The sequence below is a fragment of the Acidovorax sp. HDW3 genome (assembly GCF_011303755.1).
GTDB lineage: Bacteria > Pseudomonadota > Gammaproteobacteria > Burkholderiales > Burkholderiaceae_C > Paenacidovorax.
Window position 1 is genome coordinate 2088719 of record NZ_CP049885.1, and the last position, 55598, is coordinate 2144316.

The 55598-nt window shown below is 66.3% G+C and carries 54 protein-coding genes and 1 tRNA gene (2 of these 55 running past the window's edge); 25 read left to right on the forward strand and 30 right to left on the reverse strand.

Going from position 1 to position 55598, the window contains the following annotated elements:
- Window positions 1-558: the beginning of a trans-acting enoyl reductase family protein gene (locus tag G7045_RS09490; protein ID WP_166159405.1), read on the reverse strand. 558 nt of this gene lie to the left of the window's left edge; only the first 558 of its 1116 coding nucleotides appear in the window; it begins with the start codon at window positions 556-558; its stop codon lies off the left edge, out of view.
- Between the two features lie 30 nt (window positions 559-588).
- A complete protein-coding gene (locus tag G7045_RS09495) occupies window positions 589-1824 on the reverse strand; it encodes an acyl-CoA dehydrogenase family protein (RefSeq protein WP_166159406.1) in 1236 nt (411 codons plus the stop codon).
- A gap of 180 nt (window positions 1825-2004) precedes the next feature.
- Here G7045_RS09495 and G7045_RS09500 point away from each other — a divergent pair, with 180 nt between their 5' ends.
- Window positions 2005-4728, forward strand: coding sequence for a LuxR C-terminal-related transcriptional regulator (locus tag G7045_RS09500; protein ID WP_166159407.1), 2724 nt, complete (start codon window positions 2005-2007; stop codon window positions 4726-4728).
- Here G7045_RS09500 and G7045_RS09505 read toward each other — a convergent pair whose 3' ends face one another.
- Together G7045_RS09505 and cysM are read right to left on the reverse strand one after the other, a co-directional pair.
- Window positions 4729-4956 carry a sulfurtransferase TusA family protein gene (locus G7045_RS09505; protein WP_166159408.1) on the reverse strand — a complete coding sequence of 76 codons (228 nt, stop codon included), beginning with the start codon at window positions 4954-4956 and terminating at the stop codon, window positions 4729-4731.
- A gap of 17 nt (window positions 4957-4973) precedes the next feature.
- Window positions 4974-5891 (reverse strand): cysteine synthase CysM, encoded by a 918-nt coding sequence (gene cysM, locus G7045_RS09510; RefSeq protein ID WP_166159409.1) that lies wholly within the window; start codon window positions 5889-5891, stop codon window positions 4974-4976.
- 41 nt (window positions 5892-5932) lie between these two features.
- Here cysM and G7045_RS09515 point away from each other — a divergent pair.
- A tRNA-Leu gene (locus G7045_RS09515) sits at window positions 5933-6017 on the forward strand.
- Window positions 6018-6184: 167 nt separating this feature from the next.
- On the opposite strand, the gene G7045_RS09520 is transcribed toward G7045_RS09515, so the two are convergent.
- Entirely contained in the window at window positions 6185-6403 is a 219-nt protein-coding gene (locus G7045_RS09520) for a hypothetical protein (protein ID WP_166159410.1), read from the reverse strand.
- 172 nt (window positions 6404-6575) lie between these two features.
- On the opposite strand from G7045_RS09520, the gene G7045_RS09525 reads away from it, so the two are divergent.
- From G7045_RS09525 to G7045_RS09535, 3 genes are all read left to right on the forward strand, one after another.
- Window positions 6576-7772 (forward strand): acyl-CoA dehydrogenase, encoded by a 1197-nt coding sequence (locus G7045_RS09525; RefSeq protein ID WP_166159411.1) that lies wholly within the window; start codon window positions 6576-6578, stop codon window positions 7770-7772.
- A 158-nt stretch (window positions 7773-7930) separates the two neighbouring features.
- Window positions 7931-8155: a hypothetical protein gene (locus G7045_RS09530; protein ID WP_166159412.1), complete on the forward strand. Its 225-nt coding sequence runs from the start codon at window positions 7931-7933 to the stop codon at window positions 8153-8155.
- Window positions 8156-8169: 14 nt separating this feature from the next.
- The gene (locus G7045_RS09535) at window positions 8170-8817 is read left to right on the forward strand and encodes a DUF4124 domain-containing protein (RefSeq protein ID WP_166159413.1); all 648 of its coding nucleotides are present in this window, start codon (window positions 8170-8172) and stop codon (window positions 8815-8817) included.
- Here the strand turns inward: G7045_RS09535 and G7045_RS09540 are convergent.
- Window positions 8814-9731 carry an SDR family oxidoreductase gene (locus G7045_RS09540; protein ID WP_166159414.1) on the reverse strand — a complete coding sequence of 306 codons (918 nt, stop codon included), beginning with the start codon at window positions 9729-9731 and terminating at the stop codon, window positions 8814-8816. The genes G7045_RS09535 and G7045_RS09540 overlap by 4 nt on opposite strands.
- Window positions 9732-9774: 43 nt before the next feature.
- Between G7045_RS09540 and G7045_RS09545 the strand changes: the two genes are divergently transcribed.
- Window positions 9775-10821, forward strand: a complete 1047-nt coding sequence (locus G7045_RS09545; protein WP_166159415.1) for a CDP-6-deoxy-delta-3,4-glucoseen reductase — start codon at window positions 9775-9777, stop codon at window positions 10819-10821.
- A gap of 17 nt (window positions 10822-10838) precedes the next feature.
- Window positions 10839-11804, forward strand: coding sequence for a tripartite tricarboxylate transporter substrate binding protein (locus G7045_RS09550; RefSeq protein ID WP_166159416.1), 966 nt, complete (start codon window positions 10839-10841; stop codon window positions 11802-11804).
- A 49-nt stretch (window positions 11805-11853) separates the two neighbouring features.
- Here the strand turns inward: G7045_RS09550 and G7045_RS09555 are convergent, their stop codons facing one another.
- Complete coding sequence (locus G7045_RS09555; protein ID WP_166159417.1) at window positions 11854-12714, reverse strand: ChbG/HpnK family deacetylase; 861 nt, start codon at window positions 12712-12714, stop codon at window positions 11854-11856.
- Between G7045_RS09555 and G7045_RS09560 the strand changes: the two genes are divergently transcribed.
- Window positions 12697-13122: a GtrA family protein gene (locus G7045_RS09560; RefSeq protein WP_166159418.1), complete on the forward strand. Its 426-nt coding sequence runs from the start codon at window positions 12697-12699 to the stop codon at window positions 13120-13122. The genes G7045_RS09555 and G7045_RS09560 overlap by 18 nt on opposite strands.
- Here G7045_RS09560 and G7045_RS09565 read toward each other — a convergent pair.
- The 6 genes from G7045_RS09565 to hda are packed head-to-tail and all read right to left on the reverse strand — an operon-like array spanning window position 13088 to window position 19111.
- On the reverse strand, window positions 13088-14638 hold the full coding sequence (locus G7045_RS09565) for a glycosyltransferase family 39 protein (RefSeq protein ID WP_166159419.1): 1551 nt from the start codon (window positions 14636-14638) through the stop codon (window positions 13088-13090). The genes G7045_RS09560 and G7045_RS09565 overlap by 35 nt on opposite strands.
- Window positions 14635-15615 (reverse strand): glycosyltransferase family 2 protein, encoded by a 981-nt coding sequence (locus tag G7045_RS09570; protein ID WP_240919202.1) that lies wholly within the window; start codon window positions 15613-15615, stop codon window positions 14635-14637. Before G7045_RS09570 ends, G7045_RS09565 begins: the two co-directional genes overlap by 4 nt.
- A 59-nt stretch (window positions 15616-15674) precedes the next feature.
- Window positions 15675-16244: a 2-amino-4-hydroxy-6-hydroxymethyldihydropteridine diphosphokinase gene (folK, locus tag G7045_RS09575; RefSeq protein WP_166159420.1), complete on the reverse strand. Its 570-nt coding sequence runs from the start codon at window positions 16242-16244 to the stop codon at window positions 15675-15677.
- Window positions 16168-17712, reverse strand: a complete 1545-nt coding sequence (gene pcnB, locus G7045_RS09580; RefSeq protein WP_166159421.1) for a polynucleotide adenylyltransferase PcnB — start codon at window positions 17710-17712, stop codon at window positions 16168-16170. Before pcnB ends, folK begins: the two co-directional genes overlap by 77 nt.
- Window positions 17709-18416, reverse strand: a complete 708-nt coding sequence (locus tag G7045_RS09585; protein ID WP_166159422.1) for an HAD family phosphatase — start codon at window positions 18414-18416, stop codon at window positions 17709-17711. Before G7045_RS09585 ends, pcnB begins: the two co-directional genes overlap by 4 nt.
- Window positions 18413-19111: a DnaA regulatory inactivator Hda gene (gene hda, locus G7045_RS09590; protein WP_166160421.1), complete on the reverse strand. Its 699-nt coding sequence runs from the start codon at window positions 19109-19111 to the stop codon at window positions 18413-18415. The genes G7045_RS09585 and hda overlap by 4 nt, the downstream gene beginning before the upstream one ends.
- Before the next feature lie 195 nt (window positions 19112-19306).
- Between hda and purM the strand changes: the two genes are divergently transcribed.
- From purM to G7045_RS09605, 3 genes are all read left to right on the forward strand, one after another.
- Window positions 19307-20347 carry a phosphoribosylformylglycinamidine cyclo-ligase gene (gene purM, locus G7045_RS09595; protein WP_166159423.1) on the forward strand — a complete coding sequence of 347 codons (1041 nt, stop codon included), beginning with the start codon at window positions 19307-19309 and terminating at the stop codon, window positions 20345-20347.
- A 5-nt stretch (window positions 20348-20352) separates the two neighbouring features.
- Window positions 20353-21387: an AI-2E family transporter gene (locus G7045_RS09600; protein WP_166159424.1), complete on the forward strand. Its 1035-nt coding sequence runs from the start codon at window positions 20353-20355 to the stop codon at window positions 21385-21387.
- A 79-nt stretch (window positions 21388-21466) separates the two neighbouring features.
- Window positions 21467-21856, forward strand: coding sequence for a universal stress protein (locus tag G7045_RS09605; protein ID WP_166159425.1), 390 nt, complete (start codon window positions 21467-21469; stop codon window positions 21854-21856).
- On the opposite strand, the gene G7045_RS09610 is transcribed toward G7045_RS09605, so the two are convergent.
- Together G7045_RS09610 and murJ are read right to left on the reverse strand one after the other, a co-directional pair.
- Window positions 21843-22691 (reverse strand): SirB1 family protein, encoded by an 849-nt coding sequence (locus tag G7045_RS09610; RefSeq protein ID WP_166159426.1) that lies wholly within the window; start codon window positions 22689-22691, stop codon window positions 21843-21845. The genes G7045_RS09605 and G7045_RS09610 overlap by 14 nt on opposite strands.
- Before the next feature lie 32 nt (window positions 22692-22723).
- The gene (gene murJ / locus G7045_RS09615; protein ID WP_166159427.1) at window positions 22724-24289 is read right to left on the reverse strand and encodes a murein biosynthesis integral membrane protein MurJ; all 1566 of its coding nucleotides are present in this window, start codon (window positions 24287-24289) and stop codon (window positions 22724-22726) included.
- 96 nt (window positions 24290-24385) lie between these two features.
- Between murJ and rpsT the strand changes: the two genes are divergently transcribed.
- Window positions 24386-24685, forward strand: coding sequence for a 30S ribosomal protein S20 (rpsT, locus tag G7045_RS09620; protein ID WP_166159428.1), 300 nt, complete (start codon window positions 24386-24388; stop codon window positions 24683-24685).
- 131 nt (window positions 24686-24816) lie between these two features.
- Here the strand turns inward: rpsT and G7045_RS09625 are convergent, their stop codons facing one another.
- Complete coding sequence (locus G7045_RS09625) at window positions 24817-25128, reverse strand: DUF3579 domain-containing protein (RefSeq protein WP_166159429.1); 312 nt, start codon at window positions 25126-25128, stop codon at window positions 24817-24819.
- 208 nt (window positions 25129-25336) lie between these two features.
- Between G7045_RS09625 and G7045_RS09630 the strand changes: the two genes are divergently transcribed.
- From G7045_RS09630 to G7045_RS09640, 3 genes are all read left to right on the forward strand, one after another.
- Window positions 25337-26533 (forward strand): aspartate aminotransferase family protein, encoded by a 1197-nt coding sequence (locus G7045_RS09630; RefSeq protein ID WP_166159430.1) that lies wholly within the window; start codon window positions 25337-25339, stop codon window positions 26531-26533.
- 25 nt (window positions 26534-26558) lie between these two features.
- A complete protein-coding gene (gene argF, locus G7045_RS09635) occupies window positions 26559-27482 on the forward strand; it encodes an ornithine carbamoyltransferase (protein ID WP_166159431.1) in 924 nt (307 codons plus the stop codon).
- A 163-nt stretch (window positions 27483-27645) separates the two neighbouring features.
- Window positions 27646-27993: a YkgJ family cysteine cluster protein gene (locus G7045_RS09640; protein WP_166159432.1), complete on the forward strand. Its 348-nt coding sequence runs from the start codon at window positions 27646-27648 to the stop codon at window positions 27991-27993.
- 18 nt (window positions 27994-28011) lie between these two features.
- Here G7045_RS09640 and tesB read toward each other — a convergent pair whose 3' ends face one another.
- Window positions 28012-28881 carry an acyl-CoA thioesterase II gene (gene tesB, locus G7045_RS09645; RefSeq protein WP_166159433.1) on the reverse strand — a complete coding sequence of 290 codons (870 nt, stop codon included), beginning with the start codon at window positions 28879-28881 and terminating at the stop codon, window positions 28012-28014.
- 91 nt (window positions 28882-28972) lie between these two features.
- Here tesB and G7045_RS09650 point away from each other — a divergent pair, with 91 nt between their 5' ends.
- Window positions 28973-29281 (forward strand): YkgJ family cysteine cluster protein, encoded by a 309-nt coding sequence (locus G7045_RS09650; RefSeq protein WP_166159434.1) that lies wholly within the window; start codon window positions 28973-28975, stop codon window positions 29279-29281.
- 55 nt (window positions 29282-29336) lie between these two features.
- Here G7045_RS09650 and G7045_RS09655 read toward each other — a convergent pair whose 3' ends face one another.
- The 4 genes from G7045_RS09655 to G7045_RS09670 form a co-directional block, all read right to left on the reverse strand.
- Window positions 29337-30521: an FAD-dependent monooxygenase gene (locus G7045_RS09655; protein ID WP_166159435.1), complete on the reverse strand. Its 1185-nt coding sequence runs from the start codon at window positions 30519-30521 to the stop codon at window positions 29337-29339.
- Between the two features lie 39 nt (window positions 30522-30560).
- Window positions 30561-33464: an aconitate hydratase gene (locus G7045_RS09660; protein WP_166159436.1), complete on the reverse strand. Its 2904-nt coding sequence runs from the start codon at window positions 33462-33464 to the stop codon at window positions 30561-30563.
- Window positions 33465-33631: 167 nt separating this feature from the next.
- Window positions 33632-33937, reverse strand: a complete 306-nt coding sequence (locus tag G7045_RS09665) for an H-NS family nucleoid-associated regulatory protein (protein WP_166159437.1) — start codon at window positions 33935-33937, stop codon at window positions 33632-33634.
- Window positions 33938-34038: 101 nt separating this feature from the next.
- Complete coding sequence (locus G7045_RS09670; RefSeq protein WP_166159438.1) at window positions 34039-35340, reverse strand: hemolysin family protein; 1302 nt, start codon at window positions 35338-35340, stop codon at window positions 34039-34041.
- Between the two features lie 24 nt (window positions 35341-35364).
- Here G7045_RS09670 and G7045_RS09675 point away from each other — a divergent pair, with 24 nt between their 5' ends.
- The gene (locus tag G7045_RS09675; protein WP_166159439.1) at window positions 35365-36207 is read left to right on the forward strand and encodes a symmetrical bis(5'-nucleosyl)-tetraphosphatase; all 843 of its coding nucleotides are present in this window, start codon (window positions 35365-35367) and stop codon (window positions 36205-36207) included.
- Between the two features lie 110 nt (window positions 36208-36317).
- On the opposite strand, the gene G7045_RS09680 is transcribed toward G7045_RS09675, so the two are convergent.
- Entirely contained in the window at window positions 36318-37352 is a 1035-nt protein-coding gene (locus G7045_RS09680; protein ID WP_166159440.1) for an FAD:protein FMN transferase, read from the reverse strand.
- Between the two features lie 26 nt (window positions 37353-37378).
- Window positions 37379-37804, reverse strand: a complete 426-nt coding sequence (locus G7045_RS09685) for a cytochrome c5 family protein (RefSeq protein WP_166159441.1) — start codon at window positions 37802-37804, stop codon at window positions 37379-37381.
- Window positions 37805-38046: 242 nt separating this feature from the next.
- On the opposite strand from G7045_RS09685, the gene G7045_RS09690 reads away from it, so the two are divergent.
- The 8 genes from G7045_RS09690 (at window position 38047) to G7045_RS09725 (ending at window position 47247) form a co-directional block, all read left to right on the forward strand.
- Window positions 38047-38418 (forward strand): hypothetical protein, encoded by a 372-nt coding sequence (locus G7045_RS09690; protein WP_166159442.1) that lies wholly within the window; start codon window positions 38047-38049, stop codon window positions 38416-38418.
- A 13-nt stretch (window positions 38419-38431) separates the two neighbouring features.
- Window positions 38432-40372, forward strand: coding sequence for a TAT-dependent nitrous-oxide reductase (gene nosZ / locus G7045_RS09695; RefSeq protein ID WP_166159443.1), 1941 nt, complete (start codon window positions 38432-38434; stop codon window positions 40370-40372).
- Window positions 40373-40435: 63 nt separating this feature from the next.
- On the forward strand, window positions 40436-43063 hold the full coding sequence (locus G7045_RS09700; RefSeq protein WP_166159444.1) for a NosR/NirI family protein: 2628 nt from the start codon (window positions 40436-40438) through the stop codon (window positions 43061-43063).
- On the forward strand, window positions 43060-44331 hold the full coding sequence (locus tag G7045_RS09705) for a nitrous oxide reductase family maturation protein NosD (RefSeq protein WP_166159445.1): 1272 nt from the start codon (window positions 43060-43062) through the stop codon (window positions 44329-44331). Before G7045_RS09700 ends, G7045_RS09705 begins: the two co-directional genes overlap by 4 nt.
- Window positions 44285-45238, forward strand: coding sequence for an ABC transporter ATP-binding protein (locus G7045_RS09710; protein WP_205737183.1), 954 nt, complete (start codon window positions 44285-44287; stop codon window positions 45236-45238). The genes G7045_RS09705 and G7045_RS09710 overlap by 47 nt, the downstream gene beginning before the upstream one ends.
- Window positions 45239-45250: 12 nt before the next feature.
- Window positions 45251-46066, forward strand: a complete 816-nt coding sequence (locus tag G7045_RS09715) for an ABC transporter permease (protein WP_166159447.1) — start codon at window positions 45251-45253, stop codon at window positions 46064-46066.
- On the forward strand, window positions 46063-46596 hold the full coding sequence (locus G7045_RS09720; RefSeq protein WP_166159448.1) for a nitrous oxide reductase accessory protein NosL: 534 nt from the start codon (window positions 46063-46065) through the stop codon (window positions 46594-46596). Before G7045_RS09715 ends, G7045_RS09720 begins: the two co-directional genes overlap by 4 nt.
- Complete coding sequence (locus tag G7045_RS09725; RefSeq protein WP_166159449.1) at window positions 46597-47247, forward strand: nitrous oxide reductase accessory protein NosL; 651 nt, start codon at window positions 46597-46599, stop codon at window positions 47245-47247.
- A gap of 67 nt (window positions 47248-47314) precedes the next feature.
- Here G7045_RS09725 and G7045_RS09730 read toward each other — a convergent pair whose 3' ends face one another.
- The 7 genes from G7045_RS09730 to G7045_RS09760 form a co-directional block, all read right to left on the reverse strand.
- The gene (locus tag G7045_RS09730; protein WP_166159450.1) at window positions 47315-48808 is read right to left on the reverse strand and encodes a DEAD/DEAH box helicase; all 1494 of its coding nucleotides are present in this window, start codon (window positions 48806-48808) and stop codon (window positions 47315-47317) included.
- Between the two features lie 72 nt (window positions 48809-48880).
- Window positions 48881-49453 (reverse strand): dCTP deaminase, encoded by a 573-nt coding sequence (gene dcd / locus G7045_RS09735; protein ID WP_166159451.1) that lies wholly within the window; start codon window positions 49451-49453, stop codon window positions 48881-48883.
- 164 nt (window positions 49454-49617) lie between these two features.
- Window positions 49618-52023 carry a penicillin acylase family protein gene (locus tag G7045_RS09740; protein ID WP_166159452.1) on the reverse strand — a complete coding sequence of 802 codons (2406 nt, stop codon included), beginning with the start codon at window positions 52021-52023 and terminating at the stop codon, window positions 49618-49620.
- A gap of 145 nt (window positions 52024-52168) precedes the next feature.
- On the reverse strand, window positions 52169-53329 hold the full coding sequence (locus G7045_RS09745; RefSeq protein WP_166159453.1) for a BMP family ABC transporter substrate-binding protein: 1161 nt from the start codon (window positions 53327-53329) through the stop codon (window positions 52169-52171).
- Between the two features lie 34 nt (window positions 53330-53363).
- Window positions 53364-54509, reverse strand: a complete 1146-nt coding sequence (locus G7045_RS09750; RefSeq protein ID WP_166159454.1) for a BMP family ABC transporter substrate-binding protein — start codon at window positions 54507-54509, stop codon at window positions 53364-53366.
- 25 nt (window positions 54510-54534) lie between these two features.
- Window positions 54535-55455, reverse strand: coding sequence for an ABC transporter permease (locus G7045_RS09755; protein WP_166159455.1), 921 nt, complete (start codon window positions 55453-55455; stop codon window positions 54535-54537).
- Window positions 55455-55598: the final stretch of an ABC transporter permease gene (locus G7045_RS09760; protein ID WP_166159456.1), read on the reverse strand. Its footprint extends 930 nt past the window's final position; only the last 144 of its 1074 coding nucleotides appear in the window; its start codon lies off the right edge, out of view; it ends in the stop codon at window positions 55455-55457. Before G7045_RS09760 ends, G7045_RS09755 begins: the two co-directional genes overlap by 1 nt.

The window sequence follows — 55598 nt, forward strand, 5'->3', positions numbered from 1 at the left end:
GTAATACATGGGCTTGGTGCACATGCGCAGGAAAGACATGGTGGAAGCCACGCTGATCTGCGAGTCGCCGTAGTACAGCAGGTCCAGGCTGTCGATGCCCGGGGTTTCCAGCGCAATCTCGGCGGCAATGGCGCCTTCCGTCCACATATAGGAGTTGGCCGGGCACAGCGCCAGCTCCTTGCGCTCGAAGGCGGCGGCGTATTCCTTTTGCAGGTACAGCATCCAGTCCGTCTCGCCCGTGGTGTCGAAGTAGTGGCAGCCCGCGTCCAGCGCCGCTTGCACCACCGGCTCGCCCAGTTGCATGAAGGGGCCGACGACGTTGATGACCACCTGCTTGCCCTTGAACAGCTCGGCCAGGCTGGCGCGGTCGTGGCCCACGCCCACGCACTGGTAGTCGTGGCCTTTGAGCTCAGGGATCTTGGCCATCTCGGCCTGCAGGCGCTCGGCATTGCGCCCGGCGGCGATGAAGGGAATGCCGCGCGTGGCCAGCTTCCAGGCGGTGAGCTTGCCGGTGTAGCCGCTGGCGCCGTACAAAACGACTTGGTATTGCGTTGCCATGGTGTTGTCTCCTTGTGGGGTTGGTTGGCTTTAGAACAGGTCGGGGTTCATCAAGTGGTAGCCGCCCTTGATGGCGAGGATTTCGTTGCAGCCGTCTTCGATCATCGAAGCGCGGGCGTCGCGCAAAATCTTCTCTACCGGGTAGTCGCGCGTCATGCCGTTGCCGCCGTGGATTTGCACGGCCTCGCTGGCCACCTCGAACGCGGTTTGCGTCGCGGTCACCTTGGCCGCCATGGCCGCCTGCAGGGCCATGACCGGGGCGTCGAAGTTGTAGTGCAGCACCCGGCGCGAGAGGGCGCAGGCCGCCTCCACCTTGCGGAACATGTGGAACAGCCGCTGCACCACCGACTGGTGGCGGATGATGGGCACGCCGCCGGCCTTGCGCTCGTGCGCGTAGCCCAGGGCCAGGTCATAGGCCGAGCGCGCGCAGCCGGTGAAGATGGCCGACATCAGCCCGTTGGCCAGGGTGTGCACCAGGTAGGTGGCCTGCTGGTACTGCTCCGGCCCGGCCAGCAGGTGGGCCTTGGGCAGGCGCACGTTGTCGAAGTAGATCTCGCCCTGGTTCAGCGCGCGCTGGCCCATCTTGTCCAGCGGCTTACCGCGCGTGATGCCGCGCGTGTCCATGGGCACGATGACCACGGCGCCGTTTTTCGTGTCCGGCCCGCTGCCCGTGTCGCAGGCGGCGTAGAGGATGCCGACCTGGCCGATGGTGCCGTTCGAGACCCAGGCCGACTTCTGGCCGGTGATGATGAGCTCGTCGCCCTGGATCGTCACCACGCAGTTGGGCCGGCCGTACTGCCCCTCGGGGTGGAACAACATGCGCGCCGGGTCCAGCGTGTCCGTGCCGTGGTCGGGCTCGGTGATCATCCAGCAGCCCAGTTTGGCGTCGGTGGCAATGCTGCGGCAGAACGCATTGCCCAGGATGGCGCTGATCATGGCCGGGATCAGCCCCGCGCCGATCGAGATCGCCAGGCCCGCGTCGCCCCAGCCCAGCTCCTCAAACAAGATCGCCATGGTGCGTGCGCGCTCGGCCGGGGGCATGGAGAGCAGGTCGTCCACGCCAAAGCCCAAAGCGGCAAACTGGCCGTACATGGGCCACAGGGGCGAGTCGGGGGCAATCACCGCTTCGGGCGCCATGCGGTCGAGCTGGCGGCCCAGGGGGCGCAGCACCTCAGCGGCAAAGCGGCGCACCGTGGCCTGGATGGCGGCGGCGCTGTCGGTCAGTTCGGGCTCGGCGCCCAGGGGGGTCAAAGGCACGTAGGCCATGGATGTCTCCTTGTGGTTGTCAAATGGCGTGCGGTCACTGTAGAAATCACCGCCCGCCCCGCCCATCCCCCATGGCAGGTGGTCTGGCCCGCCCTGATGGGGGATGGCGCGGGGGAGGCAGCGGGGGATGGGGCAAGCCCCCCTGCCCGCCCACGCCCCCGCTCGCTAGACTGGCGGGCCATGTCCCGCAGCGCCCTGCCCCACGCTCCCACACCCGCGCCTTTTTTGCGCCCCAAGCTGCGCGTACTGCGCCCGCCGCACGGCAGCATTGCCCGCCCGCGCCTGGAGGCGCTGCGCGCGCAGGCGCTGCAGGTGCCGCTGGTCACACTCACGGCGCCGGGCGGCTTTGGCAAGAGCACGCTGGCGGCGGCCTGGGTGGCGCAGTGGCAGGCCGAGGGCCAGCACTGCAGCTGGCTCAGCCTGTCACCCGACGACGACGAACCGGCGCGCTTTCTGCACGCCTTCACCCAAGCCCTGCAGCGCCTGGGCCAGGGCGTGGGCGACGCCGCCCTGGCGCTGCTGCAGGGCCGCGCGCTGGCCGCGCCGCGCGCCGTGCTGGCGCTGCTGCTCAACGACCTGGAAGACTTCGACGGCGAGGCCATCGTCGTGCTCGACGACTGGCAGTGGCTGCACGACGGCACCATCCACGACGCACTGGCCTTCTTCATCACCCACGCGCCGCCGCAGCTGCACCTGCTGATCACTTCGCGCAGCACGCCAGCGCTGCCCCTGGCGCGGCTGCGCGCACACGGCCAGTGGCTGGAGGTAGACGCCAGCGCACTGCGCTTTGACCGCGACGAGACCGCCCGCCTGCTCGGCAGCGTGGGCCTGGCCGACGCGCACGGCGCCCAGGCCGATGCCCTACACGCCAGCACCGAAGGCTGGCCCGCCGCACTGCGCCTGGCGGCCCTGGGCCAGCGCCTGGGCGGCAGCGCAGGGCCGGCCAGCACCGGCCAGACACCCGCCTTTGCCACGCTGCTCGACGACGTACTGCAAAGCCTGCCGCCCGCCACCCTGCGCTTTCTGGCGCAAAGCGCCGTACTGGAGCGGCTCACGCCCACACTGTGCAACGCCGTCTGCCAGGCGCAGGACAGCAGCGTCCACCTGGCCCTGCTGCTGCAGCACCACCTGCTGAACGCCCCCATGGACAGTGAAGGCCAGTGGCTGCGCCCGCACCAGCTGCTGCGCGAGCACCTGCTGGCGCAGGTGGCTCCGCGCCTGGGGCTGGATCTGGCGCAGCTGCACCTGCGCGCCGCCCACGGCTTTGCCGCCCAGGGCCAATGGAGCGACGCCGTGCGCCACGCGCTGCAGGCCGGCGCACAGGCACAGGCCATCGAATGGCTGGCGCACTGCGGCATGGCGCTGGTCAAGACCGGCGACCTGCTCACCCTCCTCGCCTGGCGCCGCCAGCTGCCGCCCGAACTGCTGGCCAACCAGCCGCGCGTGCAGCTGGCCGTGGCCTGGGGCCTGGCGCTGGCCATGCGCGGCGCCGAGTCCGAGGCGCTGCGGGCCGACATCGAACGCAGCGCGCAGGCCCGGCTGCAGGGTGCGGCGCTGGACGAGACGCTGGGCGAATGCCTGGCCATTCGCGCCATCAACGCCGCGCTGCAGGACGATTCGCTGCAAGCCGGCGTGTTGGCGCGGCAGTGGCACGCGCGCACGCACCACAGCGACACCTTCACGCGCAACGCCCTGGGCAACGTCATGCGCTACGTGCACTGGAAGGCCGGTGACATGGTGCAGGTGTACGAGCAGCCGTGGATCTCCAGCAGCGCCGACGAGGAACGGCACAACGCCTTCTCCAGCGTTTACCGCCACACCCTCCTGGGCAGCATCGAGCTGCAAAAAGCCCGCCTGGGCCTGGCCGAACGCCACGCGCGCGAGGCGCTGCGCTGCGCCCACCAGCACGGCGGCGCGCTGTCGGTCTCGGCCGCGCTGGCCGCGCCGCTGATGGCCAGCCTGCACGCGCTGCAGGGGCGCTGGGCGCAGGCGCTGGAACTGCTCACGCCGCTGCTGCCACTCATCGACCACACGGCCATGCACGAAAGCGCCATCCAGGCCTACCAGGTGCTGGTGCGCGCAGCCGCGCACCAGGGCCAGCAGGCCCACGCGTTTGAACTGATCGAGCGCGCCGAGGCGCTGGGCTACAACCGGGGCTGGGATAGGCTGGTAGGCCATATGCTGCACGAACGCCTGCGCCTGCTGCTGGCCGAGGGGCGGCTGGACGAGGCCAGCGCCACCTGCATCCGCCTGCAGCGCCTGACCGCCCATGCAGAAACGGCACCACTGAGCACCCGTGCAGAGCTGCATACCTTGCGCGATATGGCACTCGCCTGGCTGGCGCTGGCACAGCAACGCGCCGACAATGCACGCCAATTGCTGGCGCCACTGCTACAAGCCGCCCAGGAAAGCGCGCACGACCTCCCCGCCATCCGCCTGGGGGTGCAGTTGGCACTGGCGGCCATGGCGGCGGGGGAGCAAGAGGCCTGCTTTACCCAGCTGCGCCAGACGCTACGCGCCGTGCAACACAGCGGCGCGCCCTACGCCGTCCTTGGGCAGCACCCCGATGTGCCAGCACTCCTGGCCCGTTTTGTTGCCTCCCGCCAATGCGATGGCACCCTGGCAGACTTCACCGCCGAACTGCTGGCGCATGGGCACAGCAACGGCAGCAGCACCAGCGCCGGCACGCGCGCCCCTAGCCCCAACACCACGCCGGCACTGACCGAGCGCGAATGCGCCATCGTCACCTGCGTGGCGCGGGGCCTGTCGAACAAGGAAATTGCCCGCACGATGGCGATTTCAAGCGAAACCGTGAAAACCCACTTGAAGAACATTTTTGACAAGCTCGGGGTTCAACAGCGGGCCCAAGCAGCCCGGGTGGCGCAAACCCTGGGCTTGGTCTGATCAGCGCCGCCGCAGCACGTGCACGTATTCCTCGCCCACGGTCTGCTGCTCCACCAGCTCGTTGCCGGTTTGCTTGGCAAAGGCCTGGAAGTCGCGCAGCGAGCCGCTGTCGGTGGCCAGCACCTTGAGCAGCTGGCCGCTGGCCATGGCGGCCAGGGCTTTTTTGGCCTTGAGGATGGGCAGGGGGCAGTTCAGGCCCCGGGTGTCGATTTCTTGGTGGATGTCCATGGTCGCTCTCTGGCAAATCAGGCCGGAAACACTCCGGTGGAAAGGTAGCGGTCGCCCCGGTCGCAGACGACGAAGGCAATCGTCGCCCCCTGCTCGCGCGCCGCAATCTGCTGCGCCACCCAGCAGGCGCCGGCGGCTGAGATGCCGGCAAAAATGCCTTCTTCGCAGGCCAGGCGGCGGCACATGTCCTCGGCATCGTCCTGGCTCACCAGCACCAGCTCATCGACCCGCGAGGGCTCGTAGATTTTGGGCTGATAAGCCTCGGGCCATTTGCGAATGCCGGGAATGCGCGAGCCCTCGCTGGGCTGGGCGCCGATGATCTGGATCGCCGGGTTCTGCTCCTTCAAGAAGCGCGACACGCCGGTGATGGTGCCCGTCGTTCCCATGGCGCTGACGAAGTGCGTGATGCGCCCGCCCGTTTGTTGCCACAGCTCGGGGCCGGTGGTTTCGTAGTGGATGCGCGGGTTGTCGGCATTGGCAAACTGGTCGAGCACCCGGCCCTTGCCCTGCGCCGCCATCTGCAGCGCCAGGTCGCGTGCGTACTCCATGCCGCCGCTCTTGGGCGTGAGGATGAGCTCGGCGCCGTAGGCTTTCATGGTCTGGGCACGCTCGATCGACAGGTCTTCGGGCATCACCAGCACCATGCGATAGCCCTTGACGGCTGCGGCCATGGCCAGGGCAATGCCGGTGTTGCCGGAGGTGGCCTCGATCAGCGTCTGGCCAGGGGCGATCTCGCCGCGCTCCTCGGCCCGGCGGATCATGGACAGCGCCGGCCTGTCCTTGACCGAGCCAGCCGGGTTGTTGCCTTCGAGCTTGGCCAGCACCACGTTGCCCCGCGCCCTGTGCTGCGCCGCGCCGATGCGCTGCAGGGCGACCAGCGGCGTGTGGCCAATCGCGTCTTCGATGGTGGGATAGATGTTTTTCTCAGCGGTCATACGCCACTACTGTGCCATAATTTGCGTCTTCCCCGATTTCCGCCGGAGTGGTGAAATTGGTAGACGCAGGGGACTCAAAATCCCCCGCCGCAAGGCGTGCCGGTTCGATTCCGGCCTCCGGCACCACGAACAAAGCCGCGCAGCTGCAAAAGCTGCGCGGCTTTTTTCTTATTCGCCATCCACAGCGCCTGTGGATAAAACCGTGGACAAGCCGTGCCCACAGCGCGCAGCAGCGCGCCAAGTGCTTGATGCAACAAGTGTTTTATTGCGCTGCCGAAAAAATGGGCACGCTCTTAGTTGTTTTGACGGCGAATCAGCTGGCGTCCGCTGTCGCTGATGGCCAGCTCGCCAGTGCTGTTTTTGTGCACGTAGCCACGTTCGAGCAAGCGCCCTGAAAGGTGCTCTTTTTGCGCGTGCGGCAGGTCAATCACCTTGCCCATCTCCAGTTGCTTGAGGGCATCGAGCTCATCCACAGTGGGATCGAATTGCGGTGCGCGGTAGTGAAGTTCCATGGTGCATCTCCCCAGTAGTAGCCAACGTAGTGAAACCAACGAAACGCTGTGCCAGATTAGCCCTGCAGCGCGGGCCGTGCAAGCGCACTTGCCCCCGAGGGCCGGGCCTGCCCTACCATGCAGGCTGAGCCGCCCCCTTTACCGCACCCTCTACCCCTCTTCGCCGCCCACCATGCCGACCTCTGCCTTTCACTGGGACGACCCCTTTCTCCTGGAGCAACAACTGAGCGCCGACGAGCGCGCCGTGCGCGCCGCCGCCGCTGCCTACTGCCAGGGCCAGCTGCTGCCACGCGTGCAGGACATGTTCCGCCACGAGGGCTGCGACCCGGGAATTTTTCGGGAAATGGGGCAGCTCGGCCTGCTCGGCCCGACGCTGCCGGCGCAGTACGGCGGCGCCGGTCTGAACTACGTCAGCTACGGCCTGATCGCGCGCGAGATCGAGCGCGTGGACTCGGGCTTTCGCTCCATGGCCAGCGTGCAAAGCTCGCTCGTGATGCTGCCGATCTACCTCTTTGGCAGCGAGGCGCAAAGGCAAAAATACCTGCCCGCGCTGGCCCGGGGCGAGGCCGTTGGCTGCTTTGGCCTGACCGAGCCCGACCATGGCTCCGACCCCGGCAGCATGGCGGCGCGCGCGCACGAGGTCGATGGCGGCTGGCGCCTGTCGGGCAGCAAAAACTGGATCACCAACAGCCCGATTGCCGACGTCTTCGTCGTCTGGGCCAAGGAGGTCAGCCACAGCGGCCACCTCGGGCCGATTCGCGGCTTCATCCTCGACAAGGGCATGGCCGGGCTGTCGGCACCCGCGATTGCCGGCAAGGTCGGGCTGCGCGCCAGCATCACCGGCGAGATCGTGATGCAAGACGTGTTCGTGCCCACCGAACAGGCCCTGCCGGAGGTGCGCGGCCTCAAGGGCCCGTTCACCTGCCTGGACAGCGCCCGTTTTGGCATCGCCTGGGGCGCCATGGGCGCAGCCGAATTTTGCTGGCACACGGCGCGCGACTACACCTTGGCGCGCCAGCAGTTCGGGCGCCCGCTGGCAGCGAACCAGCTGGTGCAGAAAAAGCTGGCCGACATGCAGACCGAAATCGCCCTGGGCCTGCAGGCCGCGCTGCGCTTTGGCCGCATGAAGGACGAGGGCCTGGCCGCGCCAGCGGGCACCTCCCTCATCAAACGCAACAACTGCGGCAAGGCGCTCGACATTGCCCGCCAGGCGCGCGACATGCTCGGCGGCAACGGTATCAGCGACAGCTTTGGCGTGGCGCGCCACCTGGTGAACCTGGAGGTAGTCAACACCTACGAAGGCACGCACGACGTGCACGCCCTCATCCTCGGGCGCGAGCAAACCGGCATTGCCGCCTTTGCCAATTAAGGCAACGCTGAAAAAGCCCCATCCCACAGGATGTTTACTATCAAAATAGTAGCTACTCGCGCTTATCCATCAAGCGCCAGAGCCTTTTTTGATTCAAAATAACCGCTGTCAACCGCGCCCCTGGCTGGCGCGTCAAGAACGGAGAAAGGAAGCCCGCTATGCCCCGTCAACCTCTCCTGCCCCCGCTGGCGCTGCTGCTGGCAGTCATGCTCGGCGCCTGCTCCTCGGGCGGCACGCCCCCGCCGCCTGCCGTGACCGCGCCCGAGGCCGCCCCCACCTCCCCCCCTACCCGCCCCCCCATCGCCCCGCGCACCGACCCGGGCCTGCGCCCCTCGCCGCTGGACTGGCGCGACGACGCCCCAGCGCCTGCCGGGCAGCGCTAAGCCAAGGCTGCGCCATGCTCCGCCGCCCATCCCTTTGCCTCCTGGCCCTGGCGTTGTGGTGTGCCGGCACCGCCAGCGCCCAGGTGCTGCGCTGCACCAATGCGCGCACCGGCGAAGTCACCTACACCGACGGCAGTTGCGCCCCGGGCAGCCAAACCCGCGAGATCGAGGCCCGCAAAACGCCCGATGAGCTGCGCGCCGAACGCGAGCAGGCCGCCGAGGCCCTGGCGCGCAAGGAGCAGCGCCTGCAGCGCGAAGCCGCCGAGCAAGAGCGCGCCGACCGTGCCGACGCCCGCGCCCAGGCAGAGCGCCGCGCCAACGCCCGCCTGCGGCCCGATTACGCCCACTCCGCCGCCTGCCTGGAATCGCGCCGCCAGCTCAATCAGCAGCTGGCGCTGCACGGCGGCAACAACGTGGATGAACAGCTGCGCCTGCAGGCCCTGCAGCGCCAGGTCGATCTCGACTGCCTGGGCCCCGAGCGCTACGCCGAAATCGAACGCCTGCGCCCGCCCGCCCCGCCCCCCGTCGTCGTGGCGCCCCCGTATTGGCAACCGCCCTACCGCCCGCTACCGCCGCCGCCGCCGGTGCAGCCCCCGCCACGCATCACCCATTGCAACGTGTTTCGCTGCTACGACGAGCGCGGCGGCGTGCACCCGCGCTAGTGTTTGACGCTTTGCAGCCCCTGCACCACCGTCGGGTAGGCCAGGCACAAGCGCAGCTCGCGCGCCAGGCGCCGGGTGTGCAGGCGGCGCGATTCGCCCATGAAACTCAGTAAGGTCGATGGCAGCTGCGCCTGCGCCTCCTCCCACGACAGGCGCGGCGGGCGCGGCAGACCGTACAGGTCAGCGGCCCAATCAAAGTACTCGCCCATGCGCAGGCCGCTGTCGTCGCTGACGTGGTACACGCGCTCGGCCGCGCCGCACCACAGCGCCCGCACGCAGGCGCGCGCCAGGTCGTCGGCGTGGATGTGGTTGGTGAACACATCGTCCTCGGGCCGCAGCACCGGCGTGCCCCGGCGCAAGCGCGCCTCGGGCGTGCCGCCCTCGCGGTTGGGGGCGTAAATGCCGGGAATGCGCAAAATCGCCACCCGCGTGCCGCCCCGGCCCCAGGCGCGCAGGCTGCGCTCGGCGTGCACGCGCCGCTGCGCGCGCGGCGTGCGCGGTGCCACGGCGCGCTCCTCGCTGACCCAGGCGCCGGCGCAATCACCATAAACCCCGGTGGTCGAGCCATACACCAACTGCCGTGGGCGCGGCCCGCGCTGCAGCGCGCGCAGCAGCGCCTGGGTGCGCGGGTCGTGCACGCCCTGCCCCGGCGGCGGCGCCAGGTGCAGCACGCGCTGGCCCAGGCCCGCGAGGCGGCGCAGGCTGGGTGCAGCATCCAAATCGCCCAGCAGCGGCGTGATGCCAGCCGCGCGCAGCTGTGCGTGGCGCTCGGCGCTGGTGGTCAGTGCCAGCAGGCGCACATGGGGCAGGCGCTGCGCCGCACGCAGACCCACATCGCCACAGCCGACGATGAGCACGCGCGCGCGCCGAAAACGCGCCGGCAGGGCGCCCAGAGGGGTTTGTGTCACAGGCACAATTCGTCCGTTCGTTGATTCACGCCTGAGGATAACCACCACAATGACCCGCGCCGACTCCACCTACGAAATTACCGTGCAGCCCAGTGGCCGCCAGTTCACCGTCCAGGGCGAAGACAGCATCCTGGCCGCCGCCATCACCCAAGGCATTGGCCTGCCCTACGGCTGCAAGGATGGCGCTTGCGGCTCGTGCAAATGCAAAAAAATCAGCGGCGCCGTCCAGCACGGGCCGCACCAGGAAAAAGCCCTGTCCGCGCAGGAGGAGGCCGAAGGCTACATCCTCACCTGCTGCGCCCAGGCACAGTCGGACGTGGTGCTCGAAGCGCGCCAGGTGACAGATGAGCGCGCCTTCCCGGTCAAGAAGCTGCCGGTGCGTGTGGCCGCGCTGACCAAAAAATCGCCCGACGTGGTGCAGCTGCGCCTGCAGCTGCCGGCCACCGAGCCCTTCAAGTACCACGCCGGCCAGTACATCGAATTCGTGCTCAAGGACGGCGTGCGCCGCGCCTATTCCATGGCCACGGCGCCGCACCAGCAGGCCAGCACCCCGGGGCTGGAGCTGCACATCCGCCACATGCCCGGCGGGCGCTTTACGGACCATGTGTTTGGCGCCATGCAGGAGAAAGAAATTTTGCGCATCGAAGGCCCGTTTGGCAGCTTTTACCTGCGCGAGGATTCGGCCAAACCCATCATCTTGCTGGCCTCAGGCACCGGCTTTGCTCCGGTCAAGGCGCTACTGGAACACCTCTTGCACCAGGGCAGCACGCGCCCGCTGGCGCTGTACTGGGGCGGGCGCCGCCCGCAAGACCTGTACATGGACGACTGGGTGCGCGCGCAGCAGGCGCAGATGCCGCAGCTGCACTACGTGCCGGTCGTCTCCAACGCCCTGCCCGAGGACGGCTGGCAAGGGCGCAGCGGCTTTGTGCACCAGGCGGTGCTCGACGATTTTGCCGACCTCTCGGGCTTTCAGGTCTACGCCTGCGGCGCGCCGGTGGTGGTCGATGCCGCCCGCCGCAGCTACACCGAAGAACGCGGCCTGCCCGAGGACGAGTTCTACGCCGACGCCTTCACCTCCGAAGCCGACAAGCACTAAATCCACCAGCGCCCACCATGCAGCGCCGCACCCTGCTCCACTACGGCCTGGCAGGCATTGCCCCCCTGGGCAGCGCTGCCCAGGCGGGGGCGCTGCCGCTGCGCCTGATCGTGCCCTACGCCGTGGGCGGCCCGGTCGATCAGACGGCGCGCATCCTGGCCGCGCAGGTGCAGCCCTGGCTCGGGCCGGTGCAGGTTGAGAACCGCGCCGGCGCCGGCGGCAACTGGGGGGCCAACGCGGTCGCCAAGGCCGTGCCCGACGGCCTGACGCTGGGCATCGCCGCCACCGCCACACACGCCATCAACCCCTGGCTGTACCGGCACATGCCCTACGACGCGGCGCAGGACTTTGCCGCCATCACGCAAATACTGCGCGTGCCCAACGTGCTGGTCATGCACGCAGCCCGCGCCCGGCAACTGCGCATCGAGCACCTGGACGATTTTTTGGCCTACGCCCGCAGCCACCCCGACAAGCTGCGCTACGGCAGCGGCGGCAACGGCAGCGCGGGCCACCTGGCGGGGGTGGTTTTTCAGCAGCAGGCGGGGCTGTCGGCCCTGCATGTGCCGTACCGGGGCGCACTGCCGGCGCAGCTGGCGCTGCTGGCCGACGAGGTCGATTTCAACATCGACAACCTCGCCGCCGCCGCATCCAACATCCGCGCGGGCCAATTGCGCGCCCTGGCCGTGACCAGCACACAGGCCAGCCCCCATCTGCCGGGCGTGCCGCCGCTGGCACAGCGCTTCAAGGGTTTCACCATGGATTCCTGGTGGGGCCTGGTCGCCCCCGCAGGCACACCTCCCGCACGCATCGCGCAGCTGCACCGCGCCTTTGTCCAGGCACTGCAAACACCGGCCACCCGGGCCCAGTTTGCCGCCCTGTGGGCCGAGCCGCAGCCGAGCACGCCGGCCCAGTTTGAAGCCTTCATGGCGCAGGAGCGCGCCCGCTACCAGCCGGTGGTGCAGGCATCGGGCATTCAGCTGTAAATATGGCAAAAAATGCCGCTTACGCTTGTGCAGCAAGCGCGAGCAGCTATTATTTTAATAGCAAATCAAGCGGCTGCAAGCGCACTTTGGCAGCGGCGAGCAGGGCAGAAAAATCGCTGCCCGCCAGCACCTGCAGCTCGGCCTGGCGCGCGCCGGCGAGCGCATCGGGCACCTGGCTCTCTTGGCTGGGGTGGCACATCAGCACATCGCCCGGCTGCGCTGCCTGCAGCCAGCGCTGCAGGCGCTGGCGGTAGCCGTCGGCGCCGCCGGTGAAGTCGTACACCCCCAGCAGGCAACGGTTTTGCGCCAGCCCCTGGCGCCGCGCCAGCGCGGCCAGGCGGCGCCCGCCCAGGCCGGCGATGACGGCGCTTTTGAAGGCGGTGCGCGCGTCGCCGTGGGCAGCGTAGGGCGCGCTGCGCGTGCTGCGCAGCCACAGCCCGCCTTGCGGGCAGCGGCGCGCGATCTCCGCCAGCAGCAGCGTGCGCACCAGCGGCAGCTGGTGCACGTGCTGGTGGCCATCGACATAGGCCGGTGCCCGCCCCAGGGCCTGCTCGAAGGCGTCGAACTGGGCCGCGATCTCGCGCGATAGCGCCACGCGGTCGATCTGCCCCAGGTAGGCCCGGGCAAGCAGACGTGGCAGCGGCGAGCGCAGCTGCGAATCGAGCGTGCATTCGGTCAAATCCAGGTGCAGGCCGACCTCCAGCCGCGTGGCATCCAAGGCGCGCAGCTGCGCCGCGCCCTCGGCCCAGGCCGGGCCGCCCACCATGGCCGAGGTGGCCTGCACCCGGCCCAAGGCCGCCAGCTGCAGCACCGCAGCGTTGACCCCGGCGTGCAGGCCAAAGTCGTCCACACACAGGCTGATGGCGCGCCAGCTGCTATCCTCGCCCGCCTCATGCACCGTCGTCGTCATTCACATCCTCCTTTTGCGCCCCGGCACCAGCACGGGCGCGTGGCCTGGTTCATCGTTGTGGGCTGCGCCGCCGCTGCCGTGCACTGGAGCGTGGCCACAGCCAGCGTCGCCCTGGCGGGCCTGGCACCGCTGCAGGCCAACGTAATCGGTTGGCTGGTGGCTTTTGTGGTGTCGTTCAGCGGCCACCATTTTTTGAGCTTTCGCGGCCACGGCAATGCCCTGGGGCGCGCGGCGCTGCGCTTTTTTGCCATCTCGGCAGGCGGCTTTGCCGTCAACGAGGCCCTGTACGCCCTGCTGCTGCACTGGACGCGCGCGCGCTACGACCTGCTGCTGGCGCTGGTGCTGGTGGCGGTGGCCGGCGCCACCTACCTGCTCAGCCGCCATTGGGCGTTTTTGCGCAATCCCTAGCCGCATCCACGCGCACCAGGGTGGTGCCGTGGCTCGTCAGCACCGGCATGGCCTGCGCCAGCACCGGGTAGCGCGCCAGCTCGGCCGGTTCGGCCAGCACCCAGCTGCGCGGCGCGGCGCACAGCGCAGCCTCAAAATCCTCGGGCCGCAGCAACAGGCGCTGACCGGCGCCGGGGTTGAAGTCGGCCGCGTCATCGAGCTCTTTGCGCCAGTTGTCGCGCGCCTTGGCCTCGGGATTGCGCCAGTGGCTCACCACATGGACGGGCTGGCGCAGCTGGGCATAAAACGGCAGGTCGTACAGGTACTCGTCGAGCATGTACACGGGCTCATTGTCCTGGTGCTCGGCGCGCAGCACCAGCGCCAGCGGGCGGCTCGAATAATCGGTGTGCAGCGTCAGCCAGAGCACGGCGGCCAGGCCCAGCGCAGCGCTCAGGGCGGCACAGGCACGCCAGGCGTTGCGGCGCGCGCGCGTACCCGCCAGCAGCGCACTGGCGTCTGCCATGAGCCAGGCCAGCGGTGGCACGGCAGGCAGCACGTAGCCCACGAGTTTGGATTTGGGAATGGAGAAAAACAGCAGCACGCTGGCCACAGCGACCAGCATGGCCAGGCGCACCGCCGCCTCGGGGCTGCCCTCGGTCTGCACCCAGTAGCGGCGCGTGAGCAGGCGCGCGCTCCACAGCAGGCAGGGCAGGCTCAGCAAGGCCAGCACGGCGGGGTAGAACCACAGCGGCATGGCGTTGTTGAAGCCACCGACGGAAAAGCGCTGGAAATGCTGCACCACAAAGAAGTAGTGCAAGAAACCATCGAAGCGCTGCTGCATGGCGATGTACCAGGGCCCGGCAATGAGCAAAAACAGCAGCGCCCCCGGCAGCGAGAACAAGGCCAGCAGCGTGCGCCAGCGCCCACGCAGCAGCAGCCACAGGCCGATACACAGCGCCGGGATGACAAAGCCGATCAGCCCCTTGGCCAGCACGCCAAGCCCGGCCAGGGCGTAGCCCAGCCAGAGCCAGCGGCGATAGGCCAGGCCCTGCTCAAAGCACAGCGCAGCGTGCGCCAGCGCCAGCCAGGTGGCGGTGATGCAGCCGGCCACCAGCATGTCCAGGTTGGCAAACTGCCCACCCACCAGCCACAGCGGCTGCACCAGCAGCACCCACAGCGCGCGCCGCGCCGCAGCCGACCCGCCCCAGCGGCGTGCAAACAGGTACAGCGCCCAGGCGCCCAGCGTGGCGCCACACAGGGCACCAGCACGCCCGGCGACCTCGACCAGGCCAAAGAGCCACAGCGCGGCCCCCGAGAGCCAATAGAAAAGCGGCGGCTTGTGAAAGAACGGCAAGCCGTTGAGCGTGGGCGTGAGCCAATCGCCCGAGCGCAGCATCTCCCAGGCGACGCCGGCGTAGCGGCCTTCGTCGGGCACCATGAGCGGGCGCAGCCAGGCGCTGGCGAGCAGCCAGGCGGCGATCAGCACCAGGGCGGTGAGCGCGTCGCGCGCTGGCGATGGAGGCGGCGCGGCGCTCATGTCCGATCCTGCAGACCCTGGCCCAGCTCGCGCTTGACGAGGTACAGCGGGCGGCACTTGACCTCCTCGTAGATGCGCCCGACATACTCGGCCACCACCCCCAGCGACACCAGCTGGATGCCGACAAACAACATCAGGCTGACGACGATGGTGGTCCAGCCACTGACATCGTGGCCGTGCAGCCAGTAGGCCAGCGTCAGGTAGGCGCCGTAGCCAAACGACGCCAGCGCCAACACAAAGCCCAGGCCGATCACGGCGCGCAGCGGCCACAGCGAGAAGGCCGTCAGGCCATCGATGCCAAAACGGATCAGGCGCCGCTTGCTGAAATGGGTATGGCCGTGCGCGCGCTCCTGCGGCAGATAGGGCACGGCCACCGATTCAAAACCGACCCAGGCGTACAGCCCCTTCATGAAGCGGTTGCGCTCGGGCAATGCCAGCAGGGCCCGCACCACCTGGCGATCCATGAGGCGAAAGTCGCCCGCACCCGGCGGCATCCGAAAACGCTCGCTGCCATTGATGAGGCCATAAAACCAGTTGGTGCCCACGCGCTTGAAGGCGCTCTCGGCCTCGCGGTGCTCGCGCACGGCGTACACCACGTCGGCACCGGCGCTCCAGTGGCGCACGAAGGTGTCGAGCAGGGCCGGCGGGTGCTGCATGTCCGAGTCCATCAGCACCACCACCTGGCCGTGCGCTGCCTGCAGGCCGGCGGTGAGTGCCGCCTCCTTGCCAAAGTTGCGTGACAGCAGCACGCCACGCACGCCCGACTCCTGCGTCCAGACGGGCATCCGCCCCGCCGTGGCGTCGCTGCTGCCGTCATCGACGAGCACGATCTCCCAGCGCGGCGCCAGGCGTGCGAGCTGCGCGCGCAGCAGCGGCAGCAGCTCTTCGAGGTTCTCGGCCTCGTTGTAGCAGGGCACGACGCAAGAGATCGACTCCAGGGTGCGCAAAGCGCCAGGCGCCAAGGTGGTGGAATTCACAAACAATACTCCCAGCCCCACGCGGGGCTGTGCGAACAAAATCGGGGCAGGCCCCGATGCTAAGCCAAGCCGTCCCAGGCCCCCAGGCATTCGATGCGCTGCGCGGCCACCGCCTGCAGCTGCGCCGCGCTGGCCCAGCACGGTCGCAGCTCGGCCAGCGGCAGCAGCACGAAGGCACGCTCATACAGCCGGGGGTGCGGCACGGTGAGCTGCGGCAGGTCGATGCGCTCCTCGCCCCACAGCAACACATCCAGGTCGAGCGTGCGCGGGGCGTTGCGGTAGGGGCGCTCGCGTCCGGCGGCCTGCTCGATCGCCTGCAACGCCTGCAACAGCGCCAGCGGCGCCAGCGTGGTTTGCAGCTGGGCGACGGCGTTGTAATAGTCGGGCCCGCCAGCATCGACCGGGGCACTGCGGTACAGGCGCGAACAGCGCTGCAGCTGCGTTCCAGGCAACATCCCCAGGGCCTGCACGGCAGCCGCCAGGGCCGCAGGCGCATCGCCCAGATTCGCGCCCAGGCCGATCCAGGCGGTGTGCACGGTGCTGGCGCCCACCTCAGTCGCCCTGAGGCGCGGCGCCCGCACCAGCAGGCTTGCGCCGACGGCGGCGGCGCTTTTTGGGGGCCGCAGCATCGGCGTCTTCCTCGGGCTCGTCTGCAGGCGTGGGGGCTGCTGCCTTGGGCGGGCGCGGCGCCGGAGCCGCCTTGCGCGGCTGCGCGCGCTGCGCCTGGCGCAGCTCCTCGCGCACCTGCGCCAGCATGTCCTCGCGCCGGCCGTCATCGGTCAGGGAGAACTCCTGCCACCACTCGACCAGCTCCTCGCTCACTTCGCCCACATCGGCGCGCAGGCGGAGAAAGTCAAAACCCGCACGGAAACGAATATGCGCCACCATACCCAAGGGCTGGCTGCCCGAGCGCTTGTCAAAACGCGGCTGCATGACCCAGATTTCGCGCATGTCGGCGGCGAGTTTGCCGCGCCCGGAGATGTCGCCAATGCGCTGGTCGAAGACTTCGTCGATGGCCTCTTGCAGCGCCGGGAAGGAATGCTCGCCCCGGGCCAGGCGCTGCTGCCAGCCGGCCTGCACGTCCTGCCAGAGCACGCAGGCGAGCAAGAAGCTCGGCGCCACGGCCTTGCCCTCGCCCACGCGGCGGTCGGTGTCTTGCAGCACGGCGCGCACCAGCGGCTGATCGGCCCGCTGCACGACCACGTCAAGAAGCGGATAAATGCCTTTTTCAAGCCCGAGTTTTTTCAGCTGCGCCACCGAGGCCAGGGCATGACCGGTTTGCAGCAGCTTGAGCATTTCGTCGAACAGGCGGCTTTGCGGCACTTCCTGCAGGAGGTGCTCGCTGGCCACCAGGGGCTTGGCGGTTTTCGGCTCCAGCCCAAAGCCCAGGTGCGAGAGCTTGGCCGCAAAGCGCACGGCACGGATGATGCGCACCGGGTCTTCGCGGTAGCGCGTGGCGGCGTCGCCGATCATGCGCAGCACGCGTTTTTTGGCGTCCTCTATGCCCTTGTGGTAATCGACCACGACCTGGGTGTGCGGGTCGTAGTACATGGCGTTGACGGTGAAGTCGCGCCGCGCCGCATCCTGGTCCTGCGGGCCCCAGACGTTGTCGCGCAGCACGCGGCCGCTGGCATCGACGGCGTGGCGCACGCCGGCCAGTTCGGCCTTGGCGGTGCGCTCGTTGCCGCTGACCTGCTCGGCAGCGCTGTTGTCGAGGTAGGCGCGGAAGGTCGAGACTTCGATCACCTCGTGCTCGCGCCCCCGGCCATGCACCACGTGCACGATGCGAAAACGCTTGCCGATGATGAAGGCGCGCCGAAACAAGCCCTTGACCTGCTCGGGCGTGGCGTTGGTGGCCACGTCGAAATCTTTGGGGCGCAGGCCCAGCAGCAGGTCGCGCACGGCGCCGCCGACGATGTAGGCGGCAAAGCCTGCCTCCTGCAGCGTGCGCACCACATCCAGGGCGCGGCGATCGACCAGCTCGGGGTTGATGCCGTGCACGCTGGCGGGCACCTCCACGCGCTTGCCAAAACGCGGCTTGCGCGCGCCCGTGCCTTCGGCCTTGCCGAGCAGTTTGTCGATAATTTTTTTGATCATGGGTGGGGGGAAAACAAATCCAGAATCTCCCAGCCGCGCGCCTGCGCCAAAGTGCGCAGGCGGGCATCGGGGTTGGTGGCGACGGGGCGGTTGACCTTCTCCAGCAGCGGTACGTCGTTCATCGAGTCGCTATAAAAAGTGCTGTGCACCGTCTCCCAGGCAAGGCCGCGTGCGGCCAGCCAGGCGTCCATGCGGCGCACCTTGCCCTCGCGCATGGTGGCTTCGCCCAGGATGTCGCCGGTGAACCAGCCGCTGGCATCGCGCACCAGCTGCAGCGCCAGCAACTCCTCCACGCCCAGGGCCTGGGCAATCGGCGTGGTCACGAATTCGTTGGTGGCGGTGATGATGACGACGGTGTCGCCCGCTGCGCGGTGCTCGGCCAGCAGGGCGCGGGCCTCGGAGCGGATGGCGGGTGCGATCACCTCGCGCATGAAACGCTGGTGCGCCTGCGCCGCTGCCTCGGGGCCGCGCTCGCGCACGGCCTCGGTGGCAAAGCGCACGTAGTCGGGCACGTTGAGCCGGCCGGCCTGGTAATCCGCATAGAACTGGGCGTTGCGCCGGCCAAACTCGGCGGCGTCACGCCAGCCCAGGCGGATGGTGAATTCGCCCCATTCATAGTCCGAATCGAGCGGCAGCAAGGTGTGGTCGAGGTCGAAAAGAGCCAGGCGCGGGCGGCCGCTCGGGGTTGCGACAGGCGCGGTCATTCGGTCTCCAGCATGGTTTTGAGCAGGGGAATGGTGAGCGCACGCTGGGTGCGCAGGGCAAAGCTGTCGAGCTGGTCAAGCAACTGCATCAGGCTGCCCAGATCGCGCGAGAAGCGCCGCAGCATGTAGTCCATGACCTCGTCGCCCAGGAATACGCCGCGCGCATCGGCCTCCTGGCGCAGCACGGCGCGGCGTTCGGCCTCGTCGAGCAGACGCAGCTGGAACACATGGCCCCAGCCCAGGCGCGAGCGCAAATCGTCGCGCAGCGGCAAATCCGCCGGTGGCATGGCCCCCGCCGCCAGCACCCAGCGCACCGTGCCTTCGGCGGGGTTGAGGGCGTTGATGAACCAGTTGAAGGCCAGCGCCTGCTGCTGGCTGTCATACAAATCGACCTCATCGAGCAAGACCGCCGACCAGCTATCGTCAAACGGCGTCAGGTGCTCGGTCGAGGCATCCATCCAGCCGACCCGCAGGCCCTGCTCCCGCAGCGCCTCGTGCACGGCCTTGAGCAAATGCGTTTTGCCGCTGCCCGATTCCCCCCACAAATACACCGGCACCGGCGCACGCAAGGCGCCGCCCTGGCCGCCCTCCAGGGCCGACCGCAAATGCTGCAGCGCGGCCGTGTTGGGGCCGGGATAAAACCGCTCCAGCGTCGGCACCGGGGTCAGGCCGATGTCCAGCGCCAGCTGTTTCATATGGCTCATATCGGGGTGAACAGGGGAAAGATGGGAGAGAGAAGAAAAAGCCGCTCTGGGGCCAGCCCAGGCATGGAAAGCGGTGATTTTACTGAGACTGCACCATGCGCCAGACCCACAGCCCTGAAGGACTCTGGCCCAAGCCTCTAAAATCACGCGTTTTGCCGATCGGCCCACGACGCACTTCTTACAGCCATGAGCTCCTCTGCCTCCACTCCCATTTCCTACAAAGACGCTGGCGTTGACATCGACGCTGGCGACGCGCTGGTCGAGCGCATCAAGCCGCTGGCCAAAAAAACCCTGCGCGACGGCGTGATGGCCGGCATTGGCGGCTTTGGCGCCCTGTTTGAAGTCCCCAAGAAATACCAGGAGCCGGTACTGGTCAGCGGCACCGACGGTGTGGGCACCAAGCTCAAGCTCGCTTTTGAGTGGAACATGCACGACACCGTCGGCATCGACCTGGTGGCCATGAGCGTCAACGACGTGCTGGTGCAAGGCGCCGAGCCGCTGTTTTTCCTCGACTACTTCGCCTGCGGCAAGCTCGATGTCGATACCGCCGCCGCCGTCGTCGGCGGCATTGCCAAGGGCTGCGAACTCTCGGGCTGCGCCCTGATTGGCGGCGAAACCGCCGAGATGCCCGGCATGTACCCGGCGGGCGAATACGACCTGGCCGGCTTTGCCGTGGGCGCAGTCGAAAAATCCAAAATCCTGACCGGCCAGACGGTGCAGGCCGGCGACGTGGTGCTGGGCCTGGCTTCGAGCGGCGTGCATTCCAACGGCTTTAGCCTGGTGCGCAAGTGCATCGAGCGCGCCGGCAGCAGCGCCCCGGCCCAGCTCGACGGCAAGCCGTTCAAGCAAGCCATCATGGAGCCCACGCGCCTGTACGTGAAGAACGTGCTGGCGGCGCTGGCGCAGCACCCCATCAAGGCGCTGGCGCACATCACCGGCGGCGGCCTGCTGGAGAACATTCCGCGCGTGCTGCCCGAGGGCACTGCCGCCCACCTGCAAAAGGGCAGCTGGCCGCAGACCGAGCTCTTTGCCTGGCTGCAAAAAACCGCCGGCATCGACGACATCGAGATGAACCGCACTTTCAACAACGGCATCGGCATGGTCGTCGTCGTGCCCGCTGAGGCCGCCGAAGCCACGGCCGCCACCCTGAGCGCCCTGGGCGAGCAGGTGTACCGCATTGGCGCCATCGCCGCACGCGGCACGGGCGCAGCCGTCGTCGTCGCCTAAAACCCATGCAACCCCTGGCGCAGACCACGCGCGGCGTCCAGATCGCCAGTTATCTGCTGATGGCAGCCATGCTGCTGCTGATCATGACGCGCGGCCTGCTGCCGGGCCTGCTCTCGGCCTGCATCGGCTTTCTGGGCACACGTTGGTTGGCGCCGCGACTGGTACACCTGCGGCGCCGGCTGCCGGGGAAAAAGGGATTACAGCGCTCGGGCCAGGTGCTGGCCGCCACCTTGGTGGTGCTGGCGCCGCTGCTGCTGCTGGCCTTGGCGCTATCACATTCGCGCTCGTACATCGTCTCTGCCCCAGCGCAGTACCGCGAGCTGCTCGATTTCATGGCACGCACCGTGCTGGAGTTGCGCGACAAGCTACCTGTCGAAGTGGCGGCCCAGCTGCCCGAGGGTGCCGCCGACATCCAACGCACCCTGGCTGCCTACCTGGCCGCTAAGGCCGGCATGTTGGCCACGGCCGGGCGTGCCTGGCTCAGTGGCCTGTTGCACGCCTATGTCGGCCTGCTCATTGGTGCCCTGGCAGCAGTACGCCACCTGGGGCCAGCGCGCAAGCCACTGGTGCAGGCGCTGGTGCAGCGCATTCGCCACCTGGGCGAAGCGTTTCGCCAAATCGTGGCCGCGCAGTTCTGGATCGCCGCCTTCAATACCTTGCTGACGGCTATTTTTCTGCTGTTGCTGTTGCCACTGTGGCAGCTGGAGCTGCCCTACACCCCGGCGCTCATAACCCTCACCTTTCTGGCTGGGCTGATTCCCATCGTTGGCAACCTGCTGTGCAACGTGGTCATTACCATCGTCGGCCTCTCGGTCTCACCCATGGCGGCGCTGGCCTGCCTGGGTTTTTTAGTACTGATCCATAAGGCCGAATACGTCATCAACGCCAAAGTGGTGGGGCGGCGCACACATATTGGCGTGTGGGAGCTGCTGGCCGTGATGTTCACCGCCGAGGCGGTTTTTGGCCCTGCTGGGCTGGTGGCTGCGCCCCTGTTATATGCCTACCTGAAAAAGGAATTGCAGGCCGTACATCTGGTGTGAGGCCACTGTTTTTCTCGGTATGCTGCGAGGCAAGCGCAAACCGCTTATTCCCTCTCACCATCACAGCAGGAAGACAGTTATGACCATTCTCGTCGCCTATGTGGCCCGCCCAGAAGGCCAGGCCGCGCTGGACAAAGCCATTGAAGTTGCCACCCGCCGCAGCGAGCGGCTGATCGTTGTCAACGCCGCCCCCGGCGGCAGCCAGGATGACACCATCGTCAACGGCTACGAGGTCGAGCGCGTCGAAGAGCGCCTGACCCACCTGCCCATCCAGGCCGAATTCAAACAATTTGTGCGCGGCAACAGCACGCTCGACGAAATCCTGAACCTGATTGAGGCCGAGCACATCACGTTGCTGGTCATCGGCCTGCGCAAGCGCACCGCCGTCGGCAAGCTGCTACTGGGCAGTATGGCGCAAGAAATTCTGATGAGCGCACCCTGCCCGGTGCTGTCCGTCAAGGCGCCTTGAGCGCACCCAGGCGCTGCACCAGCGCCTGCACCTCGGGCCCCTGCGGCACATGGGCGAGGTAGTTTTCCAGATCGGCCACGGCCTGCGGATAGTGACCACATTCGGCGTGCACCAGCCCCCGGTCGCGCCACTCGTCCCAGGCTTGGGGCTGGAGCACGATGAGCCGATCGAGCACCGCCAGCAAGCGCGCATCGTCGCGCTGCGCCTGATGGATTTCTTTCAGGTTGCGCAACATGCGCGCCAGAATCTCGCGCTGGCTGGCCGGCTGCAGGTACAGCTCCAGCGGCAGCGCTTCTTGCTCTCCCTGCCAGCCGTGGCGACGTAAAAACGGCTCGATCTGATCGAGCAAAGCCTGGCGCGAGAGCGATTGCCCAGTCAGCGGATCGAGCAACACCTGCCCCTGCGGCAGCAGCACCTTGACGAGAAAATGCCCCGGGAAGGCCACGCCCCGCACCGGCAGCTCGATGGCCTGCGCCAACTCCTGCCACAGCACCGCCAGCGACACCGGAATACCCCGGCGCGTGTGCAGCACGGCGTGCAGGTAGCTGTTGTCGGGGTCGTAGTAGTCGTTGCTGTTACCGCCAAAGCCCAGCTCGGCGTAGAAAAAATGGTTCAGCAGCTGCAGGCGCTGCAGGGCAGCGGCATCGGCCGGCAGGCGCCGGCGCAAGCGCAGCTGCAGCTGATCGACATCTGCAAGCACTTGCTGCACATCGAGATCGGGGTATTCGTCCTGCCCCAGGCAGGCCACGGCTTCGAGCAGCGGCAGCTGCTCATCGCTGTGCACCAGCGCCGCAAAATATTCCAGCGCGGAAGGGATTGCATAACTCCAGGCCATGGACTCGGTTGTACGGCAGTGCCCGGGCGGCGTCAACGGCGCAAGCACTGGCGCAGCTGCAGCCCTGCAGCCCACAGGGCGCCAAAGTACACCAGGGCCGCCGTGGCCAAAATACCGGCAAGCAAGGCGATGCGCCAAGCCGCCTGGGCGCGCAGGGCAATCCAGTCGAAATGCTGCGCCGCCCACAGCAACCACAGCGCCAGGAGCACGCTCGCCGCCAGCACCTGCAGGGCAAAACGCCCCCAGCCCGGCTGCGGCTGGTAGCTGCCCCGGCGCAGCAATCCCACGAGCAGCCACAGGGCGTTGACCAGCGCCGCCAGCCCGATAGACAAGGCCAGCCCCACGTGCTGCACCCAAGGCACGAGCAGCACGTTGAGCAACTGGGTGATCACGAGCACGACGATGGCGATGCGCACCGGGGTGCGAATATCCTGGCTGGCGTAATAACCCGGCGCCAACACCTTGATGGCCACCAGCCCGAGCAGGCCAACGCCGTAGCCAGCCAGGGCACTGGCAATCTGCCCGACATCGCTATTGCGCAGCGCGCCGTAGTGAAACAGCGTCGCCACCAGGGGCTCGGCCAAAGTCAGCAGGCCCACGGCGCAGGGCACGGCCAGCAGCACGACGATGCGCAGCCCCCAATCGAGCATGGCGGAATAGCGCGCGGCGTCGCCCGCCGCCTTGGCGGCTGCCAGCTGCGGCGTCAGCACCACGCCCAGGGCCACGCCCAGCAGCGCGGTCGGGAACTCCATCAGCCGGTCGGCGTAGAACAGCCAGGTCACGCTGCCCGGCGCCAGGTACGAGGCGATTTGCGTGTTGATCATGAGCGACAACTGGGCCACGCCCACGCCCAGCAATGCGGGCGCCATCAACTGAAGAATGCGGCGCACGCCCTCCTGCTGATAAGCACTACGCAGCGCCGCCCACGACAGGCCGACGCGCGGCAACAGCCCCAGGCGCCGCAACACCGGCAGCTGCACCGCCAGCTGCAACAGGCCGCCGAGCATGACGCCTCCCGCCATGGCGTAAATCGGTTCGATGCCGCGCGCCGCCAGCTGCGGCGCCCCAAGCCAGGCGGCGGCAATCATGCTCAGATTGAGCAGCACCGGCGTCGCCGCCGGCACAACGAAATGGCGCCAGGTGTTGAGCACCCCGGCCGCCAGCGCCACCAACGACATGAAGCCGATGTAGGGAAACATCCAGCGCGTCATGAGCACCGCCGCCTGGTAGCTATCGGGCGCGTGGCGCAGGCCGCTGGCCAGCAGCCAGACCAGCAGCGGCGCCCCCAGCACACCGGCAATGCAGGTCACCAGCAGCGCCCAGGCGAGCACGGTGGCGACGCTGTCGATCAAGGCCTTGGTGGCCTCCTCGCCCTGCTGCGCGCGCGCGCTGGCCAGCACCGGCACGAACGCCTGGCTGAAAGCACCCTCGGCAAACAGGCGCCGAAACAGATTGGGAATGCGAAAGGCGACGTTGAAAGCGTCGGTCAGGGCATTGGCGCCAAACATGGACGCCATAAGCAAATCACGCACCAGCCCCGTGATACGCGAGGCCAGGGTCAGAAGCGAAACGGTGGAGGCGGCTTTGAACAGTGACACGGGCGCCGAGTGTATGCGATGTGCATAAAAATACACGGCAGGCTATAATGCTCGGCTTTGCTGACAACATCCTCAGACACTTAAGGAATATTCAAAATGGCATCTGCAAAGCCCAAGAAAAAGAACCCCCGCCTGGCATCGGGCCGCAAGCGCGCGCGCCAAGGCGTCAAGCTCAACGCTGCGAACACCTCGCTGCGTTCCAAATACCGCACCGCCGTCAAGAACGTTGAAAAAGCGATCCTGACCGGCGACAAGACCAAGGCGACCGAACTGTTCGCCAAGGCCCAGTCCGTGCTCGACACCATTGCCGACAAGGGCATCTTCCACAAGAACAAGGCCGCTCGCGACAAGAGCCGCCTGTCCGCCAAGGTCAAGGCCCTGGCCGTCGCCGCCTGATTCACCTCAGGCAAACCGCACGGGTGGCCCCGGCCACCTGCCGTTTGTAACGGGTGCGCTGTCAGCAAAGCAAAAAACCGCCTCTGGCGGTTTTTTTGTGCCTGGCGCCAGGACAAAAACCCCGACGCACCTCAAGCGTCGGGCAGCAGACAGGCTTCGACCACTTGCAAGTGGTTGTCGCGGGCGAAGTTGAGGACGAAATCCCAGGCCATGGGCTCGTAATCGTGCAAATCACGGTGCACGACCACGCACTTGATGCCGCCCATGGTGGTTGGAATGCACCAGGGCGAGTAACTCAGGTGGCTGCCCGGCTGCGCGCCGCCGGGGCGGAACTGGCTCATCACCCCGGCCAGGCGTTCGGCCCAATCGCTGGGGCGGAAGGTGCGACCCTCCAGGGTCACGCCCTGGATAAAAACTTCTTTGGTGTCGGGTTGTATCGCCATGCAGCTTGCCGTGTCCTGGTGAGGGCGCCGGCAGGATCGTCTGCTGGGGCGCAAAACCCGCTGATTTTAACTCTTGTACAAGAGTTGCCTCTCTAATCCCATGCCATGCAAGCTCATTGCGCATGATGGCATCGCACTGGCGCAGCAGTGGCTGTGCGGCCTCTAGAATGGATCCTCTTTTTTTGACCCGCTTTGGAGATCTTGCCCAATGACCGCCTGCATCCCGGCTGCCTCGCCCCACGTGATGAACACCTATGGCCGCGTGCCGATCGCACTGGAGCGCGGCCTGGGCTGCCGCGTATGGGACGTCAACGGCAAGGAGTACCTGGATGCGCTCGGCGGCATTGCCGTCAACACCCTGGGGCACAACCACCCCCGACTGGTGCCAGCGCTGCAGGAGCAGATCGCCAAGCTGATCCACTGCTCCAACTACTACCACATCCCCGGCCAGGAGCAGCTCGCCGCCGAGCTGGTGCGGCTCTCGGGCATGGAGCGGGTGTTCTTCTGCAACTCGGGGCTGGAGGCGAACGAGGCTGCGCTCAAGATCGCGCGCAAGTTTGGCGTGGACAAGGGCATTGCCAAGCCCGAGATCGTGGTCTACGAAAAAGCCTTCCATGGCCGCTCGATCGCCACCATGTCGGCCACCGCCAACCCCAAAATCCACAGCGGCTTTGGGCCGCTGGTCGAGGGCTTCATCCGCGTGCCGGCCAACGACATCGACGCCATCCGCCGCGCCACCGAGGGCAACCCGAACGTGGTCGCCGTGTTCTTTGAAACCATCCAGGGCGAAGGCGGCATCAACCCCATGCGCGCCGACTACCTGCGCCAACTGCGCGCGCTGTGCGACGAGCGCGACTGGCTGATGATGATCGACGAGGTGCAATGCGGCCTGGGCCGCACCGGCAAGTGGTTTGCCTACCAGTGGGCCGACATCGTGCCCGACGTCATGCCCCTGGCCAAGGGCCTGGGCTCGGGCGTGCCGATTGGCGCCGTCGTCGCCGGTCCCAAGGCGGCCAACGTGCTGCAGCCGGGCAACCACGGCACCACCTTTGGCGGCAACCCGCTGGCCATGCGCGCCGGCGTGGAAACCCTGCGCATCATGCAAGAAGACGGCCTGCTGGCCCATGCCGCAGCGGTGGGCGCGCACCTGAAGGCCGCACTCGAGCGCGAGCTCGGCAGCATGGCCGGCGTGGTCGAGGTGCGCGGCCAGGGCCTGATGCTGGGCGTGGAGCTCGACCGCCCCTGCGGCGAACTCATAGGCCAGGCGGCCGCCGCCGGCCTGCTGCTGAGCGTGACGGCCGATCGCGTCATCCGCCTGGTGCCGCCGCTGATCCTGAGCACCGCCGAAGCCGACGAAATCGTCGCCCGCCTCAAACCCCTGGTGCAAGCGCTGCTCGCTGCCTGAGCCCCTCCCTCACAAAGTCCCGACCATGAAGCATTACCTGCAGTTTGCTGATTTTTCTGCCGACGAATACGCCTACCTGTTCGAGCGCGCCGCCCTCATCAAGCACCGCTTCAAAACCTACGAAAAGTACCAGCCGCTGACCGACCGCACCCTGGCCATGATTTTCGAGAAAGCGAGCACGCGCACACGCGTCTCTTTCGAGGCCGGGATGTACCAGATGGGCGGCTCCGTCGTGCACCTGACCACGGGCGACAGCCAGCTCGGGCGCGCCGAGCCGATCGAGGACAGCGCGCGCGTCATCAGCCGCATGACCGACATCGTCATGATCCGCACCTTCGAGCAGGCCAAGATCGAGCGCTTTGCCCAGTACTCGCGCGTGCCCGTCATCAACGGCCTGACGAACGAATTCCACCCCTGCCAGATCCTCGCTGACCTGTTCACCTACATCGAGCACCGGGGCAGCATTGCCGGCAAAACCGTGGCCTGGGTAGGCGACGGCAACAACATGGCCAACACCTGGCTGCAGGCGGCCAGCATCCTGGGCTTTACGGTGCACGTGAGCACCCCCAGCGGCTACGAAATTGATGAAAAATTGGCCGCTGGCGCAGGCGCAATAAGCGCTAGCAGCTATAAATTTTATAGCAATCCGATGGATGCCTGCCGGGGCGCCGACCTGGTCACCACCGACGTCTGGACCAGCATGGGCTACGAAGCCGAGAACGAGGCGCGCAAGACCGCGTTTGCCGACTGGTGCGTGAACGAAGCCATGATGGCCGTGGCCGCACCCGACGCCCTGTTCATGCACTGCCTGCCCGCGCACCGGGGCGAGGAGGTGATGGCCGAGGTCATCGACGGCCCGCAATCGGTCGTCTGGGACGAGGCCGAGAACCGGATGCACGTGCAAAAAGCGCTCATGGAATACCTGCTGCTGGGCCGCATCGCGCAATGACCGACGCCTACCGCCACCACATGATGCGCCCGCCGCATCGCTGGGCACGCCCTCCCGCCTGACCGCGCCCAGGGGCTTGACCGTGGGCGCGTGCCCTTGTGTCCGCAGCCCCCCTGTTTCACGCCTCTGGCGTTTCTTCGGGCTGCGCAGCCAGCCCGAAGCCATGTCCAACGACGCCACCCACCCCTGCCTGACCTGCGGTGCCTGCTGCCACCAATACCGCGTTGAATTTTCCGTCTATGAACTCGCCAGCACGGGCGCCAGCGTGCCCGACGCCCTGGCGCACGAAGTCTCTGGCAACCGCTGGCGCATGAACGGCACGGCGCAGCACCCGGTGCGCTGCGCCGCACTGATCGGGCGCTGCGGCGAGCAATCCATTTGCAGTATTTACGAGCAGCGCCCCAGCGCCTGCCGCAGCTTTGCCATGGGCGATGAGCGCTGCGCCCAGGCGCGCCAGGCCCACGGCTTGGCACCCGTGGATCCGGCCTGGCTCTACCCCGAGGCCGCCTGACGCTCTAACGCCTGACGCTTAACGCCAGTCCTCGCGCAAGCGCGTGAGCCCTTCTTGCGCCACCGAGGCCACGAGCTGGCCGGCGCGGTTGTAGATGCTGCCGCGCGCAAAGCCGCGCGCGTTGCCCGACCAGGGGCTGTCCATGGCGTAGAGCAGCCAGTCGTCCATGCGCAGGTCGGCATGAATCCACAGCGCATGATCGAGGCTCGCCACCTGCATGAATTTCTGGAACACCGAAACGCCATGCGGCTGCATGGCGGTGGTCAGCAGGTTGAAATCGCTGGCGTAGGCGAGCAGGAATTTGTGCAGCTGCGGCTCGTCGGGCAGGCTGCCGGCGGCGCGGAACCACACGTACTTGACCGGCTCGCAGGGCTGGGGCGCAAAGGGATTGAGCACCGTCACCGGGCGGATCTCGATCGGCTTGTCGCTCACCGCGCGCTCGCGCAGGCGCTCGGGAATTTGCGCCGCCACCAGGCGCGCGAGCTCGGTCTCGGAGGCCAGGCCCTCGGGCCCTGGCACCTCGGGCATGGTCGGCTGGTGCGAAAAACCTTCTTCCCGGTTTTGGAACGACATCGAGCAGGTAAAAATCTGCTGGCCTTTCTGGATCGCCGTCACGCGCCGGGTGGTGAAACTGCCACCATCGCGCACACGCTCGACCTGGTAGATCAGCGGCAGGCTGGCGTCCCCCGGGCGCAGGAAATAGCCGTGCAGGGAGTGCACCTGGCGCTCCGGCGCCACCGTCTGGCTGGCCGCCGAGACGCACTGGCCGAGCACCTGGCCGCCAAAGAGCTGGCGAAAGCCCAGATCCTGGCTGCGCCCACGGAACAGGTTTTCTTCGATCGGCTCCAGGCTCAGCAGGGCCACCAGGTCATCTAGCACTTGGGTCATCAGCATCTCTCCAATATCTCTCGGGCGCGCGATTATGCCGCGCGCCCAGGAGCGGCGCACAATGCGCAGCTTTTGCCATTGCCAGCCTGCCATGAGCCACCCCTGCCTGTCCTGCGGCGCCTGCTGCGCGAGCTTTCGCGTCGATTTCTCCGTCCATGAAACCCAGGAAATGGGCGGTGACGTGCCCGATGGCCTGGCCATGCCCGTCACCGACAGCCTGCGCCGCCTGCGCGGCACCGACCACGTGCCGCCGCGCTGCGCTGCCCTCAGCGGCCGCCTGGGCCAGCAAGTGGCCTGCGGCATTTACGAATGGCGCCCCTCGCCTTGCCGCGAGTTCGAGGCCGGCAGCGACGCCTGCCAACGCGCCCGGCGCCGCCACGGGCTGGCGCAATTGGAGTAAAAACCGGCTCTAGCGCTTACCAGGCAAGCGTGAGTAGCTCTGTTTTTAATAGCATTCACGCCGCATACAACCACGGCTTGTCAAGCAGGCGTGCGCCCAGCAGGCGCAGGCTGGCGTCGCGTGCCCAGCGCAGCGGCCCCTGGGCGTGGAAGATGCGGCCGTTGCGCTCGGACTGGGCTTGCACGCGCGCGTTGCGCTGCCAGCGGTTGAGGGCGTAGCGGCGCAGGCGCAGGCCCAGCTCCAGGTCGTGCATGGAGAGCGCGCTTTGCAGCTCCACCGCATCCTCGATCGCCATGCCCGCGCCCTGCGCCATGTAGGGGCGCATGGGGTGGGCGGCGTCGCCGATCAGGGCCACCAGGCCGCGCGCCATCTGCGCCGGCGACTGCAGCGGTGGCCGATCGGCCAGCGGCCACAGGCGCCAGCCGCTGCCGGCCTCGGGCACGCCGCGCACCGCATCCTGCAAGGCGCTGCAGGTGCCGGCCAGGGCGGCTTCGAGGTCGGCGGCGTTGGCGCTGTGATCCCAATCGTCGAGATCGGCCGGCGCCGGGCCTTCGATGATGGCCACCAGGTTCTGCAGCGCGCCGCCGCGCAGCGGGTACTGCACCACGTGCAGGCGCGGCCCGAGCCAGGCCGTGACTTCCTGCGTGCGCAGGCGCTCGGGCAGCGCCGCCTGCGGCACAACGACGCGGTACGCCAGGTGGCCGGTGCTGCGCGGCGCGGCTGCACCCAACATCTGGCTGCGCACCTGGCTGCGCAGGCCATCGGCGCCGATCAGGGCGTCGCCCTCGATGATTTTCTTGCCGCCCGCGCGCACCGTGATGGCGCCATCGGCCTCGCGGTAGCTGTCAATCGGGTGCTCCAGGTTCAGGTGCACCTCCCCCTCTTGCTGCACGGCGGCGAGCAAGAGGGCGTGCAAATCCGCACGGTGGATGGTGGCGTAGGCGCCGCCGTAGCGCCGCACCGCCTGCGCCCCCAGGGGCAGCTGCGCCAGTTCAGCGCCACTCAAGGCGCAGCGCACGCGCAGGCGCGGCGGAAAAGCGGCCACCGCCTGCAACGGCTGCTGCAAACCCCAAGCCTGCAGGCGGCGCACCACATTGGGCCCGAGCTGCACGCCGGCGCCGACTTCGCTAAAAACCGCTGTGCGCTCGAACAAACGCACCTCACACCCCGCACGGGCCGCGCCAAGGCCCGCCGCCAGCCCGGCAATACCGCCGCCGGCAATCAATACCTGCTTTTTCATGGGGCGCGATTGTGCCGCGCCAGCGGCCTGCGCTCGGGCTTACGCCGCCAAAAGCTGACGCAAAACGTAGGGCAGGATGCCGCCGGCGCGGTAGTAGTCGGTCTCGATCGGGGTGTCGATGCGCAGGCGCAGCGCCACCTGCTGCACACGGCCATCGGCGTGGGTGATGCGCAGCTGCGCCTGGCTTTGGGGCGCCAGGGCCCGGTCCAAGGCCAGGTCAATGTGCTCGCTGCCCGTCAAGCCCAGCGACTGCCAGCTGTCCTGGCCCAGGAACTGCAGCGGCAACACGCCCATGCCCACCAGGTTGGAGCGGTGAATGCGCTCAAAACTGCGTGCAATCACGGCACGGATACCCAGCAGCTGCGTGCCCTTGGCCGCCCAGTCGCGGCTGGAGCCCGTGCCGTATTCCTCGCCGGCAAAAATCACCGTCGGCGTGCCCTCTGCCATGTAGCGCGTGGCGGCGTCGAAGATGGTGAGTTTTTCGCCCTGCAGCGGGCCGTCGCCCTGGTACAGGGTGACGCCGCCCTCCTCGCGCGTGCCGTCGGCGTGGGGCGCGAGCATGAGGTTTTTGATGCGTACGTTGGCAAAAGTGCCGCGCACCATGACCTCGTGCTGCCCCCGGCGCGAGCCGTAGCTGTTGAAATCGAGCCGGGCCACACCCTGAGCGCGCAGCCACTGGCCAGCGGGCGAGCTTTCTTTGATGGCGCCGGCGGGCGAGATGTGGTCGGTGGTGATGGAGTCACCAAACAGCGCCATGATGCGCGCACCGCGCAATACTTCCAGGCTTTTTGGCCCTGTAGCGCTTTGTGGATCAGCGCTAGCAGCTACAGAATTGATAGTGAAATTGGCAAAAAACGGCGGCTCTGCAATATAGGTGCTCGCCGGCCAGGGGTAGGTCTGGCCGCTGGCGCCCTGGATTTTTTCCCACAGCGCGCCCGGCTCCTGGCGGATTTTGGCGTAGTTGTCACGAAACGCCTGGCCGTTCATGGCGTACTGCATCAGCGCGGCTACCTCGTCGCTGCTGGGCCAAATGTCGCGCAGATACACCGGCTGGCCCTGCGCGCCCAGCCCCAGGGGCTCGCTGGTGAGGTCTTTGCGCACGTTGCCCGCCAAGGCGTAGGCCACGACCAGCGGCGGGCTGGCCAAGAAGTTGGCCTTGATGTTGGGGTGAATGCGGGCCTCAAAATTTCGGTTGCCCGAGAGCACGGCGGCGCACACCAGGTCATGCGCAGCAATGGCCTCGTTGATCGGTGCGGCCAGGTCGCCCGAGTTGCCTATGCAGGTGGTGCAACCATAGCCGGCGACGGTGAAACCGAGTTGCTCCAGATACGGCAACAGCCCGGTTTGGCTCAGGTATTGGGTGACCACGCGCGAGCCCGGGGCGAGCGAGGTTTTGATGTGCGGTTGCACCTTGAGTCCGGCCTGCACCGCCTTTTTGGCCAGCAAGCCCGCCGCCAGCAACACGCTGGGGTTGGAGGTGTTGGTGCAGCTGGTGATGGCGGCAATGAGCACATCGCCATGGCCAATGCTGGGGTGCGCGTTCTTGCCGTGCAGGGGCGCGTTCACGTGCTGCAGCTCCAGGCGTGGTTTGTTGTGCACCATTTCAGCCTCGCTGCGCGCCGCGCCTTCGGTGGCGGGCAGCTCGGGCGGGGCGGCGCCATCGAGGGCGCTGGCGGCCAGGGGGTAGCGCTCATCGAGGCGCTCGGGGGCGAGCTTGAAGCCGCCACTTTCCACCGGCGCCGAAAACAGGTGCGTGAACTGGGCCTTCATCTGCCCCAGATCAATCCGGTCTTGCGGGCGCTTGGGGCCCGCCAGGCTGGGGCTGACGCTGCCCAGATCGAGCTGCAGCACCTGCGAATAGTCAATCTCCCCGGCCTGCGGTGCACCAAACATTTGCTGCGCCTTGAAATAGGCGGCAAACGCCTCGATCTCCGCCGCGCTGCGGCCCGTGCCCTGGAAGTATTCAATGGTTTTTTCATCCACTGGGAAAAAGCCCAGCGTGGCGCCATATTCAGGCGCCATATTGCCCATGGTGGCGCGGTCGGGCAGCGACAGTGTGCGCAGACCGGGGCCAAAAAATTCAACAAATTTGCCCACCACCTTGTGCCGGCGCAAAAGCTCGGTCACGGTCAGCACCAAATCGGTGGCGGTCACGCCCTCGCGCAGCTGGCCGGTAAATTCCAGGCCCACGACATCGGGCGTGAGGAAATACAGGGGCTGGCCGAGCATGGCCGATTCGGCCTCGATACCACCCACCCCCCAGCCGACGACGCCAATGCCGTTAATCATGGTGGTGTGGCTGTCGGTGCCGACCAGGGTATCGGGGTAATACACGCCAGCACCATCTTGGTGCACACCACGCGCCAAATACTCCAGATTGACCTGGTGCACGATGCCAAAACCCGGGGGCACGACCCCAAATGTTTGAAATGCCTGCATCCCCCATTTCATGAACTCGTAGCGCTCGCGGTTGCGCTGGAATTCGAGCTGCATGTTCTGCACCAGGGCATTTTTGGTGCCGTAGTGATCGACCATGATGGAGTGATCGACCACCAAATCCACCGGCACCAGCGGCTCGATTTTTCGCGGATTCGCCCCCAACCGCTGCGCCGCACTGCGCATGGCGGCCAAATCGGCCAAGAGCGGCACGCCGGTAAAGTCTTGCAAAATCACCCGCGCCAGCATGAAGGGGATTTCTTCGGTGCGCGGCGCCTGCGCTTGCCACTGGGCCAGCTGCTGCACATGCGCGGGGGTGACTTTGCCGCCTCCGCAATGGCGCAGCACCGATTCGAGCACGATGCGCAGCGACCAGGGCATACGCCCAATGGCCGGAAACGCCTCGGCCAGCAACGGCAGCGAATAAAACTGGCCACTGCGCCCGTCCGGCAAAGCCAGGGGCTGCAGCGTGTGGGCGAAGGGGTGGGGGGCGTTGGGTGTTGGCATCGGGGACTCCTTGGAGGAAATGCCCGGCCATTCTGGGCAGGCGCCCATCCCCCGGCAAGGGGCACAACCCGCAACCCTGCACCCAACGCGGAATAGCAAAAGCGAACAACAAAAAACCCGCCGCAGCGGGTTTTTTGACGGGGATAAATCCGGTGGATTGGCAGTGATTACGCAATCAGGAACTGGCTGCGATCCTGGCCTTGAATCCACTTCGGCGGCTTGCCGCGACCGGTCCAGGTATCGCCGTTGTTGTTGCGGTATTTGGGGGCAACTTTGGCGCCGCCTGCCGCTGCAGCGCGCGGGCCACGGCCAGCACGGGGGGTGGGGAATACGTCTTGCTCGGTCAGGCCATATTCAGCGACGATGCTGCGCACTTTGCTCACCGCATCCGACAATTCGCGGGTGCGCGCTTCTTCAATGCGGGAATCAAGGGCTTGACGCTCTTTGAGCAGGTCTTTGTAGGAAGTAGTCATGGTGCAATGGCCGTGAAATGGTTTTGACGCTGTGGATTATATAAATAAATCCCATGGCCGCTTGTTTTTCCGCCTAAGCAATTACCACAAGCCACACGGCATTATGGGTACCGTGCCCCCATCCACTGGGCCAGGACTTTATCAATGCGACGTCCATCCAAATCCACAACCTCGAACTCCCAACCCGTGCAGACGATACGCTCGCCCAATGTCGGCAAATGGCCCGATACCGTCAGCAGCAAACCCGCCAAGGTGTTATAGCGGCCACGGTTTTCGTCGGGCAGATCCCGAATATCCAGGCGTGCCTTCAGCTCGGTAATCGGCATCTGGCCATCGAGCAGCCAGGAGCCGTCGTCACGCTGCAACGCCCAGGCTTCGCTGTGGGCCGAGGGCAGCAATTCCCCCGTAATCGCTTCGAGCAAATCGCGCGGCGTCATGATGCCCTGCACCACGCCATATTCATCGACGACAAACACAAACCGCCCAGCGCCCTGGCGCAGTTGTTCGAGCAATTCGAGGCCACTCAAGGTTTCAGGCAAAAAATGCGCCGGCTGGGCGCAAGCGCGCAGGGGCTGTGCGGCGTCGGCCTGCAGGGACAGCAACTGCGCCACGCTGACCACGCCCACCACCTCGTCGAGCGAGCCCTGGCACACCGGGTACCACGAATGCGCACCACGCCCGCCATCGCGGCCGGCCAGGCGCAGGGCCTGGGCCACGGCCAAATCGGCCGACAGCCATTGCACCTCCGAGCGCGGCACCATGAGTGAGGTCAGGGGCCGGTCGTCGAGGCGAAAAACGTTTTGCACCAGCTGGTGCTCGTCGTCCTCGATCACCCCGGCCTCATGGCCCTCGTTCAGGCTGGCGGCAATTTCCTCTTCCGTTACGGCCCTGGCTGCCTTGTTGTCGATGCGCAACACCCCCAGCACTGCCTGTGTGGACAGCGCCAGCAAACGCACGAACGGCCCCGCCAGGCGCGCCAGCGCCGCCATGGGCCGCGCCACCAGGCGCGCCACCTGCTCGGGGTAAAGCTGGCCGATGCGCTTGGGCACCAGCTCGCCAAACACAATCGTCACAAAGGTGATACCCAGCACCACGGCGGCGGTAGCCGTCAGCTCGGCTGCCTTGGCCGGTGTGCCCAGGGCTAGCAGCCACTGGCCGAGGTCGGCGCTGAACGCGGCCTCGCCCACAATGCCGTTGACCATGCCAATCGAGGTAATACCCACCTGTACGGAGGATAAAAACTGCGTCGGGTCTTGCAGCAGCGCCAGCGCCTGGCGCGCGCCCTTGTCGCCACCATCGGCCAGACTCTGCAGCCGCAGTTTGCGGCTCGATGCCAACGCCAGCTCCGACATGGCAAACAGGCCATTGAGCAAAGTCAGCAGCGCAATCAGCAGAAAATCCATGGCTCCTACAACGCAAAAACGACCATGGCACTGTACTGTATCGGCGACATCCAGGGCTGCAGCGACGCCTTCGAGCGGCTGCTGGCGCACATCGGCTTCTCCCCCAGCCGCGACACCGTCTATCTGCTGGGCGACCTGGTCAACCGGGGGCCGGACTCGGGCGCCGTGCTGCGCCGCTGCATGGCCCTTGATGGCGCCGTGCGCCCCCTGCTGGGCAACCACGACCTGCACCTGCTGGCCACCGCCGCCGGCATTCGCCCCCCCGGGCGGCGCGACACCCTCGCCGCCATTTTGGCGGCGCCCGACCGCGACGCGCTGCTGCACTGGCTGCGCCAGCAGCCGCTGGTGCGCACACACACGCTCGCTGGTGAGCGCCTGCTCATGCTGCACGCCGGGCTGCTGCCCCACTGGAGCGCCGACGACGCCCTGGCGCGCGCCGCCGAGGTGCAAGCGGCCCTGCGCGGGCCGCAGTGGCAGGATTTTTTACGCGCCATGTACGGCAACCAGCCCGACCAGTGGAGTGACCACCTGGACGGCCTGGCGCGCCTGCGCGTCATCACCAACGTGCTGACACGGCTACGTTTTTGCTCGCCCGAGGGCGTGATGGACTTTGCCAGCACGGAAAGCGCCAGCCACCCGCCGCCGGGCCTGCTGCCCTGGTTCGACGTGCCCGGGCGCGCCAGCGGCGGCACGCTGATCGCCTTTGGTCACTGGTCCACCCTGGGCTGGATGAATCGCCCCGACCTGCTGGCCCTGGACACCGGCTGCGTCTGGGGCGGCTGCCTGACCGCCGTGCGTTTTGGCGCCACCCTGGCCGAACGTGAACGCTGCCAGGTGGCCTGCCCACAAGCCCAGACGCCGGGTTGAAGCTACAAAAAAGAGAGCTGCTGACGCTTGCTCCACAACGGTTTGAAGGCAAAAAGCACTTCAAACCTTCGCAGAACAAGCGCCAGCAGCTCTTATTTTGATAGCGAAAATCAGGCAGTACGCAGTGCAGCGCTCATGCCAGGCGACTGCCACAGCACGCCATCGCGGCCCGCAAGCAGCAGCTGCGCCTGCGGATGCGCTGCCGCCCAGGCGGGGGCAGCAGCGGGGCCTTGCACCATCAGCGCCGTGCCCCAGCCATTGACCGCAGCCACATCACGCGCCAGCAGCGCCACGCCGTGCACGCCGGTGGTCGGCCAGCCCGTGTGCGGATCGAGCACATGGTGCAGGCGACGGCCCTCGCGCACAAAGCCACGCTCGTAGTCCCCCGAAGAGGCCACCACGCCCTGGCCCTGGAGCTCGATCACACCCAGCAGCTGCGCCGGGCGGCGCGGATCGCGCACACCCACACGCCAGGGCCGGCCCTGCTGGCTGCCGCTGACGAGCACGTCGCCGCCGCCGTTGACCAGCGCATTGTCCACGCCCGCGCGCTGCAGCACCTGCAGGCCCGCCTGCAGGATGGGCAGCTTGGCGATTCCGCCCAGATCGAGCGCCATGCCCGGCTGCGCCAGGTAGGCCGTGCCGGCACGGGCGTCGAGCTGCAATGCGCCGCCATCGACGCGGCGCAGCGCCTGGGCGATTTGTGCCGGCGCCGGCATAGCCTGCTGGCCGGGCTCGAAATGCCAGCCGTCGAGCGCGCCCACGGTCGGATCGAACGCGCCCGCGCTGGCCTGGTACACCTGCTGCGCACTTTGCAGCACGGCCATGACCTCGGGCGGCACTGCCACCGCATGGCGGCCCGCTGCGGCGCTGATGCGGCGCACCACGCTGCTTTCGTCGTAGCGGCTGAGCAGCGCTTGCAGGCGCTGCATTTCAGCAAACGCCTGCTCGGTCGCACTGCGCAGCAGGGGTGCGGCCACACCATCGGCGACGATATCGACCCGCGTGCCCAACAGCACCCGACTCACTCGCTGCGGCGCCGCCGCCTGGGCCGCGCCGGGCAGGGCCCAGGGCAACGCCCCAAGCAAAGGCAGCGCCAGCGCAAAACGCCGCCGCGACAGCTGCCCACCTTGCCAACCGTTGTTCATGGCTCGCTCCTTCTGATCCTCTGGATTTACACCGACTGGTCGGCCATGAAATCGACGGCGGCCTTGACCTGCTCGTCGGTCAGGCTGGTGCTGCCACCGCGCGCGGGCATCATGCCCTTTTCACCCGTGAAGCCTTCGATGGCGTGCTTGTACATGGTGTCCTTGCCTTGGGCGATGCGCGGTGCCCACTCTTCCTTGTTGCCCGGCTTGGGTGCGCCAGCCACACCCGCAGCGTGGCACATGGAGCAGGTGCTGCCATAGACCTTTTTGCCCACTTCATTTTCAGCCGTTGCTGCAGGAGCGGCGGCAGGCGCAGCAGCGGGGGCAGCTGCAGCAGGAGCGGCGGCGGCGGGAGCGGCAGCCGGGGCAGCAGCCGGTGCTTCGGTCTTGCCGCAGGCGGCGAGCAGCAAGGCGGCCGCTGTCAGGGTCATGGACAGGGTGAATTTTTTCATGGGGTTGCCTTTCTTGATTGCAATAAAAATAAAAATGGAGTCCCGTTGCACGGCGCATCGCTGCACGTGCAACGGGCCGCCATCGTAGAACAAGTTGTTAGGGCGGCAGTGTGCGAGCCTTTCGTCTGAGTTCATTTGATATGTGTCAACATTCAAAAGAACATTCCAGGTGAACATTTAACCCTCGCACCGCCTACCTTGTACGCTGTAGCCTGGTATCCCCACCTTTCTGACCTGCTGCCATGCCCTTCTTTCGCACCCTGAACCGCCTACCCGCCTGGGTATTCGCGTGGTTCGTGCTGTGCTACGGCGTGGCCTATGCCAGCCCCATCGTGCAGCCGCGCAGCCTGGAGCTGGTGTGCGCCACAACCGGCGTGCTGCTGATCAGCCACAACACCGACGGCCTGCCCGACATTGCCAAGCCGGGGCTTGACTGCCCGCTGTGCCTGCTCGGCCAGGCCAGTGCTCCGCCGCCGCCTGCCTGGGCCGCGCAGCCCCCGCCCCTGTGTTCCTCCCCCGCCCTGGCCCTGCCACCCGCCAGGCCCTTTGTCTTGGCCCCTTCTGGCGCTCCACCGCCGGCCCGGGCCCCTCCCGTTTCCCTTTGCCAATCCTAAAAAGAGGCCAACCATGAGCAATAAGAGAGAAGACCTGAGCACCGAAACCGCCGGCCTGGGCCGTCGCCGTTTCATCAACACCGCCGCCCTGGCGGGTCTGACGGTGGGCGTTGCCGCGTGCAACGACAAGCCCGCTGCCGCCCCGGCTGCAGCCGCACCGGCTGCCGCACCGGCAGCGCCCGCAGCAAGCCATGGCGCTGCGGCCAACGTGCACCTCAAGCCCGGTGAGCTCGACACCTACTACGGCATCTGGAGCGGCGGCCATACCGGCGACATGCGCATTCTGGGCCTGCCATCGGGCCGTGAAATCCACCGCATTCCCTGCTTCGTGCCGGACGCGCTCGTGGGTTGGGGCATCACCAACGAATCCAAGGCGGTGATGGGCACCAAGGCCGACGGTCACCTCAAGTACACCGTTGCCGATACCCACCACACCCACGCCTCCTACAAGGACGGCAACTACGACGGCCGCTACGCCTGGATCAACGACAAGATCAACGCCCGCATCGCCCGTGTCCGCCTCGATTACTTCGTCTGCGACAAGATCACCGACCTGCCCAACGTGCAGGGCTTCCACGGCATTTTCCCGGACAAGGCTGACCCGGTCGATCCGGCCATCAACTACACCACGCGCGTGTTCTGCGGTGGCGAATTCGCTATCCCCCTGCCCAACAATGGCCAGGGCATCAACGATACTGCGAAATACCGTTCGATTTTTACCTGCGTCGATGCCGAAACCATGGATGTGCGCTGGCAGGTGCTGATCGACGGCAACTGCGATCTGGTGGCCACTTCGTTCGACGGCAAACTCGCCGCCACCAACCAGTACAACACCGAAAACGGCGTGCACTACGAGGACATGATGTCCGCCGAACGCGACGCCTGCCTGTTCTTCAACATCGCCCGTATTGAAGAAGCCGTCAAGGCCGGCAAGTTCACGACCATCGCTGGCTCCAAGGTGCCCGTGGTCGATGGCACGCACGAAGCCAACAAGGACGCCAAGACCGCCCTGGTGGCCTACGTCTCGGTGCCCAAGAACCCGCACGGCGTGAACGCCTCGCCCGATGGCAAGTACTTCATCTGCGCCGGCAAGCTCTCGCCCACCACCACCACCATCGAACTGACCAAGGTGCTCGACTGGTTCGATGGCAAGATGGAAAAGCTCGACGACGCCATCGTCGCCGAAGTCGAAGTCGGCCTGGGCCCTTTGCACACTGCCTTTGACGGCCGTGGCAACGCCTACACCACACTGTTCCTGGACAGCCAGATCGTCAAGTGGAACATCGAAAAAGCGATTGCCTTCACCAAGGGTGACAAGAACGCCAAGTACGTGGTCGATCGCCTGGACGTGCACTATCAGCCGGGCCACATCAACGCCTCGCACTCTGAAACCCGCGCTGCGGACGGCAAGTTCCTGGCCGTGGGTTGCAAGTTCTCCAAGGACCGCTTCCTGCCCGTGGGCCCGCTGCACCCCGAGAACGAACAGCTGATCGACATCTCGGGCGAGAAGATGGTGTTGCTGGCGGATCACCCGGTGCGCGGCGAGCCGCACGACTTCATCATCTTCAAGCGCGACATCGTCAAGCCCAAGCAGGTGTACAGCCTCGATGACTTCCCCTTGGCCATCAAAGACCCGAAGGAATCGGGCGTGACGCGCAACGGCAAGAAGGTCACCGTCAAGCTGACCTCGCAGGCCCCGGCCTTCTCGCTGCGTGAATTCACGGTGAAGAAGGGCGACGAAGTCACCCTGATCCTGACCAACCTGGACAAGATTGAAGACTTGACGCACGGTTTCGCCATCCCGAACTACAACGTCAACTTCATCGTCAACCCGCTGGAGACCAAGTCGGTGACCTTCATTGCCGACAAACCCGGTGTGTTCTGGTGCTACTGCACCCACTTCTGCCACGCGCTGCACCTTGAAATGCGCACGCGTATGATCGTCGAGGCCTGATAGCCTCTCCCCATGACAGGCGCTGCGCTGGCGCGCGGCGCCTGTTTTTCATTGGATAGTGTGATGTTCCCCCTCGGCCTGCAGCGGCTTGCTGCCTTTTGTTTTGCCCTGTTTCTGGCGCTGCTGCTGCACGCGCCCCGCGTCGCCCATGCAGGCGCCTACGAGGCCGAGTTACCGGCCAACCTGGCGACCACGCCAGCCATGTGCTCGCTACTGCCCTGCACCGAGGTGTTTCCGGGCGCCACCTATTTCTCCGAGCGCAAAGGCCAGCCGCCCTACGTCGAGGCCTACGACCACGAAGGGGCCGACAAAAAGCTGCTGGGCTACGTCATGCTGTCCACCGACATCACCGACACCCCGGCCTACTCCGGCAAGCCAGTGGTGACCCTGATCGGCATGGACAAGGCCGGGCATTTCGTCGGCATCAAGGTGCTCAAGCACTCCGAGCCGATCTTGCTGCTGGGTATTCCTGAATCTGCGCTGATCAACTTCAATAACCAGTACCTGGGCAAATCGGTCACCGACAGCATCGAAGTCGGCCCCTCGCGCCCGGACGAGAACATCCTCGGCGTCGATGCCATCTCGGGCGCCACCGTCACCGTCGTGGCGCAAAACCAGGTCGTCATGACCTCGGGCGCTGCCGTCGCGCGCCAGACCGGCATCATCGCGCCCACCGTGCGCGAACCGGCCCAATTTATCACCACCGGGCAGAAGTACGACTGGGCCCAGCTCGTGAAAATGGGCGCCGTGCAGCGGCTGCTGGTCAAGCCCGAACAAGTCGGCCTGCCACGCGGACCAGAGCCCTTCATCGAGCTGTGGTTTGGCGACTTGAATCAACCCGACGTGGGCAAAAGCCTGCTCGGCGACAACGGCTTTGACAGCCTGCACTCGCGCCTGAAAGAAGGCGAAAACGCGCTCTTCGTCATCAAGACAGCGGGCGATGAGTCTTTCAAGGGCTCGGGGTTTGTGCGCGGCGGCATTTTTGACCGCGTGCAGGTCAAGCAGGGCGCGGACGCGTTCACGTTCCGTGACCTTGATGCGCTCAACCTCTACGGCCTCGAAGCCGCTGGTGCGCCGCGCTATACCGAATCGAGCATCTTCATCATCCGCTCGCATTCGTTCTCAGCCGCCTACCCCTGGAAGTTCGCCTTCCTCGGCAACCGCGTGGACCGTGCCACGGGCCACCGCAGCTTTGCCGTGTTCGAGTCCAAATACTGGCTGCCAGCCGACTTGCTGCAAGGCGGGCGCCCCAAAGTGCAAGAGCCGGACGCGCCCTGGGTGCGCATCTGGAAAAACCAGGCCCTGCCCATCAGCCTGTTTGCCCTGCTGCTGATTGCCGTCACCGTGGTGTACGCCTTGCGTGAAAAGCTCACGCGCCTGTCCACGCACAAGAACAAGTGGCCGGTCAACGCCTTCAAGTACAGCTTCTGGGCCATCAGCATTTTCTGGATCGGCTTTCACTACATGGCGCAGCCGTCCATTACGCAGGTGCTGACCTGGTTCCACTCCATCTTGTTCCAGTGGACCTGGTCGCTGTTCCTGTCCGATCCGTTCATCTTCCTGTTCTGGATCTTCATCATCGTCACCGTCTTCCTGTTTGGCCGGGGCCTGTTCTGCGGCTGGATGTGCCCGTTCGGCTCGCTGCAGGAAGGCATCTACAAAATCGCCAAGGCCGTGGGCTTGAAGCGCTTTCAGACGGCGCTGCCGCAAAAGTGGCACGACCGCCTGAAATGGCTCAAGTACGCCATCTTCTTCTTCCTGCTCACGGTGTCGATGTTCTCCATGGGCCTGGCCGAGAAGCTGGCCGAGGTCGAACCCTTCAAGACCACCTTCCTGGTCGGCGTGATGAACCGCTCCTGGCCCTACGGCCTGTTCGTGGCCGCCATCCTGGGCGTGTCCATCTTCATCGAGCGGCCCTACTGCAAATACATCTGCCCGCTGGGCGCGTCGCTGGCCATGCCCAGCACCTTCCGTTGGTTTGGCTTGAAGCGCAAGCAGGATTGCAACAGCTGCAAGGCCTGCGCCGTGGGCTGCGGCGCGCAGGCGATCGACACCGATGGCCGCATCGACCACCGCGAGTGCCTGCACTGCCTCGACTGCATGATCCTGTACACCGACACCAAGGGCTGCCCGCCCCTGGCCAAGGAGCGCAAGCGCCGCGAAAAAGACGGCCTGGAGATCACGCCCATTGGCAAGAACGGCTACTTCATCCCCATCCACCCGGCCAAGGTGGAAGACCAGATCGCACCCAAGGCCAAGAACGGCGTCGATCCGCGTATGCCCACCGATGCCACCTTGCCCGCGCACAAGCATGACGTCGGCCTGGTGCAGTGGCTGCTGCTCGAAGCGCGCGACCACCTCTGGCCCTGGAGCAGCGAGGGCTGGCACAGCCGCCGCGCACTGCAAATGGCCGGTGTGGCCCTGGCCGTCGCCGCCACCGTGGCCTGGATCATGACCGCCATGGGCCACCTGTCCTCGGGCGCCATCATCGGCTGGTGGTTTGGCTGGAGCGTGTACGAGGTGCTGATTCGCCTCTCGGGCCGGCGTTACGTCAAAGACGGCCCATGGTGGCGCGACAATTACCGGATTTCCGGAGTGTTCGACATGATCAGCTACGTGGGCTTCAAGAACCTGATGATTGGCGCGGCCTTGTTCCTGCTGCTGCAGGCGCTGGGACTGTTCACGCCATGAAAGCTGCCATCACCCACTTAAGTGGGGCCCTGGTGCTGCTGTGCGCCGGGGCCGTACAGGCAGCAACCCTGAACGTGCGCCCCGGCGACGACCTCGCCGCTGCGGTGCGCCGCGCCCAGCCCGGCGATGTGCTGGAGATTGCGCGCGGCAAATACCAGGCCAACCTGCTGATCGACAAGCCCCTGACGCTGCGCGGCATCGACCGCCCCACCGTGAGCGGCGGCAACCAGGGCGACACCATCCGCGTGACAGTGCCCGACGTGGTTATCGAAGGGCTCATCGTCAGCGACTCGGGCGACAGCCTCAAAGACCAAAATGCCGGCATCTACCTCTACCCCGGCGCACACCGCGCCATCGTGCGCCGCTGCGACCTGACTTACAACCTCTTTGGCCTGTGGATCGAGAAGGCCAACGACGTGCTCATCGAGCACAACACCATCACCGGCAAGCGCGAGTACGACTCGCCCCAGCGCGGCAATGGCGTGCAGCTGTACAACACCAAGGGCGCCAAGATACTGAACAACAACATCAGCTTCGTGCGCGATGCGCTGTATGTGGACGTATCGCACCACGCATTGTTCAAAGGCAACAAGCTGCACCACAGCCGCTACGGCACGCACTACATGAACTCCTACTACAACCTGTGGGAGGACAACGACACGTTCTACAACCGGGGCGGCCTGGCCCTGATGGAAGTGCGCAACCAGGAGGTACGCAATAACCGCGCCTGGGGCAACTCGGACCACGGCATCATGCTGCGCACGCTGCAGGATTCGGTGATCGAAGGCAACGTCGTCGCCGGCAACAACCGGGGCTTTTTCATCTACGACGTCGAATACATCGAACTCAACAACAACCTGGTGGTGGACAACACCGTGGGCGTGCACCTCTCGGCCGGCTCGACGCGCAACGAAGTCGAAGGCAACGACTTCATTGATAACCGCGAGCAGGTGCGCTACGTCGGCGCACGCGATGAAACCTGGGGCCAAAAGCGCGGCAACCACTGGAGCAACTACATTGGCTGGGATCGCAACGGCGACAGCATCGGCGACGTGCCCTACGAGGCCAACGACATGGTCGATCGCCTGATCTGGCGCCACCCCAGCATCAAGCTGCTGCTGGCCAGCCCGGCCGTGCAGGCGCTGCGCCTGGTGGCACAACAATTTCCCATTTTGCGTGTGCCCTCGGTGGTTGATCCCCAACCGCACATGCGCCCATTTCATGAAGATTGGAGTCAGTGGCGTGGCAAGCATTTCCCCGGCCAGTAACGATAGGGCCATTGCCTTGCGCGGTGTGCGCAAGCATTTCGGTGCGCTGCACGCTGTCGATGGTGTCGATCTGGACATTGCCCAGGGCGAGATTTTTGGCCTCATCGGCCACAACGGCGCAGGCAAGAGCACCTTGTTCAAGATGATGCTCGGCCTCATCACGCCCACCGCCGGCAGCATCGTCATCGGTGGCACGCCCGTGGGTGGGCGCGACTTTCGCCAGGCCCGCCGCCAGCTCGGCTACCTGCCCGAGAACGTGGTGCTGTACGACAACCTCGACGGCTTGGAGACCCTGCACTTCTTCGCCCGCCTCAAAGGCGCGCCGCTCGATCAATGCCAGCCCATGCTCGAACGCGTGGGCCTGGCGCACGCCGGCAAACGCCCGGTGCGCGAGTACTCCAAGGGGATGCGCCAGCGCCTGGGCTTTGCGCAAGCGCTCTTGGGCAGCCCGCGCGTGCTGTTCCTCGACGAGCCGACCAATGGCCTCGATCCGCAGGCCATCCGCGACTTTTACGCCACCCTGCGCGGCCTGCAGCAGCAGGGGGTGACCGTCATCATCACCTCGCACATCCTGTCGGAGCTGCAAGAGCGCGTCGATCGCCTGGCCATTCTCGCCAGCGGCCAGCTCCAGGCCCTGGGCAGCGTGCAGGAGCTGCGCGAGCGCACCGGCCTGCCGCTGACAGTAGAAATCGACCTGGCGAGCGACGCCGTCGCCCCTGCCACCGCCGCCTTGCAGGCCGCCACCGGCTGCAGCGCCCTGCCACGCGCGCAGGGGCTGGAGCTGCAATGCCCGCGCGAACACAAAATGGCCGTGCTCGCCGCCCTCGCACCCCTGGGCGCGCAGGTGCGTGACGTGCGCCTGATCGAACCCTCGCTCGAAGACATGTTCTTCGGCCTCTCTGCCTGATCGTCCTGCCCCATGGAACTGACCCCTATCCTCACTGTGGCCACCAAAGAGCTGCGCGACCGCCTGCGCAACCGCTGGGTGCTGGCCGTGGCCCTGGTGTTCACCATTTTCTCGCTCGTCATCGCCTACTTTGGCGGTGCGCAGCAGGGCCAGGTGGGCTTTCGCTCGATCGAATTCACCATCGCCAGCCTGGTCAGCCTCGTCATTTACCTGATCCCGCTGATCGCGCTGCTGCTGGGCTTTGACGCCATCGTCGGCGAGCGCGAGCGCGGCTCGCTGGACCTGCTGCTGGCACTGCCGATCACGCGCCTGGAGCTGCTGCTGGGCAAATACCTGGGCCTGGCGCTGGCGCTCACACTCTCGACCGTGGCCGGCTTTGGCGCCGTAGCGCTCATCATGGTGCGCCACCTCAATGCCAACGCGCTCTACCACTTCTTCGGTTTTGTCCTCAGCTCGGTGTTGCTCGGGCTGGCGTTCCTGAGCCTGGCAGTGCTGCTGTCGGTGCTGGCACGCGAGCGCACCCGCGCCTCGGGTCTGGCCATTGCCACCTGGTTCTTCTTCGTGCTGGTGTTCGACCTGCTGCTGCTGGGTCTGCTGGTGACCACGGGCGGCCAGTTTGCCAGCGACGCCTTTGCCTGGCTGCTGCTGCTCAATCCAGCCGACGTGTTCCGCATCCTCAACGTCTTCTCGCTCGACGACGTGCGCACCCTCTACGGCCTGGCCAGCGTGGTGCCCGCCTCGCTGGGCAACCCGCTGACCATGGGCGGCGTCATGCTCGCCTGGATCGCCCTGCCCCTCGCCCTTGCCCACTGGAGATTCAAGCCATGATGCCCCGCGCCCTGTCCCGCCACGCCCTGCTCGCCACACTCACCGCCCTGGCCCTGCTCGGCGGCTGTGGCGACAAAGCCGCCGAGCAGCAGTCGATGGCCCCAGTCGAGATCGACCGGACAACCTCCTGCGAACTCGACGGCATGTTGCTCTCGGACTACGCCGGCCCCAAGGCGCAGATCCACTACGCCGGCCAGGACAAGCCTTCTTTCTTCTGCGACACGGTCGAACTCTTCAACACCCTGCTCGCTGGTGAACAAGTGCGCGCCGTGCGCGCCGTGTACGTACAGGACATGGGCCAGGCCGACTGGGAGCACCCGCAAGGCCATTGGATCGACGCCAAAGGCGCCTACTACGTCGTCGGCGGCAAGCGCAAAGGCTCCATGGGCCCAACCATTGGCAGCTTTGCCCAAGAACCGGACGCTGCCAAGTTCGCCCAGGAATTCGGCGGCAAGGTGCTGCGCTTTGCCGACATCAAGCTCGACATGGTCGATCTGAGCGGCGGCGCACTGCACGACACCCGCATGTAAATGGCACCGCCCGCCCTGCCCCGCCTGCAGCGCCGCGCCTGGCTGGCCATCGGCCTGGGCGGCCTGCTCGTCAGTGGCGGCCTGGCGGCCTGGCAGTGGCGTGCCCGCCCCGTGGCGGCGGCACTGCCCGAGGATGATTACTGCCTGGTCGCCCCGCCCAGCCCCTACGACCCAGCGAGCGGCCTGCCCCTGACGGCTGCCCGCGCCGTGCCAGCGGACGCCCGCTGCCCGGTCTGCGGCATGTTCCCGGCACGCGCGCCGCAATGGGCGGCGCAGCTCATCTTTGCCAACGGCGAGGCGCATTTCTTCGACTCGCCGCTGTCGCTCTTCATGTACCTGCAGGACATGCCGCGCTACAGCCCGCAGCGCAACGCCAGCGAAGTCGTGGCGCGCTACGTCAGCGACAGCAACGCCGCCCCCGGCCAGGGCTGGCTGGCAGCGGAGCAGGCGTTTTACGTCCACGGCTCGAACGCACGTGGCCCCATGCGCGCGGGCAACCTGCCCGCCTTTGCCAGCCGCGCTGCCGCGCAGGAATTTGCCACGCGCCGAGGGGGCGAAGTGCGCAGCTTTGCCCAGGTGGACGCAGCCCTCATCGCCGAACTGACCCAGCGCAACCCAGACAACGGGCACGCGGGGCACAACAAACTCTGAATTGCTATTAAAAAAATAGCTGCTCGCGCTTGACTGGCAAGCGTTAGCAGCTATTTTTCTTTGGTTTTTACCCTTCAACAGGGGCGTTGATGGCAACCGTGGGTGGCGCTACGGGCTCTAGCGCCACTGGCGCCTTGAACAAGGCGGCGAGCTTGCGCCGGGGCTTGATGTTGGCCGAGACGCCGCCACGCGCTGGCACACCGGCCTTGGGCGCAACCTCCCAGCTGGCAGACTCGCTCGCTTGGTGGCGCGCTTCGTAAGGCTTGTCGAAGAACGGATCACGTGCCACGGCTGGGGCGCGGTAGCTGCTGCGGCGCGGCGCCGGGCTGTCGCCAGCGCCCGCTGGCTCGCGGCCCTCGCGGCCACCGTCCTCACGCCAGGCGCGGCGCCCGTCATTGAAGCGCCCGCGCGGGCGCTCGTCGTCGAGTTCGATGGCTTCGACCTCGATTTTTTTCTTGATCAGCTTCTCCACCTCGGCCACCAGGCGGGTGTCGCTGCTGGCGACCAGGGTCACGGCCAGACCGCTGGCGCCGGCGCGGCCCGTGCGGCCAATGCGGTGCACGTAGTCTTCGGCGTTGAACGGTACGTCGTAGTTGAACACCGCTGGCACGTCCTTGATGTCCAGGCCGCGTGCTGCCACGTCGGTGCACACCAGCAGATCCACATCACCGGTCTTGAAGGCTTCGAGCGCCTTGAGGCGCTCGTCCTGGCTCTTGTCGCCATGCAGGGCGGCAGCGCGCAGGCCGTCGCGCTCCAGGGCGCGCGTCAGGCGCGCGCAGCCGAGTTTGCTGTTGACGAAAACGAAGGCCTGGCGGATGGCACGTTCTTTGAGCACCTTGCGGATGGCGCGGCGCTTGTCGTCGTCCTGGGCGCTGAAAAAGCGCTGCTCGACGGTGGAGGCGGTTTCGTTCGGGCGCGCCACCTCGATGGTGACGGGGTTTTGCAGGTAGCTGCCGGCCAGGCGCTTGATCTCGGGCGAGAAAGTGGCCGAGAACAGCAGCGTGGTGCGGCTCTTGGGCAGGTAACTCAGGATGCGCTGCAGGTCGGGCAGGAAGCCGATGTCGAGCATCCGGTCGGCCTCGTCGAGCACCACGTATTCGACCTGGTTCAAGATGGCGTTCTTGGCCTCGATGTGGTCAAGCAGCCGCCCGGGCGTGGCCACCAGCACCTCGACGCCTTTTTTCAGCTCGATGGTCTGCGGCTTCATATCCATGCCGCCAAAGACGACGGTGCTGCGCAGCTTGGTGTACTTGGCGTAGAGCGCAATCTGCTGCGCCACCTGATCGGCCAGTTCGCGCGTGGGCAACAGCACCAGGGCGCGCACCGGATGGCGCGCGGGCGAGGCGGAGCTGTTTTCGTGCTGCATCAGGCGCTGCAACAGCGGCAGCGAGAAGGCCGCCGTCTTGCCCGTGCCAGTCTGGGCCGCGCCCATCACGTCCTGGCCCGAAAGCACGACGGGAATGGCCTGCGCCTGGATCGGCGTCATGGTCTCGTAGCCCATGTCGGCCACGGCACGCTTGAGCGGTTCAGCCAGCGTAAGGGAGGAATAGGAATTGCTCATGAACCCGTGATTGTCGCACCGCCAGTGAAAACCCTGTATTTTTTCTTACACCACAGAAGCAGAAAAGGCCGTTCAGGCCTTGGGCAAGGTGACGCCGACCTGGCCCTGGTACTTGCCGCCCCGGTCTTTGTACGAGACTTCGCACACGTCGTCGGGGTCGCTCTCAAAGAACAGCACCTGGGCGCAGCCCTCGCCGGCGTAGATGCGCGCCGGCAACGGCGTGGTGTTGGAAAATTCCAGCGTCACATAGCCCTCCCACTCGGGCTCGAAGGGCGTGACGTTGACGATGATGCCGCAGCGCGCGTAGGTGCTTTTGCCCAGGCAGACGGTGAGCACGTTGCGCGGGATGCGAAAGTATTCGACGGTGCGCGCCAGGGCAAAGCTGTTGGGCGGAATGATGCAGCTGTCGCCCTGGAAATCGACGAAGCTTTTTTCATCAAAATTCTTCGGATCGACCACCGTGCTGTGGATGTTGGTGAACACCTTGAATTCGGGCGCGCAGCGAATGTCGTAGCCGTAGCTGCTGGTGCCGTAGCTGATGATTTTCTTGCCCTCGGCCTGGCGCACCTGGCCGGGCTCGAAGGGCTCGATCATGCCGTGCTGCTCGGCCATGCGGCGGATCCATTTGTCGCTTTTGATGCTCATGCTGCAAGCTCCTTGCAATTACTATGATTTTGATAGCTGCTTGCGCTTGTTGGGCGAGCGCAAAAGCCGTATTTTGCCTTTGAAACCCCAGCAGCGGGCCCGCCGCGCGCGCAAAAAAATGCCCCGCCGGGCGGCGGGGCAGAGAGCAAGAGCAGGCGTGGTGCTTACTCCTTGATGCTCACGCTTTGGTAGTTCTTGTCGGCGCTGATCTCAGCTTCCGAGAACGGCAGGCGCAGCCACTGCTGGGCCGCGTAGGCCTGGGTGTAGTCGGCGTAGTGCGCCGAGGCCGGATCGTCCGACAGCGAGAAGGTCAGGAAGGTGTACGCCTCCACGCCGCCGCTGGGGAAGCTCACCACATGCATATAGGTGTTGCCGTGGGGCTGTCCGTCCATGCTGTAACCGCCTTTGTTCAGCGGGTTTTCCGAGCAGGCAATGGTGAAGTAGCCCAGCGGACCGCAACCACCGTAGAGGGCAATCTTCTTGCCCGCACGCTGTGAGAACAGCAGCTCACCACGCGGCGCATCAAAAGCAAAGCCCGATGCCTGCACCTTTTGCACCGCAGCCGACAGCGCCTGGCGCAGCTTGTCGGCGGCAGCTGGGTTGATGCCACGCGGGGTATTGAGCGGATCGGCCGCGCTGAACGGCACGCTGTACAGGTCGGCTTCCTTGATGGCAGTCGTGGCGTTGCCCCAGAACTCATCCCAGACATGCGAGCCGCGCGAATCGACGTTGCCCTTGTTGTCCCAGGCGGCCAGTGCGGCACAGGCGGCGCTCAGCTCTGTGCTCGGCCCCTGGCACAGCAGCGCCAGCACCTCGCCCTTGAAGCGTTCGGCGGCGTACATCCGGTTATTGAGCACCATCTGGCGCACGATGGCGCTGCTGGCCTTGTTGCCGCTGTAGCCGTCGGTGCCGGCCAGGCGTTCGAGCGCCATGGTGTGGCCCAGGCGGGTGCGCAGGGTTTGCGAGGCCGTGCCGGCGGCGCCAAAGATGGCGGGGTAGCCGGTCAGCGGCTGGTTCGGGTTCGCCAGCCAGTAGCTGTCGTTCATGTTGCCAACGTAGTCCGAGCGCAGCAAACCCGGCATACGGGCAACACCAATCGCCCCTTTTTGCACCGAATCGCTGTCCGTGCTCCATTCGCACGCACTGTTGGAGCCATCGAGAATCGGCACATTGGGCACAGCGCTGGCCATGAGCTTGCCAATGGGCGTAGTGCAGGCGGCGAGTTTGTCCGGCGGCACATTGGGCACGGCGCCAATGTCGGCATACCAGGCCTGGCTGTTGCCGCGCGCCACAGCCACGGTGTTGACCCAGGGAATGGCGGCCTCTTCCTTCTGGATTTTCATGAACTCGTCGAGCGAGCCCGCCATGTTCCAGCGCATCCAGTTGCGCAGGCTGCGGAAGTTCTGGCCGTTGATGTCGCGGATGGCAAAGGTGAAGTTGCCCAGCGCCGCATTCAGGCTCGACAGGTTGATGAGCGGGCCATATTCCGTCTTGTACAGGGTGCGCTGCACCGCGCTCGTGCCGCCGCCCGGCTGCAGCACCTGCACGCTGATGGTGCTGGCCGCCATCTTCTTGGCCTGGCCGTCCACCAGGTAGCTAGTCGGGTCGCTCGGCGCCAGGGTGAGTTGGAACAGGCCAAAGCGGCGCGCGGTCGAAACGGTGTGGCTCCAGGCAACGTTGTCGTTGAAGCCGATCTGGATCATGGGCAGACCCAGGAACGAGGCGCCGCTGACGTTGAGCTGGCCCGGAATTGTCAGGTGTGCCTGGTAGAAGCGGTCGCCCCCCTTCCAGTACCAGTGCGGGTTGCCGAACATCACCGGGCTACCCTCACCCGTCGCCGCCGGCGCAAAGCCGTACATATTGCTGCCCACGCCGGCGCTGCCGCCGACCTCCAGCGCCGGTGGTGTGAAGCTCTCGGGTGTGAGCGTGCCTTCGCTTTGCTGTGCGCGCCGATTCTGCACCGCTGCCGCCGGTGCACCGGTGGCGATCTGCGGCACAAAGTTGCTGTAGCCAGCAGCCAGGTTGGCGGCGTAGGCGCGGCGCAGCAGGTCACGCTCGGTAATCGGTTTGACCCAGGCCGCATCACGGCAGGCAGCATGGGCGCCAGCGCTGCCCTTCACATCACGCAAATAACGGTTGTAGCCGGCGACAAAACCGGACACCAGCTTGCGCATGTCCTCGCTTTGCGCTGCCGCCAGGCTATCGAGCATGTCGTCGGAGACAACATGACGGAAGAAAAAATCAGACTCCAGGTTAACTGGGCGGCCAATGGTGCTCTTATTCACCGCCAGGGCATCACCGCCCAGGTATTGCGAGCGCTCGCCTCGGTAGGTGAGAAAAGCATCGGCCATGGTGCAGAGGTTGTCCTGCGCCTGGGCATAGGCATAGCCGTAGCCCAGATTGCCCCAGTTGCTGGCCTTGATGTGCGGCACACCCATGGTGGTGCGGCGGATCTCCACCTGGTAGGTGCTGTCCTGGCCACTGTCGCCACCGCCACCACCGCAGGCGGTCAAAGTAGCCACGGCCAACACCGACAGCGGCCACAGGCCGCGTTGAAAAATGCGCTTCATTGTTGTCTCCAAATATCTGCCCTCTACCAATCCGGGGCAAGGCGCAGTTTAGAGGCGCATACCTTGTTTCAGCCACAACCACTGTCACATACTGGACACAAAAAAGGGCTGCCAGCGGCAGCCCTTGACACACAGCACGCAGCGCTTATTGGCCGCCAGGCACCTTGCCATCCACGCCCTTGACGTAGAAGTTGATGCTGGTGAGGAATTTGTCGTCGGCCACAGCATCCTTGTCGAGCACGGCCTTGCCGGCGTTGTCCACGATGGGGCCCTTCCAGATGACGAAGCTGCCATCCTTGAGCCCGGCCTTGACGGCATCGACCTTGGCGCGCACCTCGGCTGGCACGTCCTCCGCCAGCGACACCAGATCGACCGCGCCCTCCTTCACGCCCCACCAGGCCTGGCCGGTCTTCCAGGTGCCATCGAGCACGTCCTTGGTGGCCTTGGTGTAGTACGGCAGCCAGTTGATAACGGCAGAACCCAGGTGCGCCTTCGGGCCGTAGGCCGTCATATCGCTGTCCCAGCCAAAGGCGCGCTTGCCTTTTTCCTCAGCCGTCTTGAGCACAGCGGGCGAGTCGGTATTCTGGAACAGCACGTCGGCGCCACCGTTGATCAGGCTGGTGGCGGCCTCGGTTTCCTTGGGCGGGCTGAACCACTCGTTGACCCACACGACCTTGGTCTTGATCTTCGGATTCACGCTCTGTGCGCCCAGGGTGAAGCTGTTGATGTTGCGCAGCACCTCCGGAATCGGCACCGAGCCGACCACGCCCAGGGTGCCGGTCTTGCTCATGCTGCCAGCGACGATGCCTGCCAGGTACGCGCCTTCGTAGGTGCGGCTGTCAAACGTGCGCACGTTCTCGCGCGTCTTGTAGCCGGTGGCGTGCTCGAATTTCACATCTGGAAATTCCTCGCCCAGCTTCTGCATCACGTCCATGTAGCCAAAGGTGGCGCCGACGATCAGCTTGTTGCCCTGGCCGATCAGGTCGCGGAACACACGCTCGGCGTCCGCGCCCTCGGGCACGCTCTCGACGTAGGTGGTAGCGATCTTGTCGCCAAACTCGGCTTCGAGCTTCTTGCGCGCCTGGTCGTGGGCATACGTCCAGCCGCCATCGCCCACCGGGCCGATGTAGGCAAAGCCGATTTTGAGCGGCTCGGGCTTGGCTGCAGCCGCCGGAGCGGCTGCCGGGGCCGGGGCCGCAGCGGCGGGCGCCGCCTCTTCTTTCTTGCCGCAGCCCACGAGGGCAGCGGCGGCCAGCGCCGTCACGGCGGCGCATTGCAACAGGGAACGCTTGTGCAAATCGGTCATGGTGAGTCTTTACAACACAAATGAAAAGGAAACCTTACTTGGCGTCGGTGCCCGGCACCTTGCCGTCGATGCCGGCAACGTAGAAGTTGATGCTGCTCAGGAACGGCAAATCGCCCACCTGGCCGGCCGCCAGGCGCTCCTGGCCGGCGTTGTCCTTGACCGGGCCAGTCCAGACGGCAAAGCTGCCATCCTTGAGGCCGGCGCGGGCCTTGGCGACGCGATCTTTGATGTCTTGCGGCACATCGTCGGCAATTTTCAGCAGGTCGATCGCACCTTCTTTCACGCCCCACCAGTGGGCGCCGCCCTGCCATTGGCCGGCCAGGGTGTCCTGCACCACCTTGCTGTAGTAAGGCGTCCAGTCGATCACGGCCGAGCCCAGGTGCGCCTTGGGTGCAAAAGCACTCATGTCGCCATCCTTGCCGAAGGCGCGCACGCCGCGCTCCTCGGCGGTCTTGAGTACCGAAGGCGAATTGGTGTTCTGGTACATCACGTCCACGCCGCCATTGATGAGCGACGTAGCGGCCTCGGCCTCCTTGGGCGGGCTGAACCATTCGTTGACCCACACCACCTTGGCTTTGATCGCCGGATCGACGCTCTGCGCGCCCAGCACAAAACTGTTGATGTTGCGCACCACCTCAGGAATCGGCACCGAGGCGACGACGCCGATGGTCTTGGTCTTGCTCATGCCGCCGGCGACGATGCCCGCCAGGTAAGCGCCTTCAAACGTCTTGGTGTCGTAGGTGGCCACGTTAGGCGCCTGCTTGTAGCCGGTGGCGTGCTCAAACTTCACCTGCGGCAGCTCGGCCGCCGCCTTTTGCACGAATTCCTGGTAACCAAAGCTGGTGGCAAAAATGAGCTGCTTGCCCTGGCTGGTCATGTCGCGCAGCACGCGCTCGGCGTCGGCGCTCTCGGGCACGCTCTCGACGAACGAGGTTTCTATCTTGTCGCCAAACTTCTCCTGAATGGCCTTGCGCCCGAGGTCGTGCTGGTAGGTCCAGCCGCCATCGCCAATCGGGCTGACGTACACAAAGCCAATGTGCAGCTTGTCGGCGGGCGCTGCGGCTGCAGCCGGGGCGGCGGCAGCGCTCGCCGGCACCTCTTCTTTCTTGCTGCAGCCAGCCAAGGCGGCAAGGGCAAGGGCGGACAGGGCCGCCGTCTGGAGCAGGGTGCGTGGAATCATGGGATAAGCAAAGAACAAAGAAAAATCAATGGCCGGGATGGAAGGACTGACCCAGCGAGGCCGGCATGTTCGCACGAATCCAGGCCGGATTGCGCGATATCAAGACCAGCACCAGGATGGTCGCCAGGTACGGCAGCATGGACAACAGCTGGCTCGCCAGCTCCACCCCCGTGGCCTGCAGGTGAAACTGCAGCATGGTGACACCGCCAAACAAATACGCCCCGAGCAGCACACGCGCCGGGCGCCAGGTGGCAAAGGTGGTCAGGGCCAAGGCAATCCAGCCGCGCCCGGCGACCATGCCCTCGACCCACAGCGGCGTGTACACGGTGGAGACGTAAGCCCCGGCCAGGCCGCACAGCGCACCGCCAGCCACCACCGCCAGCAGGCGGATGCGCCGCACCGGATACCCCAGGGCGTGCGCCGCCTGCGGCGACTCGCCCACCGAGCGCAATACCAGCCCGGCGCGCGTGTAGTACAAAAACCAAACAATGGCCCCCGCCAACAGCACCGTGCCATAGACCAGCGGGTGCAGGCGAAACAGCGCCGGCCCCAGCACAGGAATATCGCCCAGCAGCGGCAGGGCAAAGCTGGGCGATGTCGGCAGCTTGGCCTGCACGTAGCCCAGCCCGGCAAAAGCAGAGAAACCCACGCCAAAGAGCGACAGCGCCAAGCCGGTGGCGTACTGGTTGGTGCCCAGCCAGATCACCAGCAGGCCCAGCAGCGCCGCCAGCAGTGCCCCGGCCGCCATACCGGCGAGCAGCCCCAAGGCAAAGCTGCCGGTGTGCACCACGGTGGCAAAGCCGGCAACGGCGGCGCACAGCATCATGCCCTCGGCGCCGAGGTTGACGATGCCGGCTTTTTCGTTGATCAACAGGCCCAGCGCTGCCAGCGCCAGCACCGTGCCGGCGCTGAGCGTGGCGCCCAGCAGCAATGCGTACGATTCCATCAATGCGCCTCCTTGTGCGCAGCCGCCCAGCGCAGGCGGTAGGCCACCAGGGTGTCGCAGGCCAGCAGCGTGAACAGCAGCAGCCCCTGGAACACGCCCGTCAGCGCCTTGGGCAGCCCCAGGCGCGATTGCGCCAGCTCACC

Excerpts from the sequence above, each read along its gene's own strand:
- cysM (WP_166159409.1), bottom strand. The coding sequence starts at position 5,891 with ATGACCGCTGAGAAAAACATCTATCCCACCATCGAAGACGCGATTGGC.
- hda (WP_166160421.1), bottom strand. The coding sequence starts at position 19,111 with ATGAAACAGCTGGCGCTGGACATCGGCCTGACCCCGGTGCCGACGCTG.
- G7045_RS09530 (WP_166159412.1), top strand. The coding sequence starts at position 7,931 with ATGCCCCGTCAACCTCTCCTGCCCCCGCTGGCGCTGCTGCTGGCAGTC.
- G7045_RS09545 (WP_166159415.1), top strand. The coding sequence starts at position 9,775 with ATGACCCGCGCCGACTCCACCTACGAAATTACCGTGCAGCCCAGTGGC.
- nosZ (WP_166159443.1), top strand. The coding sequence starts at position 38,432 with ATGAGCAATAAGAGAGAAGACCTGAGCACCGAAACCGCCGGCCTGGGC.
- G7045_RS09560 (WP_166159418.1), top strand. The coding sequence starts at position 12,697 with ATGCACCGTCGTCGTCATTCACATCCTCCTTTTGCGCCCCGGCACCAG.
- G7045_RS09605 (WP_166159425.1), top strand. The coding sequence starts at position 21,467 with ATGACCATTCTCGTCGCCTATGTGGCCCGCCCAGAAGGCCAGGCCGCG.
- G7045_RS09505 (WP_166159408.1), bottom strand. The coding sequence starts at position 4,956 with ATGGACATCCACCAAGAAATCGACACCCGGGGCCTGAACTGCCCCCTG.
- G7045_RS09740 (WP_166159452.1), bottom strand. The coding sequence starts at position 52,023 with ATGAAGCGCATTTTTCAACGCGGCCTGTGGCCGCTGTCGGTGTTGGCC.
- G7045_RS09745 (WP_166159453.1), bottom strand. The coding sequence starts at position 53,329 with ATGACCGATTTGCACAAGCGTTCCCTGTTGCAATGCGCCGCCGTGACG.
- G7045_RS09535 (WP_166159413.1), top strand. The coding sequence starts at position 8,170 with ATGCTCCGCCGCCCATCCCTTTGCCTCCTGGCCCTGGCGTTGTGGTGT.
- G7045_RS09650 (WP_166159434.1), top strand. The coding sequence starts at position 28,973 with ATGAGCCACCCCTGCCTGTCCTGCGGCGCCTGCTGCGCGAGCTTTCGC.
- G7045_RS09630 (WP_166159430.1), top strand. The coding sequence starts at position 25,337 with ATGACCGCCTGCATCCCGGCTGCCTCGCCCCACGTGATGAACACCTAT.
- G7045_RS09690 (WP_166159442.1), top strand. The coding sequence starts at position 38,047 with ATGCCCTTCTTTCGCACCCTGAACCGCCTACCCGCCTGGGTATTCGCG.
- G7045_RS09495 (WP_166159406.1), bottom strand. The coding sequence starts at position 1,824 with ATGGCCTACGTGCCTTTGACCCCCCTGGGCGCCGAGCCCGAACTGACC.
- G7045_RS09685 (WP_166159441.1), bottom strand. The coding sequence starts at position 37,804 with ATGAAAAAATTCACCCTGTCCATGACCCTGACAGCGGCCGCCTTGCTG.
- argF (WP_166159431.1), top strand. The coding sequence starts at position 26,559 with ATGAAGCATTACCTGCAGTTTGCTGATTTTTCTGCCGACGAATACGCC.
- dcd (WP_166159451.1), bottom strand. The coding sequence starts at position 49,453 with ATGAGCATCAAAAGCGACAAATGGATCCGCCGCATGGCCGAGCAGCAC.
- G7045_RS09565 (WP_166159419.1), bottom strand. The coding sequence starts at position 14,638 with ATGAGCGCCGCGCCGCCTCCATCGCCAGCGCGCGACGCGCTCACCGCC.
- G7045_RS09720 (WP_166159448.1), top strand. The coding sequence starts at position 46,063 with ATGATGCCCCGCGCCCTGTCCCGCCACGCCCTGCTCGCCACACTCACC.
- rpsT (WP_166159428.1), top strand. The coding sequence starts at position 24,386 with ATGGCATCTGCAAAGCCCAAGAAAAAGAACCCCCGCCTGGCATCGGGC.
- G7045_RS09555 (WP_166159417.1), bottom strand. The coding sequence starts at position 12,714 with ATGACGACGACGGTGCATGAGGCGGGCGAGGATAGCAGCTGGCGCGCC.
- G7045_RS09675 (WP_166159439.1), top strand. The coding sequence starts at position 35,365 with ATGGCACTGTACTGTATCGGCGACATCCAGGGCTGCAGCGACGCCTTC.
- G7045_RS09520 (WP_166159410.1), bottom strand. The coding sequence starts at position 6,403 with ATGGAACTTCACTACCGCGCACCGCAATTCGATCCCACTGTGGATGAG.
- G7045_RS09625 (WP_166159429.1), bottom strand. The coding sequence starts at position 25,128 with ATGGCGATACAACCCGACACCAAAGAAGTTTTTATCCAGGGCGTGACC.
- G7045_RS09665 (WP_166159437.1), bottom strand. The coding sequence starts at position 33,937 with ATGACTACTTCCTACAAAGACCTGCTCAAAGAGCGTCAAGCCCTTGAT.
- G7045_RS09750 (WP_166159454.1), bottom strand. The coding sequence starts at position 54,509 with ATGATTCCACGCACCCTGCTCCAGACGGCGGCCCTGTCCGCCCTTGCC.
- G7045_RS09500 (WP_166159407.1), top strand. The coding sequence starts at position 2,005 with ATGTCCCGCAGCGCCCTGCCCCACGCTCCCACACCCGCGCCTTTTTTG.
- tesB (WP_166159433.1), bottom strand. The coding sequence starts at position 28,881 with ATGACCCAAGTGCTAGATGACCTGGTGGCCCTGCTGAGCCTGGAGCCG.
- G7045_RS09670 (WP_166159438.1), bottom strand. The coding sequence starts at position 35,340 with ATGGATTTTCTGCTGATTGCGCTGCTGACTTTGCTCAATGGCCTGTTT.
- G7045_RS09600 (WP_166159424.1), top strand. The coding sequence starts at position 20,353 with ATGCAACCCCTGGCGCAGACCACGCGCGGCGTCCAGATCGCCAGTTAT.
- G7045_RS09550 (WP_166159416.1), top strand. The coding sequence starts at position 10,839 with ATGCAGCGCCGCACCCTGCTCCACTACGGCCTGGCAGGCATTGCCCCC.
- pcnB (WP_166159421.1), bottom strand. The coding sequence starts at position 17,712 with ATGATCAAAAAAATTATCGACAAACTGCTCGGCAAGGCCGAAGGCACG.
- G7045_RS09640 (WP_166159432.1), top strand. The coding sequence starts at position 27,646 with ATGTCCAACGACGCCACCCACCCCTGCCTGACCTGCGGTGCCTGCTGC.
- G7045_RS09700 (WP_166159444.1), top strand. The coding sequence starts at position 40,436 with ATGTTCCCCCTCGGCCTGCAGCGGCTTGCTGCCTTTTGTTTTGCCCTG.
- G7045_RS09525 (WP_166159411.1), top strand. The coding sequence starts at position 6,576 with ATGCCGACCTCTGCCTTTCACTGGGACGACCCCTTTCTCCTGGAGCAA.
- G7045_RS09730 (WP_166159450.1), bottom strand. The coding sequence starts at position 48,808 with ATGAGCAATTCCTATTCCTCCCTTACGCTGGCTGAACCGCTCAAGCGT.
- purM (WP_166159423.1), top strand. The coding sequence starts at position 19,307 with ATGAGCTCCTCTGCCTCCACTCCCATTTCCTACAAAGACGCTGGCGTT.
- G7045_RS09710 (WP_205737183.1), top strand. The coding sequence starts at position 44,285 with ATGAAGATTGGAGTCAGTGGCGTGGCAAGCATTTCCCCGGCCAGTAAC.
- G7045_RS09655 (WP_166159435.1), bottom strand. The coding sequence starts at position 30,521 with ATGAAAAAGCAGGTATTGATTGCCGGCGGCGGTATTGCCGGGCTGGCG.
- G7045_RS09755 (WP_166159455.1), bottom strand. The coding sequence starts at position 55,455 with ATGGAATCGTACGCATTGCTGCTGGGCGCCACGCTCAGCGCCGGCACG.
- G7045_RS09725 (WP_166159449.1), top strand. The coding sequence starts at position 46,597 with ATGGCACCGCCCGCCCTGCCCCGCCTGCAGCGCCGCGCCTGGCTGGCC.
- G7045_RS09715 (WP_166159447.1), top strand. The coding sequence starts at position 45,251 with ATGGAACTGACCCCTATCCTCACTGTGGCCACCAAAGAGCTGCGCGAC.
- G7045_RS09585 (WP_166159422.1), bottom strand. The coding sequence starts at position 18,416 with ATGACCGCGCCTGTCGCAACCCCGAGCGGCCGCCCGCGCCTGGCTCTT.
- folK (WP_166159420.1), bottom strand. The coding sequence starts at position 16,244 with ATGCTGCGGCCCCCAAAAAGCGCCGCCGCCGTCGGCGCAAGCCTGCTG.
- G7045_RS09610 (WP_166159426.1), bottom strand. The coding sequence starts at position 22,691 with ATGGCCTGGAGTTATGCAATCCCTTCCGCGCTGGAATATTTTGCGGCG.
- G7045_RS09705 (WP_166159445.1), top strand. The coding sequence starts at position 43,060 with ATGAAAGCTGCCATCACCCACTTAAGTGGGGCCCTGGTGCTGCTGTGC.
- G7045_RS09680 (WP_166159440.1), bottom strand. The coding sequence starts at position 37,352 with ATGAACAACGGTTGGCAAGGTGGGCAGCTGTCGCGGCGGCGTTTTGCG.
- G7045_RS09660 (WP_166159436.1), bottom strand. The coding sequence starts at position 33,464 with ATGCCAACACCCAACGCCCCCCACCCCTTCGCCCACACGCTGCAGCCC.